The sequence below is a fragment of the Micromonospora chalcea genome, assembly GCF_028768405.1.
GTDB lineage: Bacteria > Actinomycetota > Actinomycetes > Mycobacteriales > Micromonosporaceae > Micromonospora > Micromonospora chalcea.
Genome location: NZ_CP118233.1, coordinates 6,472,071 through 6,528,280, shown reverse-complemented (window position 1 = coordinate 6,528,280; position 56,210 = coordinate 6,472,071). Strand labels below are relative to the sequence as shown.

General features: G+C 73.7%; 50 protein-coding genes (2 of these 50 cut by a window edge). 26 read left to right on the top strand and 24 right to left on the bottom strand.

Annotated elements, in window-relative coordinates:
* On the bottom strand, window positions 1-827 hold the 5' portion of the coding sequence (locus PVK74_RS29605; RefSeq protein WP_274477689.1) for an 8-amino-7-oxononanoate synthase. The gene continues 310 nt to the left of window position 1, outside the view; the window shows 827 of its 1,137 coding nt (coding positions 1-827); its start codon is at window positions 825-827; its stop codon lies beyond the left edge, outside the window.
* Between the two features lie 156 nt (window positions 828-983).
* On the opposite strand from PVK74_RS29605, the gene bioB reads away from it, so the two are divergent.
* From bioB to PVK74_RS29590, 3 genes are read left to right on the top strand one after another with little or no spacing between them, the layout of a single operon-like run.
* Window positions 984-1,979, top strand: a complete 996-nt coding sequence (gene bioB / locus PVK74_RS29600; protein WP_174537785.1) for a biotin synthase BioB — start codon at window positions 984-986, stop codon at window positions 1,977-1,979.
* A gap of 7 nt (window positions 1,980-1,986) precedes the next feature.
* Window positions 1,987-2,202 carry a biotin synthase auxiliary protein BsaP gene (gene bsaP / locus PVK74_RS29595; RefSeq protein ID WP_084789503.1) on the top strand — a complete coding sequence of 72 codons (216 nt, stop codon included), beginning with the start codon at window positions 1,987-1,989 and terminating at the stop codon, window positions 2,200-2,202.
* 3 nt (window positions 2,203-2,205) lie between these two features.
* Window positions 2,206-2,712, top strand: coding sequence for a GNAT family N-acetyltransferase (locus tag PVK74_RS29590; RefSeq protein ID WP_274477688.1), 507 nt, complete (start codon window positions 2,206-2,208; stop codon window positions 2,710-2,712).
* A gap of 1 nt (window position 2,713) precedes the next feature.
* On the opposite strand, the gene PVK74_RS29585 is transcribed toward PVK74_RS29590, so the two are convergent.
* The 3 genes from PVK74_RS29585 to PVK74_RS29575 form a co-directional block, all read right to left on the bottom strand.
* Complete coding sequence (locus PVK74_RS29585) at window positions 2,714-3,337, bottom strand: DUF488 domain-containing protein (RefSeq protein ID WP_084789506.1); 624 nt, start codon at window positions 3,335-3,337, stop codon at window positions 2,714-2,716.
* A gap of 23 nt (window positions 3,338-3,360) precedes the next feature.
* Complete coding sequence (locus tag PVK74_RS29580; RefSeq protein ID WP_274477686.1) at window positions 3,361-5,817, bottom strand: non-reducing end alpha-L-arabinofuranosidase family hydrolase; 2,457 nt, start codon at window positions 5,815-5,817, stop codon at window positions 3,361-3,363.
* Window positions 5,818-6,026: 209 nt separating this feature from the next.
* Window positions 6,027-8,906 carry a glycoside hydrolase family 9 protein gene (locus PVK74_RS29575; protein ID WP_274477685.1) on the bottom strand — a complete coding sequence of 960 codons (2,880 nt, stop codon included), beginning with the start codon at window positions 8,904-8,906 and terminating at the stop codon, window positions 6,027-6,029.
* A 428-nt stretch (window positions 8,907-9,334) separates the two neighbouring features.
* Between PVK74_RS29575 and PVK74_RS29570 the strand changes: the two genes are divergently transcribed.
* The gene (locus PVK74_RS29570; protein ID WP_043325594.1) at window positions 9,335-10,900 is read left to right on the top strand and encodes an aldehyde dehydrogenase family protein; all 1,566 of its coding nucleotides are present in this window, start codon (window positions 9,335-9,337) and stop codon (window positions 10,898-10,900) included.
* Window positions 10,901-11,077: 177 nt separating this feature from the next.
* Here the strand turns inward: PVK74_RS29570 and PVK74_RS29565 are convergent, their stop codons facing one another.
* Window positions 11,078-12,217, bottom strand: a complete 1,140-nt coding sequence (locus PVK74_RS29565) for a GNAT family N-acetyltransferase (RefSeq protein ID WP_233607854.1) — start codon at window positions 12,215-12,217, stop codon at window positions 11,078-11,080.
* A gap of 80 nt (window positions 12,218-12,297) precedes the next feature.
* Entirely contained in the window at window positions 12,298-13,002 is a 705-nt protein-coding gene (locus PVK74_RS29560) for an ACT domain-containing protein (protein WP_043325595.1), read from the bottom strand.
* 151 nt (window positions 13,003-13,153) lie between these two features.
* Between PVK74_RS29560 and PVK74_RS29555 the strand changes: the two genes are divergently transcribed.
* The gene (locus PVK74_RS29555) at window positions 13,154-14,224 is read left to right on the top strand and encodes a phosphotransferase family protein (RefSeq protein WP_274477684.1); all 1,071 of its coding nucleotides are present in this window, start codon (window positions 13,154-13,156) and stop codon (window positions 14,222-14,224) included.
* Window positions 14,225-15,436, top strand: a complete 1,212-nt coding sequence (locus PVK74_RS29550) for an acyl-CoA dehydrogenase family protein (RefSeq protein WP_104114364.1) — start codon at window positions 14,225-14,227, stop codon at window positions 15,434-15,436.
* A gap of 20 nt (window positions 15,437-15,456) precedes the next feature.
* On the opposite strand, the gene PVK74_RS29545 is transcribed toward PVK74_RS29550, so the two are convergent.
* From PVK74_RS29545 to PVK74_RS29520, 6 genes are all read right to left on the bottom strand, one after another.
* Window positions 15,457-16,503, bottom strand: coding sequence for a LacI family DNA-binding transcriptional regulator (locus PVK74_RS29545; protein WP_043325601.1), 1,047 nt, complete (start codon window positions 16,501-16,503; stop codon window positions 15,457-15,459).
* Between the two features lie 84 nt (window positions 16,504-16,587).
* Entirely contained in the window at window positions 16,588-18,021 is a 1,434-nt protein-coding gene (locus PVK74_RS29540; RefSeq protein WP_043325603.1) for a GH1 family beta-glucosidase, read from the bottom strand.
* On the bottom strand, window positions 18,018-18,818 hold the full coding sequence (locus tag PVK74_RS29535; protein WP_197494916.1) for a carbohydrate ABC transporter permease: 801 nt from the start codon (window positions 18,816-18,818) through the stop codon (window positions 18,018-18,020). The genes PVK74_RS29540 and PVK74_RS29535 overlap by 4 nt, the downstream gene beginning before the upstream one ends.
* A 105-nt stretch (window positions 18,819-18,923) precedes the next feature.
* Window positions 18,924-19,904: a carbohydrate ABC transporter permease gene (locus PVK74_RS29530; protein WP_043325606.1), complete on the bottom strand. Its 981-nt coding sequence runs from the start codon at window positions 19,902-19,904 to the stop codon at window positions 18,924-18,926.
* A 119-nt stretch (window positions 19,905-20,023) separates the two neighbouring features.
* Window positions 20,024-21,343 carry an ABC transporter substrate-binding protein gene (locus PVK74_RS29525; RefSeq protein ID WP_043325608.1) on the bottom strand — a complete coding sequence of 440 codons (1,320 nt, stop codon included), beginning with the start codon at window positions 21,341-21,343 and terminating at the stop codon, window positions 20,024-20,026.
* A 233-nt stretch (window positions 21,344-21,576) separates the two neighbouring features.
* Complete coding sequence (locus tag PVK74_RS29520; protein ID WP_274477683.1) at window positions 21,577-22,122, bottom strand: plasmid pRiA4b ORF-3 family protein; 546 nt, start codon at window positions 22,120-22,122, stop codon at window positions 21,577-21,579.
* A gap of 150 nt (window positions 22,123-22,272) precedes the next feature.
* Between PVK74_RS29520 and PVK74_RS29515 the strand changes: the two genes are divergently transcribed.
* From PVK74_RS29515 to PVK74_RS29470, 10 genes are all read left to right on the top strand, one after another.
* A complete protein-coding gene (locus tag PVK74_RS29515) occupies window positions 22,273-23,094 on the top strand; it encodes a pyrimidine reductase family protein (RefSeq protein ID WP_043325612.1) in 822 nt (273 codons plus the stop codon).
* 458 nt (window positions 23,095-23,552) lie between these two features.
* Window positions 23,553-25,301 carry an ATP-binding protein gene (locus PVK74_RS29510; RefSeq protein ID WP_043325613.1) on the top strand — a complete coding sequence of 583 codons (1,749 nt, stop codon included), beginning with the start codon at window positions 23,553-23,555 and terminating at the stop codon, window positions 25,299-25,301.
* Between the two features lie 11 nt (window positions 25,302-25,312).
* Window positions 25,313-26,461 carry an exonuclease SbcCD subunit D gene (locus PVK74_RS29505; RefSeq protein WP_166455436.1) on the top strand — a complete coding sequence of 383 codons (1,149 nt, stop codon included), beginning with the start codon at window positions 25,313-25,315 and terminating at the stop codon, window positions 26,459-26,461.
* Window positions 26,461-28,935: an AAA family ATPase gene (locus tag PVK74_RS29500; protein WP_209960527.1), complete on the top strand. Its 2,475-nt coding sequence runs from the start codon at window positions 26,461-26,463 to the stop codon at window positions 28,933-28,935. Before PVK74_RS29505 ends, PVK74_RS29500 begins: the two co-directional genes overlap by 1 nt.
* Complete coding sequence (locus tag PVK74_RS29495) at window positions 28,932-29,903, top strand: hypothetical protein (RefSeq protein WP_209960525.1); 972 nt, start codon at window positions 28,932-28,934, stop codon at window positions 29,901-29,903. The genes PVK74_RS29500 and PVK74_RS29495 overlap by 4 nt, the downstream gene beginning before the upstream one ends.
* On the top strand, window positions 29,903-30,760 hold the full coding sequence (locus PVK74_RS29490) for a spermidine synthase (protein WP_274477682.1): 858 nt from the start codon (window positions 29,903-29,905) through the stop codon (window positions 30,758-30,760). The genes PVK74_RS29495 and PVK74_RS29490 overlap by 1 nt, the downstream gene beginning before the upstream one ends.
* Window positions 30,761-30,842: 82 nt before the next feature.
* The gene (locus PVK74_RS29485; protein ID WP_030503038.1) at window positions 30,843-31,541 is read left to right on the top strand and encodes a sigma-70 family RNA polymerase sigma factor; all 699 of its coding nucleotides are present in this window, start codon (window positions 30,843-30,845) and stop codon (window positions 31,539-31,541) included.
* The gene (locus tag PVK74_RS29480; protein ID WP_030503037.1) at window positions 31,538-32,320 is read left to right on the top strand and encodes an anti-sigma factor family protein; all 783 of its coding nucleotides are present in this window, start codon (window positions 31,538-31,540) and stop codon (window positions 32,318-32,320) included. Before PVK74_RS29485 ends, PVK74_RS29480 begins: the two co-directional genes overlap by 4 nt.
* Before the next feature lie 205 nt (window positions 32,321-32,525).
* The gene (locus PVK74_RS29475) at window positions 32,526-33,185 is read left to right on the top strand and encodes a COG4315 family predicted lipoprotein (protein ID WP_064447175.1); all 660 of its coding nucleotides are present in this window, start codon (window positions 32,526-32,528) and stop codon (window positions 33,183-33,185) included.
* A gap of 147 nt (window positions 33,186-33,332) precedes the next feature.
* Window positions 33,333-34,247, top strand: a complete 915-nt coding sequence (locus tag PVK74_RS29470) for a DNA-3-methyladenine glycosylase family protein (protein WP_064447174.1) — start codon at window positions 33,333-33,335, stop codon at window positions 34,245-34,247.
* Between the two features lie 4 nt (window positions 34,248-34,251).
* Here PVK74_RS29470 and PVK74_RS29465 read toward each other — a convergent pair whose 3' ends face one another.
* Entirely contained in the window at window positions 34,252-34,773 is a 522-nt protein-coding gene (locus tag PVK74_RS29465; RefSeq protein WP_064447269.1) for a DUF1990 family protein, read from the bottom strand.
* Window positions 34,774-34,828: 55 nt separating this feature from the next.
* Here PVK74_RS29465 and PVK74_RS29460 point away from each other — a divergent pair, with 55 nt between their 5' ends.
* A complete protein-coding gene (locus tag PVK74_RS29460) occupies window positions 34,829-35,317 on the top strand; it encodes a GNAT family N-acetyltransferase (RefSeq protein ID WP_274477681.1) in 489 nt (162 codons plus the stop codon).
* Here the strand turns inward: PVK74_RS29460 and PVK74_RS29455 are convergent.
* Both PVK74_RS29455 and PVK74_RS29450 read right to left on the bottom strand, forming a co-directional pair.
* Window positions 35,292-35,714: an SRPBCC family protein gene (locus PVK74_RS29455; RefSeq protein WP_274477680.1), complete on the bottom strand. Its 423-nt coding sequence runs from the start codon at window positions 35,712-35,714 to the stop codon at window positions 35,292-35,294. The genes PVK74_RS29460 and PVK74_RS29455 overlap by 26 nt on opposite strands.
* Before the next feature lie 264 nt (window positions 35,715-35,978).
* Window positions 35,979-36,191 (bottom strand): hypothetical protein, encoded by a 213-nt coding sequence (locus tag PVK74_RS29450; RefSeq protein ID WP_069089394.1) that lies wholly within the window; start codon window positions 36,189-36,191, stop codon window positions 35,979-35,981.
* 136 nt (window positions 36,192-36,327) lie between these two features.
* Here PVK74_RS29450 and PVK74_RS29445 point away from each other — a divergent pair, with 136 nt between their 5' ends.
* Together PVK74_RS29445 and PVK74_RS29440 are read left to right on the top strand one after the other, a co-directional pair.
* A complete protein-coding gene (locus PVK74_RS29445; RefSeq protein WP_064447172.1) occupies window positions 36,328-37,440 on the top strand; it encodes an ATP-dependent DNA ligase in 1,113 nt (370 codons plus the stop codon).
* Window positions 37,441-37,474: 34 nt separating this feature from the next.
* Window positions 37,475-39,064, top strand: coding sequence for an alpha/beta hydrolase (locus tag PVK74_RS29440; protein WP_274477679.1), 1,590 nt, complete (start codon window positions 37,475-37,477; stop codon window positions 39,062-39,064).
* 51 nt (window positions 39,065-39,115) lie between these two features.
* Here PVK74_RS29440 and PVK74_RS29435 read toward each other — a convergent pair whose 3' ends face one another.
* The gene (locus PVK74_RS29435) at window positions 39,116-40,390 is read right to left on the bottom strand and encodes a YncE family protein (RefSeq protein ID WP_274477678.1); all 1,275 of its coding nucleotides are present in this window, start codon (window positions 40,388-40,390) and stop codon (window positions 39,116-39,118) included.
* Window positions 40,391-40,553: 163 nt separating this feature from the next.
* On the opposite strand from PVK74_RS29435, the gene PVK74_RS29430 reads away from it, so the two are divergent.
* Complete coding sequence (locus PVK74_RS29430; protein ID WP_274477677.1) at window positions 40,554-41,702, top strand: RsbRD N-terminal domain-containing protein; 1,149 nt, start codon at window positions 40,554-40,556, stop codon at window positions 41,700-41,702.
* A gap of 100 nt (window positions 41,703-41,802) precedes the next feature.
* The gene (locus PVK74_RS29425) at window positions 41,803-42,255 is read left to right on the top strand and encodes a GNAT family N-acetyltransferase (RefSeq protein WP_069089391.1); all 453 of its coding nucleotides are present in this window, start codon (window positions 41,803-41,805) and stop codon (window positions 42,253-42,255) included.
* 97 nt (window positions 42,256-42,352) lie between these two features.
* Here the strand turns inward: PVK74_RS29425 and PVK74_RS29420 are convergent, their stop codons facing one another.
* The 4 genes from PVK74_RS29420 to PVK74_RS29405 are packed head-to-tail and all read right to left on the bottom strand — an operon-like array spanning window position 42,353 to window position 49,980.
* Window positions 42,353-43,078, bottom strand: a complete 726-nt coding sequence (locus PVK74_RS29420) for an ABC transporter ATP-binding protein (RefSeq protein WP_030503025.1) — start codon at window positions 43,076-43,078, stop codon at window positions 42,353-42,355.
* Window positions 43,078-44,067, bottom strand: a complete 990-nt coding sequence (locus PVK74_RS29415; RefSeq protein WP_064447169.1) for an ABC transporter ATP-binding protein — start codon at window positions 44,065-44,067, stop codon at window positions 43,078-43,080. Before PVK74_RS29415 ends, PVK74_RS29420 begins: the two co-directional genes overlap by 1 nt.
* Window position 44,068: 1 nt before the next feature.
* Entirely contained in the window at window positions 44,069-46,798 is a 2,730-nt protein-coding gene (locus PVK74_RS29410; RefSeq protein WP_274477676.1) for an FtsX-like permease family protein, read from the bottom strand.
* On the bottom strand, window positions 46,795-49,980 hold the full coding sequence (locus tag PVK74_RS29405; RefSeq protein WP_274477675.1) for an FtsX-like permease family protein: 3,186 nt from the start codon (window positions 49,978-49,980) through the stop codon (window positions 46,795-46,797). The genes PVK74_RS29410 and PVK74_RS29405 overlap by 4 nt, the downstream gene beginning before the upstream one ends.
* A 248-nt stretch (window positions 49,981-50,228) precedes the next feature.
* Here PVK74_RS29405 and PVK74_RS29400 point away from each other — a divergent pair, with 248 nt between their 5' ends.
* Window positions 50,229-51,074 carry a type IV toxin-antitoxin system AbiEi family antitoxin domain-containing protein gene (locus PVK74_RS29400; protein ID WP_274477674.1) on the top strand — a complete coding sequence of 282 codons (846 nt, stop codon included), beginning with the start codon at window positions 50,229-50,231 and terminating at the stop codon, window positions 51,072-51,074.
* Window positions 51,075-51,092: 18 nt separating this feature from the next.
* Here the strand turns inward: PVK74_RS29400 and ligD are convergent, their stop codons facing one another.
* Window positions 51,093-52,118 (bottom strand): non-homologous end-joining DNA ligase, encoded by a 1,026-nt coding sequence (gene ligD, locus PVK74_RS29395; protein WP_166455453.1) that lies wholly within the window; start codon window positions 52,116-52,118, stop codon window positions 51,093-51,095.
* Window positions 52,119-52,165: 47 nt separating this feature from the next.
* Between ligD and msrB the strand changes: the two genes are divergently transcribed.
* Window positions 52,166-52,576 (top strand): peptide-methionine (R)-S-oxide reductase MsrB, encoded by a 411-nt coding sequence (msrB, locus tag PVK74_RS29390; RefSeq protein WP_030503019.1) that lies wholly within the window; start codon window positions 52,166-52,168, stop codon window positions 52,574-52,576.
* An 8-nt stretch (window positions 52,577-52,584) separates the two neighbouring features.
* On the opposite strand, the gene PVK74_RS29385 is transcribed toward msrB, so the two are convergent.
* A complete protein-coding gene (locus PVK74_RS29385) occupies window positions 52,585-52,860 on the bottom strand; it encodes an isoamylase early set domain-containing protein (RefSeq protein WP_043325634.1) in 276 nt (91 codons plus the stop codon).
* A gap of 155 nt (window positions 52,861-53,015) precedes the next feature.
* On the opposite strand from PVK74_RS29385, the gene PVK74_RS29380 reads away from it, so the two are divergent.
* The 3 genes from PVK74_RS29380 (at window position 53,016) to PVK74_RS29370 (ending at window position 55,011) form a co-directional block, all read left to right on the top strand.
* A complete protein-coding gene (locus PVK74_RS29380) occupies window positions 53,016-53,276 on the top strand; it encodes a hypothetical protein (RefSeq protein ID WP_030503017.1) in 261 nt (86 codons plus the stop codon).
* A 66-nt stretch (window positions 53,277-53,342) separates the two neighbouring features.
* Window positions 53,343-53,786, top strand: coding sequence for a GNAT family N-acetyltransferase (locus tag PVK74_RS29375; RefSeq protein ID WP_274477673.1), 444 nt, complete (start codon window positions 53,343-53,345; stop codon window positions 53,784-53,786).
* A gap of 106 nt (window positions 53,787-53,892) precedes the next feature.
* Window positions 53,893-55,011, top strand: coding sequence for a lytic polysaccharide monooxygenase auxiliary activity family 9 protein (locus PVK74_RS29370; protein ID WP_113971730.1), 1,119 nt, complete (start codon window positions 53,893-53,895; stop codon window positions 55,009-55,011).
* Between the two features lie 96 nt (window positions 55,012-55,107).
* On the opposite strand, the gene hemQ is transcribed toward PVK74_RS29370, so the two are convergent.
* Window positions 55,108-55,809, bottom strand: coding sequence for a hydrogen peroxide-dependent heme synthase (gene hemQ, locus PVK74_RS29365; protein ID WP_043325639.1), 702 nt, complete (start codon window positions 55,807-55,809; stop codon window positions 55,108-55,110).
* Window positions 55,806-56,210, bottom strand: the 3' end of a protein-coding gene (hemG, locus tag PVK74_RS29360; RefSeq protein ID WP_274477671.1) for a protoporphyrinogen oxidase. The gene runs 1,005 nt beyond the window's last position; 405 of the gene's 1,410 nt are visible here — the last part of the coding sequence; its start codon lies off the right edge, out of view; it ends in the stop codon at window positions 55,806-55,808. Before hemG ends, hemQ begins: the two co-directional genes overlap by 4 nt.

Sequence of the window (56,210 nt, the reverse complement as noted above, 5' to 3'; positions counted from 1 at the left end):
CGCACCGCGGCGCGGACCCCGGCCACCACGGCGGGCGGCGGCGCGGTGTCGAAGATGAACGTGCGGCCGGTCTCCACCAGGTGGCGGACGAACTCGGCCGGCCCGGCGACCACGCCACCGGCCCCGCCGAGCGCCTTGGACAGCGTCGCGGTGACCACCACGTCCGGCGCGCCGGCCAGCCCGGCGGCGGCCACCCCGCCGGCCCCGGCCGGGCCGGTGACGCCGAGCGCGTGCGCGTCGTCGACGAGCAGCAGCGCGCCGTGGCGGCGGGCCACCTCGTGCAGCTCCGCGAGCGGGGCCAGGTCGCCGTCGACGGAGAAGACCGACTCGGTCACCACCACGGCCGGGCGGCCCGGCGCGGCGGCCAGCGCCGCGGCCACCGCTGCCACGTCCGCGTGCGGCGTCACCAGCGTCTCGGCGCCGGAGATCCGGCAGCCGTCGATCAGCGAGGCGTGGTTGTGGGCGTCGGAGACGAGCAGCGTACGCGGCTGCGTCAGTCCCCGGACGGCGGCGAGGTTGGCCAGGTAGCCGGAGGAGAACACCAGCGCCCGGTCGACGCCGAGCCAGTCGGCCAGGTCGTCCTCCAGCGCGTGGTGGGCGTCGGTGGAGCCGCGCACCAGGCGTGATCCGGTGGCGCCCAGCCCGTACGCGGACAGGGCCTCTGCTGCGGCGGCGGTGACCTCCGGGTGGGTGGCCAGGCCGAGGTAGTCGTTGCCGGCCAGGTCGACCACCGCGTCGTCGGCGGCCCGGGGACGCAGCGTACGGGTCAGTCCCGCCCGGGCCCGCAGCTCGGCGCGGCGGTCCAGGGCCGCCAGCCAGTCCGCCACCGTGCCGTCCCCTCCCGCCGACCACCGCCCTGCCGGGCGCTTCCGCGGGGCGAAGTTACCACCCGTCCGGAGGGCTCCGGCGTGGCGCGGTCCCGGCTCGCCGGGGCTGCTGGCGGCGGTTTCCCGGCCCCTCGGTGGCCTGTTAGGTTACGAGCCATGCCAGAGATCCTCGACCAGGCCCGGGAGCGGGTGCTGGGCAACGGTGTCGGCCTCGACGAGGCCGGTGTCCTCGCGGTGCTGAACCTTCCCGACGAAGACCTGCCCGCCGCGCTCCAGCTCGCTCACGAGGTCCGGATGCGCTGGTGCGGTCCGGAGGTCGAGGTCGAGGGCATCGTCTCGCTGAAGACCGGCGGCTGCCCGGAGGACTGCCACTTCTGCTCGCAGTCCGGCCTGTTCACCTCGCCGGTCCGGTCGGTCTGGCTGGACATCCCGGCGCTGGTCGAGGCCGCGAAGCAGACCGCCGCGACCGGGGCGACCGAGTTCTGCATCGTGGCCGCTGTGCGCGGCCCGGACGCCCGGCTGATGAAGCAGATGCGCGAGGGTGTCGCCGCCATCCGCGCGGAGGTCGACATCCAGGTCGCCGCGTCGCTCGGCATGCTCACCCAGGAGCAGGTCGACGAGCTGGTCGAGATGGGCGTGCACCGCTACAACCACAACCTGGAGACCTGCCGCTCCTACTTCCCGAACGTGGTCACCACGCACTCGTGGGAGGAGCGCTGGGAGACGCTGCGGATGGTCCGCGAGTCCGGCATGGAGGTCTGCTGCGGCGGCATCCTCGGCCTCGGCGAGACGGTCGAGCAGCGGGCCGAGTTCGCCGCGCAGCTCGCCGAGCTGGACCCGCACGAGGTGCCGCTGAACTTCCTCAACCCGCGGCCGGGCACCCCGCTCGGTGACCGCCCGGTGGTGGAGGGCAAGGACGCGCTGCGCGCCATCGCCGCGTTCCGGCTCGCCATGCCGCGCACCATCCTGCGGTACGCGGGCGGCCGCGAGCTGACCCTCGGTGACCTGGGCACCCGCGACGGTCTGCTGGGCGGCATCAACGCGGTGATCGTCGGCAACTACCTGACCACGCTGGGTCGGCCGGCGAACGCCGACCTGAAGCTGCTGGAAGACCTGAAGATGCCGGTGAAGGCGCTCTCGGCGACCCTGTGAGGCAGCGGTGACCGATCTTTCCCCCGCCCCGGCCGCCCCCGCCGCGCTGTGGTGCGACAGGTGCGGCGAGTCGGTGGCGGCCGGGCGGCATCCGGCGTGCGAGGCGGCCCGGGCGTGGGAGCCGCCGCGCTGGTGCGCGTCCTGCCGTCGGCGGATGAAGGTGCAGGTCGTACCGGCCGGGTGGTCGGCGGTCTGCGTCGAGCACGGCGAGCGGCGGGGCTGAGGCGTGCTGCGGGGGCGGGCGGTGACGCTGCGGCCGGTGACCGACGCCGACGTGCCCGCGCTGGCCGCGATCCGGGCCACCCCTGAGGTGCGCCGCTGGTGGCGCGGCGGGGACGACCTGGCCGAGTCGGTGCGGGCCGACCTGGCCGACGACTCGGTGACCGTCTACGCGGTCGAGCACGACGGCCGGCTGGTCGGCGCGATCCAGTGGTACGCCGAGACCGACCCGGACTACCGGCACGCCAGCCTGGACGTCTTCCTCGACCCGGCGGTACGCGGCACCGGGCTGGGCGGCGATGCGGTCCGCACGCTGGTGCGGCACCTGATCGACGAGTACGGCCACCACCGGTTCACGATCGACCCGGCGGCGGCGAACACGGCGGCGATCCGGGCGTACGCGAAGGTGGGTTTCCGTCCGGTGGGCATCATGCGCCGCTACGAGCGCGGGGCGGACGGGCGCTGGCACGACGCGCTGCTGATGGATCTGCTCGCCGAGGATCTGGCGGGCTGAGTCAGCCGGCCCAGAGCAGGTGCCCGCCGGGCAGGCGGCGGGCGCCCTCGGCGGGCCGGTGCGGGCTGAGCCTGCCGTCCGGCATGAGGTGCGACACCGGCACGCCGCGGCCGAGCACGGCGACGTCGGCGATCAGCCGCCGGTGGCAGCGCCACCAGACGCTCTCGCTGCACATCACCGCGGTTCTGCGCAGCGCGGCGTCGGCCAGCACCTCGTCCATCGCGGCGTCGAAGTCGGGCGTGCGGGTGTACGCGGCGTACGCCCGGAAGGCCGCGACCGTCCACCAGGTGTCCGGTTCCGGCTCGCCGGCGCGGACGTGCCGGCGGCCGCCGAGGCGCGGCTCCCAGCGGTAGCCGATGCCCCGTTCGGGCAGCCAGCGTTCCATGGCCTCGCGGCGGACGTCGGGGTTGGTCCGGCTGGCCGGGTAGCGGCGCACGTCCACGACCAGGGTGACCTCCGCGCCGGCCAGCAGGTCTGCGAGCTGGTCGCGGCGGGCGGCCCCGTGTCCGACGGTCAGCAGCTCGCGCTCCACCGCCCCAGCTTGCCCCGGGTCGCCGTCGTCCGCCCGCCGGCCGGGCCGGCCCACCGGAACGGGCGTGCCCGGCACCACGCGGGTGCCGGGCACGTCTTCCGGTGACTGTGTGACGGTCAGCGCTGGAGGGTCAGCACTCCCGGCCGCCACGGCAGCAGGTTGTAGTCGCCTCCCGCACTGGGGTTCTTGCCCTGGTACAGGAACTGCAGGTTGCAGGGGTCGATGGTCTTGGTCTGGTCGGGGTTGTTGCGGACCAGGTCACCGTGGCTGATGTCGTTGGTCCACGTCGCGCCGCTGTTGGCCTTGCCGGCGAACGGGTTGCTCTCGGTGGCGGCCTGCGGGGTCCACGAGCCGCTCAGGCTGTTGGACGTGAACGACCGGAAGTAGCGTCCCTGGCTGCCGATCGCCTCGACGATCATCAGGTACTGGTTTTGGCCGGCCACCTTGTAGACCTCGACGCCCTCGAACAGGTTGTTCGTCGAGTCGGTCATGATCGTCGTGTAGTTCGAGCCGAAGCTGCCCGGGAAGTTCCCGAGCGGCATGCTCGACCGGTAGATCTTGCCGTTGTCCCCGGCGAAGAACAGGTACATGTTCTGGTCGTCACCGATCAGGGTCTGGTCGATGACGCCGTACGGGGCGTCCGGCAGGGTGGCGGTGGACAGCGTCTGCGCGGAGGACCAGCCGTTGGCGTTCGTCGGGTCGCTCGACGTCTTGTAGCTGAACGAGGTCGGTCCCCACTGGTACGCCAGCACCCAGATGTTCTTCGGGGCGAAGTACAGCAGCGTGGGCGCCACGGTGCCCTGGCTCATCCCGTTCTGGCCGGCCGAGGCCATGTCGGACCAGTTGGTGAACGGGGTGAAGTTCATCGAGCTGTACTGGCCGCTGCTGTTGACGTACGACCCGTAGACCAGGTGCTTGCCGTTGTGGACGACGTTCGTGAAGTCCTTGAGCGAGACCCAGCCGTTCTGCGGGTTCGCCAGCGCGCCGGTCGACGACCACCGGTAGGTCGACGGGAGCGAGCAGCCGCCCGGCGGGGGCGTCGTGGTGGCCGGCGGCGGCGTGGTCGGGGACGGCGAGGTGCCGCCACCGAAGTCGGTCCGCCACTGCTGGTTGGTCTGTCCGTGGCAGTCGTACAGCTGGATCTGCTGGCCGTTGCCGGTGCCCCAGACGTCCAGGCAGCGGCCGGACTGCACGCCGCTGATGGTGCCGTTGGAGTTGATGTTCCACTGCTGGTTGGACTGGCCGTTGCAGTCCCAGATGATGATTCCGGTGCCGTTGGCGGTGGCCGCGCCGTTCGCGTCGAGGCACTTGGTGCCGTAGACCATCAGCTGCTTGCTGGAGGTGTACGTCCACTGCTGGTTCGACTGACCGTTGCAGTCGTAGAGCTGGACCCGGGTGCCGTTCGTCTGGGTGGCGTTCGGCACGTCGATGCAGCGGCCCGACTGCACGCCGACGATCCGGCCGGCGCCGCCGCTCGGCGGCGGTGCCGTGGTCGGGGTCGTGGTCGGGGTCGTGGTCGGCCCGGAGGTCGGGGCGGCCGCGTTGAGCGCGTTGAGGACCGAGTTGTACGCGGCCTTCTTGTTGCCTCCGCCGTCGAACAGCAGCGGGCTCTCGTTCGAGCGCCACGAGTCGCTGTCACGCACGCCCCACACGGTGATGCCGATGCAGCGCGGCACGTTGATGCACGCCTGCGTCAGACCGGCGTACTGGCTGGTCGAGGAGTTGGTGACGTCGACCTCGGTCAGCGCCACGTCCACACCCAGCGCGGCGAAGTTCTGCAGCGTGGTCTGGAAGTTGCCGGGCAGCGAGCTGCCACCGGTGAAGTGGGTCTGCAGACCGACGCAGTCGATCGGGACACCCCGGGACTTGAAGTCCCGGATCATGTTGTAGACGCCCTGCGTCTTGCCGTACGACCAGTTCTCGATGTTGTAGTCGTTGTAGCAGAGCTTGGTCGACGGGTCGGCCGCGCGAGCGGTGCGGAACGCGACCTCGATCCAGTCGTTGCCGGTGCCCTGCAGGTTCGACTGCCGACGGCTGCCGTCCTCGTTGAACGCCTCGTTCACCACGTCCCACGCGGCCAGCTTGCCCCGGTAGTGGGCCATCACGCCGTTGATGTGGTCGATCATCGCCTGACGCAGGTTGCTGCCGTTCAGGCTCTGCATCCAGCCCGGCTGCTGCGCGTGCCACGCCAGCGTGTGGCCCCGGACCTTCAGGCCCCGCTGGGTCGCCCAGTTGTAGATCTGGTCGCCCGAGTTGAAGTTGAACTGGCCGCGCTGGGGCTGCGTCGCGTCCGGCTTCATCTCGTTCTCGGCCGTGATCATGTTGAACTCACGCGCCGCGATCGTGCTGTACGTCGAGTCGCCGAGCCGGCCCGCCGCGATGGCGGTGCCGAAGTAGCGGCCCGACTGCGCGGCGGCCGCGCCCAGCGTGCTCGCGGCGGCGTTCGCCGCCGGCATCATCACCGCGACGGCGGCCACCGTCACGGCGCTGACCGCGCCGGCGAGCAGCGCTCGGACGGCTGGTGATCGCCGTCGCCGACTCCCGCCGCGATGAGCGGATGGGCTCATTGCCATCTTGGCCTCCTTACTGGCCAACACCCAGGCCGTCGGGGCGGGACGACTGGACGTTTCGGTTGGGGTATCTAGCTTTGTCGATGCTTCCACCACGCATCGGTGGGGACAATGGTGTTTCGGAAAAGTTTCGGAACGTTTTTGGCCGCGCGGGGCCGAGTGCGGCGTGGCCGGTCACACGGGGTGCGGTACCGGCCACGCCATGTCGACGGTCAGGCGACCGCGCAGGCGGTCCCGTTGAGCGTGAAGGTCGCCGGCCTCGGGTTCGAGCCGGTGTGGGTGCCGTTGAAGCCGAAGCTCGTCGACGCCCCGGGCGCCAGCGTCCCGTTGTAGGACAGGTTCGTCGCGGTCACCGCCGTGCCCGTCTGGGTCACGTTCGCCGACCAGGCCTGCCCGACCTTCTGCCCGGTGTTGCCGAACGTGAACGCCAGCGTCCAGCCGTTGATCGCCGTGGTGCCGGTGTTGGCGACGGTGATGTTCGCGGTGAACCCGGTGTCCCAGGAGTTCGCCGTCCAGGTCACCGCGCAGGTGCCGCCGGCCGGCGGCGCGGTGGTGGTCACCGTGACACCGGGCGAGGCCGGTGAGACGTTCCCGGCCGCGTCCACCGCCACCACCGTGAACGTGTACGTGGTGGAGGCGGTCAGCCCGGTCACCGCCAGCGTGGTGCCGGTAGCGGTGCCGACCAGGACGTTCCCGCCCCGGTAGACGCGGTACCCGGTGACGCCCACCGCGTCGGTGGACGGACCCCAGGTCAGCGTCAGTCCGGTCGGGCCGACCGCGGAGGCGGTGGGAGTGCCCGGCGCGGTCGGCGGGGTGGTGTCGGGCGCCGGGCCGGCCGGCGTGGTGACGCTGACCGCAGCCGACGACGCGGAGCGGTTGCCGGCGCCGTCGAGCGCCCGCACGGTGAACTGGTACGTCCGCTCGGGTGCCAACCCGGTCACGGTGAGGGTGGTGCCGGTCGAGGCGGTGACGACCGGGTCGGCGCCGGCCGAGGTACGGGTCACCTCGTACCCGGCCAGCCCGCTGCCACCGGTGTCGGTGGACGCGGCCCAGGTCAGCGTGAGCCCGCTCGACGTGACGGCGGACGCGACAGGGGTGCCGGGCACCGAGGGCGCGGTGGTGTCCGGGGTGACCGGGCCGGGCTCCTCGCCCCAGACCCGTACGCCGCCGGAGTAGAGCGGCACCTTGCGGTTGGGCCCGGCGGTGGCCTGGTACGACGGGTCGTTGGTCGGGTCCCAGGTGCCGCCCTCCGGCACGCCGATCTTGAACTGCACCTCCATCCGGTGCTGGGACTGCCCGGCGGGCGCGATGGTGTAGCCGGTGCAGTCGACTTCGACGTACCAGATGTCGCCGGAGAACTGCTTCGCCGTCGACGGCGACGGGCAGCCCTGGGTGTAGCCGGGGGTGACGGTGACCGGTCCGGTGCCGTCGGGCCGGAAGAAGTACCGGAACTTTCCGGTGGTCAGCGCCCGGGCCGGGAACGCCGACTTGTTGTAGATGATCGCCTTCAGGCCGGTGGCGCGCGGCTCGGCCTGCATGACTGTGGTCTCCACGGTCATCTCGTCCATGTCGGGCGTCTCGGCGGACGGGAACCCGGCGCGCGGGCTGCCGCCGTACTCGTTGGCGAGCCGGGCCAGCGCGGAGGTGAAGCCGGCGTTGTAGTCGGTGGCCACCTCGTTCATCACGTAGTCGGACCGGCTGTCGGTGTACGCGTCGTTTGCCGATGACGGGCCGCCGACCAGCGCGCCGTAGAGCACGTGCCGGGTCTCGGTGGGCACGGTCTGGCTGTCCCACCAGGAGCCGTGCGCGGTGCGGTGGTGCGGGTTGCGCGGCGAGTTCGTGCCGAAGCCGATCTGGTAGCTGGAGTTGCGCGGGTTGTCGCCGAGCGCGTAGTTGATCTGCCGGACCGCGAAGTCGTGGTAGCGCGCCTTGCGCGTGGTGTCGGTGGTCTTGTCGCTGTAGACCAGCGCGGCGAACGCGGTGTTCGAGGCGTACCGCAGCGCGCCCCAGGAGTCGAGCACCGCCATCCCGCCGGGCGAGTACGGCACCCGCTGCCCGTTGACGCCCACCGTCCAGTAGTCCAGCCACCGGTTGGCGTCGTCGGCGTACTTCTGCTTGCCGGTCAGGTTGGCCAGCAGCACGTACGCGCCGAACTGCTTGTTGTCCCAGGCGATGGTCCACTTGTAGGAGCGGGTGGTGGACTGCGGCTCGGTGCCGAGCTTGTCGTACTCGCTCTCGGCCTTGGCCAGGTAGGTGGCGTCGCCGGTGGCCCGGTACAGCCAGATCGCGCCCCAGACCAGCTCGTCCTGGTAACCGCTCCACGACTTGTAGAAGCTCGTCGCGTCGGTGATGCACTCGTGGTAGCTCTTCCGCACCGTGTCGGCGAACGTGTAGAGCTGCTTGGCGTGGCCGAGCAGCTTGTCCGCGTAGGTCGCGTCGGTGGGGCGGAACACCATGGACGAGGCGGCCATAGCGGCCGCCGTCTCCCCCGCCAGGTCCGCGCCGCCGCAGCTCGCGTCGATCTTGTACGCGGGCCGCGCCATCGGCATCACCTCGGCCGGTCCCCACCACTTGTGGTCGTCGTCGCCCTTGCCGACCTGTCCGTAGAGGACGTTCGGCGCGGGGTGCGCCTTGACGAAGTAGTCGTTGACGAAGCGCAGGTTGTTCAGCAGGTGGGTGAGCTGCCCGGAGGCGACGTAGCCGTCGCGGTACTCGACCGCGCCCCAGGCCAGCATGGTGGCGCTGAACGCCATCGGGAAGCCGAACTTCACGTGGTCGCCGGCGTCGTACCAGCCGCCGGTGAGGTCGACGCCGACGTCGGCGCCGTCGGTGAGCGCCGAGTCGCCGCGCCAGGAGACGCGGTTCCACGAGGGCTTGGGGCCGGACTGCTGCGCCTCGTAGAAGAACAGCGACTTCTGCAACGCCTCGGCGTAGTTGAACGTGGCCGCGGCCTGCGCGGCGGGCACCTCGACGGCCGACGCGGGCGGCGCGGCGGCGACGGCCGTGGCCAGGCCGACGGCCAGCGCGGCGCCGGCGGCGAGCAACCGGCGCAGCCGCGACCGGCCTCCGGGCGGCGGTATCGGACGGGGCATGGCGAGCTCCTGTGGCTGGCGCCGCGCGGCAGCCGGAGCGGGGACGGCACTCGGGGCTCCGGCTGCCGCGAGGCAGTGGTGGTGGGGTGACCGCAGGAGCCTCGGGAGCGCTCCCATGGATAAGCGACAATGTAATGCGCGGGCAACATGTTGGGAAGGCCACCGTCGGCGGGGCCCGCTCGGCGTACCGACGGGTAACAAACGGGAGCTGGATCACACCATCGATGCGGTTCGATATCGAGCCGACTCGTTCCCAGCTCAGCGGCATCGCGGTGACGACGAACGCGCCGCGGACGACCCCGTCCGGGCCGCCGCCGTCCTGGCATACGAGCGTACGGTTGCCCGCCCGCTCGGCACCGCGCGACAGTACGCCTCACCTGCGGTGCCATCGACGCCGCCGCTCCCCGGACGACACTGAGGAGATCGCGATGGCTCTACGACTCGCCGAGGGCACCTCCTGGTCCGACACGCTCGCCCGGGCGGTGGCCGCCACCCCCGAGGCCTTCGACACCACCTCCGACGGCGTGCCCACGCTCCACAATCTCGTCCAGGGGCAGTGGCGCGCGCTCGGCACACCGGCGCCGGTCCGTACCCCTGTCGACAACACCGTCCTCATCCACCTGGCCCGGCTCGACGCCGAGGCCGCGCGCGGCGCGGTCGCCCACGCCGCGGCGGCGCACCGGGAGTGGGCGCAGACCCCCCTGGCCGAGCGCGTCGCCCGCGTCACCGACGCGCTGGACGCGCTCACCGGGCACCGCGACCTGCTCGCCCTGCTGCTGGTCTGGGAGATCGGCAAGCCGTGGCGGCTGGCCTGCGCCGACGTGGACCGGGCGCTGGACGGCGTGCGCTGGTACGTGGACGAGATCGAGCGGATGCTCGCCGACGGCCGGGAGCCGCTGCCCGGCCCGGTCAGCAACATCGCCTCCTGGAACTACCCGATGAGCGTGCTGGTGCACGCCGAGCTGGTGCAGTTGCTGGCCGGCAACGCGGTGATCGCCAAGACGCCGTCCCAGGGCGGCGCGGTCTGCCTCACCGTCGCCCACGCGCTGATGCGCCGCGCCGGACTGCCCGCCACCCTGCTGTCCGGCAGCGGCGAGGAACTGTCCGAGGTGCTCGTCCGCGCGCCGGAGATCGGCGCGGTGGCCTTCGTCGGCGGGCGCTCCAACGGCGGCAAGGTCGCCGCCGCGCTGCTCGACTGCGACAAGCGGCACTTCATCGAGCAGGAGGGCCTCAACGCCTGGGGCATCTGGAACTTCTCCCAGTGGGACTCGCTCGCCGCGCACCTGCGCAAGGGCTTCGAGTACGGCAAGCAGCGCTGCACCGCGTACCCCCGGTTCGTGGTCCAGCGCGACCTCGTCGACGAGTTCCTCGACATGTACCTGCCCGTGGTCCGCTCGATCCGCTTCGGCCACCCGCTCGCGGTCGACGAGACGTGGCGGGCCGGCGACCCGCTGCCGGAGCTGGACTTCGGTCCGCTGATCAGCGCCGCCAAGGCCGAGGAGCTGCGCCGCAAGGTCGAGGAGGCGGTACGCGGCGGCGCCGTACCGCTGCACCGGGGCAAGCTCGACGGCGCACCGTTCCTCGACGGGCAGGACACGTCCGCGTACGTCGCGCCCGCCGTGCTGCTGGCCCCGCCCGGCCGGTCCCGGCTGATGCACGCCGAGCCGTTCGGCCCGGTGGACACCATCGTGGTGGTGGACACCACCGACGAGCTGCTGGCCGCGATGAACGCCTCCAACGGCGCGCTCGTCGCGTCGCTGGCCTGCGACGACGAGGAGCTGGCCGGCAAGCTGGCGGTGGACCTGCAGGCGTTCAAGGTGGGCATCAACAAGCCCCGCTCCCGGGGCGACCGGGACGAGCCCTTCGGCGGCCGGGGCGCCTCCTGGAAGGGCGCGTTCGTCGGCGGCGACCTGCTGGTGCAGGCGGTGACGGTGGGCGGAGACGGCCGGCTCTACGGCAACTTCCCCGACTACAGCAGCTACCCCGCCACCTGATCCCCGCGAACACGGACGGGGCCCCCGCATCGGGGGCCCCGCCGTGTCACCGTCCCCCGCATCGGAGGTCGGTCCGGGTGGCGCGCGAACGCGCCGGTTGCGGCCCTCCGGCCGGACCCCTCGGGCGTGCCGCGCCGTTGCGGCTCACCTCCGTGGTCCGGCCGGACGGCCGTCAGCTCATCCCGGCCGCTGCGCCGGCACGACCGCGCCGGCACGCGCGCCGCTACCGGCCACCGCCGGTGCGCCGGTCACCGCGTCACCGCCGGACGCCGGCTCGCCCGTCGACGGCGCGGGAACCAGCGGAAGCGTCGCGGTCAGCACCGCGCCGTCGCGTTCCAACGCCACCGGCCGGTCCAGGCGGCGCAGCGTCCGCAGCATCGGGGTGTTCTCGGCCTGCACGTGCAGCAGCACCGCGGCGTACCCGGCCCGGTCGGCGTGGCCGAGCAGGCGGCGCAGCAGCGCCGAGCCCAGGCCCCGGCGCTGCCAGTCGTCGCGCACCAGCAGCGCCGCCTCGGCCTCGTCGCCCTCACCGAGCAGGTTCGCCATCGCCACGACCGGCTCCGCCGCCCCGCCGGAGCCCGCCGTCGCGAGCAGGGTCACGCCCCGGACCGGCTCCAGCAGCCGGCGCAGCCGCGCCGGCGCCGGGTCGGCCGCCCCGCTCAGGTAACGCCGCTGCCGGCTGCGCGGCGAGCAGGCCGCGTGCAGCTCGCGTACGCCGGGCACGTCCTCGGCCGTCGCCGCGCGCACCGACACCTCCCCGCCGTCGGGCAGCACCAGCGTGACCCGTTCGGTGTCCCGGCGGGCCAGCATCGCCGCCAGCTCGACCACTGCCTGCGCCCGGGCGTACTCGGCCGGGGTGAAGCTCGGCTCCCGGCGGCACAGCTCGTACGCCCCGCCGGCCGGGTCCGCGAGCGCCATGGTCGTGCCGCCCACCCCGCCCGGCGCGGTGGCCGGCGTCGGACGCCAGGTCACGGTGTCGGCGCCGAGCAGCGTGCGCAGCGCCGCGCCGGTCGCCTCCGGGTCACGGGCCAGCCGTCCGGCGAGCCCGAGCACCCGGGTCGGCTCGTCGGCCAGCCCGCGCGCCTCGCTGCGCGCGACCCAGCAGTCCCGGCCCCGGCCGCGCTCCACGGCGGCCCGCAGCTCCGCCTCGGTGACCTGCTCGGGCGCGTCGACCAGGAAGTCGTCGACCGCGCCGGCCTCGGTGGTGTGCACCTGCACGCTGAGGATGTTGACCCCGCGCAACGCGAGGCTCGCCGTGAGCACCGACAGGTAACCCGGCCGGTCGTCCACGGTGGCTCGGATCCGCCACAGCGCCATGGTTGTCTCCCTTCCTCGGCACCGACCATGCCGTGCCCCTGTTGCGGGCCCGTTGCCCCGGGGTGACGCGGCCCGTCCGGTCAGGTGACGGTGATCACGGGTGGCGTGCCGACCAGGTCCAGCCGGTCGCCGAGGATCACCGCGCCGGCGCGGACGATCTGGGCGAGCCGGTCCACCTCGGTGGAGTGGAACCCGGCCGCGGCCAGTGGCTCGCTGTGGTCGCGGGCGACCACCAGCACCAGGCCGGCCCGGCCGAACGGCGCGACCGCGTAGTGGTGCCCCTCCGGGCTGGTCATGGCCCGCGCCCGCAGCGGGGTCACCTCCGGCAGCCGGGGCGGCGCCGGGGCCCGCCAGCTCGCGTGCCCGATCGCGGCGACGCCCGCCTCGCCGCTGCGCGAGGCCCAGTCCAGGGGTACGACGGCGGCCACCGCCCAGTCGGCGGCGAGCAGCCCGGGTGCCGCGTCGACGAGCGTGGCCACCCCGTCGGCCGGGTTGGCGGCCACCTGGGCGAGCAGTTCCGCGTCCTGCCCGGTGGTGGTGGGCGCGCCGATCGCCCGCCACACGCCGTCCACCCGCACGCCGGGGATCGCGGCCAGCCCGGCGAGCATCCGCTCCACCCGCGCCGCGCCCGGCCACACCACAGTGAAGTCGTCCACCGCCCGGCCGCCGAGCCGTTCCAGGACCACCACCTGCACGATGTCGGCGCCGGAGACGCCGAGTGTCCGGGCCACCTGGCCGAGCGTGCCCGGACGGTCCGGCAGGGTCACCCGAACTCTCAGCAGCATGTCTGATCCCCTCCGCTCGGCGGGCCGGCCGAGCGGCCGGCAGGCTGGGGCCCAGCCTGCCGGTTGACCATTTCGCCCCTGTTGCAGCGGCATGTCCCGCCGGGAAAACCCCGACCTTGACAACAAAGCTGAGCTGCCATCAACTAATCGGATGACCGATCCGGCCGCCGCTGCCCGGCTCTCGGCCGGCTCGGCACCCCGCGGGCTCGACCTCGACCGGCTCGCCACCTACCTGGCCGCGCACCGGCCGGACCTGACCGGCCCCCTGTCGGCGCGGCTGATCGCCGGCGGCAAGTCCAACCTCACCTACCTGCTGCGCGCCGGTGACCGCGAGGTGGTGCTGCGTCGGCCACCGCTGGGGCACGTGCTGGCCACCGCGCACGACATGGCCCGGGAGCACCGGGTGATCTCGGCGCTCGCGCCGACCGGCGTACCGGTGCCGGAGGCGCTGGCGCTCTGCGCCGACGAGAGCGTCATCGGCGCGCCGTTCTACCTGATGGCGAAGGTCGACGGCGAGGTCTACCGGCGGCGCGAGCAGACCGACGCGCTCACCGCCGCCCAGCGGCGCGACCTCGCCATGGCGATGATGGACACGCTCGCCACGCTGCACCGGGTCGAGCCGGCCGAGGTCGGGCTGGCCGACTTCGGCCGTCCGGAGGGCTACCTGGCCCGGCAGGTACGCCGCTGGGCCGGCCAGCTCGACCGGTCCCGCAGCCGGCCGCTGCCCGGCATCGACGAGCTGCGCGACGCGCTGGCCGCCAGCGTGCCCGAGGGCGCGAACGCGGGCCGGATCGTGCACGGCGACTACCGGCTGGACAATCTGCTCGCCACCGTCGACCCGCCGGCGGTGCGGGCGGTGCTCGACTGGGAGATGGCCACGCTCGGCGACCCGCTGGCCGACCTCGGGCTGCTGCTGACGTACTGGGACGTGCTCGGCGACAGCGACCACGGCGAGGGCAACCCGGTGGCCGACGGCATCGGGCCGCGCGCCGGGTTCCCCACCGGGGCCGAGCTGATCGAGCGGTACGCCGGGCGCAGCGACGTCGACGTCGGCCCGCTGCACTGGCACGTGGCGCTCGGCTGTTTCAAGCTCGCGGTGATCTGCGAGGGCATCCACTACCGGCACACGCTCGGCCAGACCCTGGGCGAGGGCTTCGACCGGATCGGCGACATGGTGGCGCCGCTCGTGGCACACGGGCTGCACGCGGTGAGGGAGAGCTAGATGGAGTTCGCGTACGACGACCGGACGGTCGAGCTGCGGCAGCGGCTGGAGGCGTTCCTCACCGAGTGCGTGTACCCGGCCGAGCCGGTGCACCACGAGCAGGTGCTCGCGGCCGGCGACCCGTGGGCCCGCCCGCCGGTGATGGCGGAGCTGAAGGCGCAGGCGCGCGAGCGCGGGCTGTGGAACCTGTTCCTGCCCGACGCCCGCTACGGCGCCGGCCTGACCAACCTGCAGTACGCGCCCTTGGCCGAGCTGACCGGCCGCAGCCCGCACCTGGCCCCGGAGGCGCTCAACTGCGCCGCGCCGGACACCGGCAACATGGAGCTGCTCGCCGAGTTCGGCTCGGAGGAGCAGCGCAAGCAGTGGCTCATGCCGCTGCTGGCCGGGGAGATCCGGTCCGCGTTCTGCATGACCGAGCCGGAGGTGGCCTCCTCCGACGCGACGAACATCGGCACCCGGATCACCCGCGACGGCGACCACTACGTGATCAACGGCCGCAAGTGGTGGTCGTCCGGGGCGATGGACCCGCGCTGCGAGATCTTCATCGTGATGGGCAAGACCGACCCGGACGCCGACCGGCACCGCCAGCAGAGCATGATCCTGGTGCCCCGGGACACCCCCGGCGTGACGGTACGCCGCGGCATGCGCGTCTTCGGCTACAGCGACGCCCCGCACGGCGGGCACGCCGAGATCGACTTCTCCGACGTACGGGTGCCGGCGGAAAACCTCGTCGGCGAGGAGGGCACCGGGTTCGCCATCGCCCAGGCCCGGCTCGGCCCCGGCCGGATCCACCACTGCATGCGCCTGATCGGCATGGCCGAGCGGGCCCTGGAGCTGCTCTGCCGGCGCGTGCTCGACCGGGTCGCGTTCGGCCGCCCGCTCGCCGAACAGGGCGTGGTACGCGAGTGGATCGCCGAGTCGCGGGTCCGGATCGAGCAGGCCCGCCTGCTGGTGCTCAAGACCGCGTGGCTGATGGACACCGTCGGCAACAAGGGCGCGCACACCGAGATCCAGGCCATCAAGATCGCCACGCCGCTGATGGCCGAGTGGGTGATCGACAAGGCGATCCAGGCGCACGGCGGAGCCGGGGTCAGCCAGGACACCCCACTGGCCGAGCTGTGGGCGGCGGCCCGCACGCTGCGCCTGGCCGACGGCCCCGACGAGGTGCACCGCGCCTCGCTGGCCCGCCGGGAGCTGCGCCGCTATTCCTGACCGGCTCCCGCCGGGCGTGGTCAGGCGGAGGCGCGGTGGATCAGCTCGGTGTCCAGCAGCACGTGCGGCGAGGGAACCTCCTCGCCGCGGATGCGGGAGACCAGCAGCCGGGCCATCTGCCGGCCCATCTCCTCGACCGGCTGGAACACGGTGGTCAGCGGCGGCTCGGCCTGACGCGCGATCGGGGCGTCGTCGAAGCCGATCACCGCGACGTCCTCGGGCACCCGGCGGCCCGCCTCGCGCAGCGCGCGCAACGCGCCGAACGCCATCAGGTCGGAGGCGACGAACACGGCGTCCAGTTCCGGGCAGACGTCCAGCAGCCGGCGCATCGCGGCGGTGCCGCTGCCCTCGCTGAAGTCCCCGTACGCGATCAGGCCCGGGTCGATCCGGCCGCCGGACGCCCGGACGGCCTCCTGGTAGCCGGAGAGCCGGGCCAGGCCGGCGCCCATGTCCTGCGGGCCGGCGATGGTGGCGACCCGCCGGCGGCCCTGGCGGAACAGGTGCTCCACCGCCTGCCGCGCGCCGCCGACGTTGTCCATGTCGACGAACCACGCCGGCTGGGCGTTCGGGTGCAGCATCCGCGCCGGGCGGCCGCCGAGCACAGTCGGCAGGCCGCGCTCCTCCAGCAGCGTGGGCAGCGGGTCGGCGTCGTGCAGCGAGAGCAGGAGCACGCCGTCGACGTGCTGGTTGGTCAGGTGGTGCTCGACCCGTTCCCGCTCGATCGGCGACTGCACCATGGCCAGCCAGAGCTGCATCGGCGTCTCGACCAGCCCGGAGCTGACGCCCCGCACGATGGCCGCGAAGAACGGCTCGGTGAAGACCCGCTCCCCCGACTCGGAGACGACCAGGGCCACCGAGTCGGTCCGCTGGGTGACCAGCGCACGGGCGGCGCGGTTCGGCACGTACCCCAGCTCGGCGATGGCCTGCTGGACGGCGGCCCGGGCCTCCGGGCTGACCTGCGGCGAGCCGTTGACCACGCGGGAGACAGTGCCGCGCCCGACGCCGGCGCGGGCCGCGACCGCGTCGAGGGTCGGACGCCCGAGCGAGCGGGTGCGCTGCGTTGTCATCGTCTGTTGCTCCTCCGACGGTCGGGCGGGCCCGGCACCGATTGAGGCGTCGGCGCCGGGCCGCCCGTTACTGGCTGGCCCAGCTTATTGTGCGGGCAGTCCGTTGCGTCGGATCACGTCGGCGTACCACCTGGCGCTGGACTTCGCGATCCGGGCCTGGCTGTCGTAGTCGACATAGACCATGCCGAACCGCTTCGTGTAGCCCCAGGCCCACTCGAAGTTGTCCATCAGCGACCAGGCGAAGTAGCCCTTGAGCGGCACGCCGGCCTCGATCGCGGCGTGCGCCGCCCGCAGGTGCGCGGCGAAGTAGGCCAGCCGGTCCGGGTCGTCCACCCGGCCGTCGACCAGCTCGTCGACGAACGCCGAGCCGTTCTCGGTGACGTAGAGCGGCAGGTCGGTGTACTCCCGGTGGACCCGCTCCAGCGTCTCCACCAGGCCCGGGGCGTCGATCTCCCAGTCCATGTCCGTCACCGGGACACCCCGGGTGACGAACCGGACGTCCTCGCTGCCCGGCCAGCAGGACGGCGCCCGCCAGTAGGGCTCCGGCTCCGCGCCCTCGACCGGCGCGGCGACCACGTGCCGGCTGTAGTAGTTGATCCCGACCATGTCCAGCGGCGTGGCGATGGTCGCCAGGTCACCGTCGCGCACGTGCCCCATGTCGGTGATCTGACGCACGTCGGCGACCAGGTCTGCCGGGTACGCCCCGCGCAGCACCGGGTCGAGGAAGAACCGGTTCGCCAGCGCGTCGATCCGGCGGGCCGCGTCGGCGTCCGCCGCCGAGTCGGTCGCCGGGGTGACCGGGTACAGGTTGACGGTGATGCCGAGCTGCGCGTCCGGGCGGACCGCGCGGACCGCCTGCACGGCCAGGCCGTGACCGAGCATCAGGTGGTGCCCGGCCCGCAGCGCGTCCGCGCCGTCTCTGCGGCCCGGCGCGTGCACGCCGGAGCCGTAACCGAGGAACGCCGAGCACCACGGCTCGTTCAGCGTGGTGAAGTACTTCACGCGGTCGCCGAGCGCGTCGGCGACCAGATGCGCGTACTCGGCGAACCGGCCGGCGGTGTCCCGGGCCGGCCAGCCGCCCGCGTCCTCCAGCGGCTGCGGCAGGTCCCAGTGGTAGAGCGTCAGCCAGGGCTCGATGCCGTGGCCGAGCAGCTCGTCGATCAGGCGGCGGTAGAAGTCCATGCCCTCCTGGTTGACGCCGCCCGTGCCGCCCGGCTGCACCCGCGGCCAGCTCACCGAGAAGCGGTACGACCGCAGCCCCAGGTCGGCCATCAACCGCACGTCGTCCGGCATCCGGTGGTAGTGGTCGCACGCCACGTCGCCGGTGTGCCCGGCCACCGTCCGCCCCTCGGTGTGGCTGAAGGTGTCCCAGATCGACGGCGCACGGCCACCCTCCGCCGCCGCGCCCTCGATCTGGTACGCGGCGGTGGCCGCGCCCCAGAGGAAGTCCGGCGGGAAGGTCAGGGCCGGACCGGCGTCGAGGAGACCGACGGCGGGCGGGCTTGCTGGATTGCTCACGACTTGACGGCGCCTTCCATGATGCCGCCGATGATCTGGCGGCCGAACAGAACGAACACGACGAACAGGGGCAGGGTCGCGATCAACGTACCGGCGAAGATCTGCGAGTTGTCGGCGAAGTAGGCGGTGTTGAGGCTGCGCAGCGAGATCTGGACGGTCGGGTTGGACGGGTCCGCCAGCACCACGAACGGCCAGAAGAACTGGTTCCACTGCTCCATGAAGGTCAGCAGACCCAGCACCGCGGCGGCCGGACGCAGCGCGGGCGCCACCACGTGCCAGTACACCCGCCAGGTGGAACAGCCGTCCACCCGGGCCGCCTCGATCAACTCGTTCGGTACCGCCTGCTCGGCGTACTGGCGCATCATGAAGATGCCGAAGCCGCCGATCAGGAACGGAACGGTCACCGACGGCATGGTGTTCAGCCAGTCGAGCTTGGCCATCAGGATGTACAGCGGCAGCACGCCGAGCTGGATCGGCACCATCATCGAGGTGAGGATGATCAGCAGCAGCGCGTTCTTGCCCCGGAAGCGCAGCTTGGCGAACGCGAAGCCGGCCAGCGAGCCGAAGAACACCGTCGCGACGGTGATCGTCCCGGCGACCAGGAACGAGTTCATCAGGCCCTTGAGGATGTTGGCGTCGCTGTTGGCGAGCACCCGCTCGATGTTCTCGCCGAGCTTGCCGCCGGGCAGGAACGGCGGCGGCCAGGAGTTGGCCGCGTCGTTCGTCCGGCTGGCGATCACGATCATCCAGTAGAACGGGAACAGGGAGAGCAGCACACCGAAGATCAGGCCGATCATGGTGAGCGGGCTGGCCTTCCAGAGCCGCTCGGCCCGGTGGGTGGTCTTCACCGGCGCGCTGTGCCGGGTGGGCGGGCGGACCGCGGTGGTCGTCATCTCGTCACCTCACTTGTCGGAGCTGATGCGGCGGGCGAGCAGGTAGTTGATCGCCGACATCAACGCGATGAGCACGAAGAGCACGAGCGCGACCGCTCCGGCGTACCCCCACCGGAAGCGCTGGTTCATCACGTCGAGCAGGTACATCGTGATGGTCTGGAACTGCCCCTCCGAACCACCGGAGAGACCGCCCGAGCCGCTGGTGAACAGCAGGGGCTCGGTGAACAGCTGAAGGCCGCCGATGGTGGAGATGATCAGCGTGAAGATGATCGTGGGGCGCAGCTGCGGGACCGTGATCGACCAGAACTGCCGCCGCCGGGAGGCGCCGTCCAGCGCCGCGGCCTCGTACATGTCCTTGCTGATCGACTGCATGGCGGCTAGGTAGATCAGCGCGTTGTAGCCGACCCACCGCCAGTCGACCATGGTGGAGATGGCGAACCATGAGGCGAAGCGGTTCGCCCGCCAGTCGATCGGGTCCAGGCCGATGCTGTCGAGCAGCCAGTTGACCAGGCCGAAGTCCTTGGCGTAGAGCATCGAGAAGATCAGCGCGACCACGGCGGTCGAGGTGATGATCGGCATCGCGATGGCCATCCGGAAGAACGTCTGCGCGCGCAGCTTCCGGTTCAGCGCGTTGGCGAGCATCAGCGCCAGCAGCAACTGGGGCACTGTGGAGAGCGCGAACATGCCGAACGTGTTGACCACCGCGTTCCAGAACTGCGGATCCTCGGTGATCAGTTCGACGAAGTTGTCCATCCCGACGAAGGAGATCGTCGGGTTCAGCGGCGACCGGTCGGTCAGCGCGATCCAGACCGTGTACGCAATCGGGTACACGCCGAACACGGCGAAGATCACGAAGAACGGCAGGACGTACAGGTAGGGCGAGTACTTCAGGTCCAGCCGGGTCATCGAGGCGGCGCGGCGGCGTGTGTGACGTGCGGAGCGCGGCGCGCCGGGCTCGGGCGGCGCCGCGGCGTGCAGGTCGAGGCTCATGGGGAGTCCTTCTCCTCGGCCGGCGTCACCCGCCACACGGGCGACGCCGGACTCTGCGGGCACCGCGGGTGGCGCCGGCAGCATGGGCTGCCGACGCCACCCGCGGGCGGCTCAACCGGTCACTTACCGGCGGCCGCACCGTTCTTCAGGGCCGCCTGCCACTGCTCGCCGGCCGACTTGCCCTGCTCCACGGCGCGCAGCGTGTTCTCCACGGCGGTGCGGACCGCGTTGTTCTTCGGGCCGAGGTAGACCGGCTTCAGCTCGGTCGCGCCGGCGGCGAAGATCTTGCCGACCGGGGCCTTGCTGAAGTAGTCGTTGGTCGAGTCGGCGACGGCCGGGTCGGTGAGCGCCTGCGGGTTCGACGGCAGGTTGCCGACCGCCTTGTACGCGCCGATCTGACCCTTGGCGCTGGTCAGGAACTTGGCCAGCTCCGCGGCCTCCTTCTGGTGCTTGCTCGACTTCGGCACGCCCAGGAAGGAACCGCCCCAGTTGCCACCGGCGCCCGGCGCCTTGGCGATGTCCCACTTGCCGGCCGCCGCGTCACCGGCCTGGCCCTTGATGACACCGGTCATCCAGGCGGGGCAGGCGATGGTGGCGAAGGTGCCGTTCTTGAAGCCGGCGTTCCACTCGTTGGAGAACGACTGGAGGTTGTTGGACAGCCCGGCGGCGATCATCTTGGTGGTGAGGTCGTACGCCGTCTTCACGTCCGGGTTCTGGTCGATGACCATCTTGTTGCTCTTGTCGTAGTACGTGTAGCCGCTGCCCTGGCCCGCGACCTGCATCAGCACCACGTTGTAGAAGTTGGTCGCCGAGTCGACGAACTTGTGCTTCTTGTCGGCGGCGGCGAACTTCTGGCCGGTGGCGATGAACTCGTCCCAGGTCGGCCAGAGCGCGCCGACCTGCTCGCGGTCGGTGGGCAGCCCGGCGGCCTTGAACAGGTCGCTGCGGTAGCACAGCGCCATCGAGCCGACGTCGGTGCCGAGGCCCAGCACCTTGCCGTCGGGCGTGGTGCCCTGCTCCCACTTCCACGGCAGGAAGTTGCCCTTGAGGTCGTTCGCGCCGTGGTCGGCGAGGTTCACGAACTTGTCGGCCTGGGCGTAGAACTGGACGATGGTGCCCTCTTCCAGGGCCACCACGTCACCGGCGCCCGAGCCCGCGGTGATCTGCTGGGTCAGACGGGTGTTGTAGTCACCGAGGCCGAGACCCTTGCCCCGCTCCTGGATCTTGACGTTCGTGTGCTCCGCTTCGTACTGCTTGTACAGCTCTTCGTAGCCGAAGCCCTGGTCGCCGAAGACGTCGACGACCAGCGTGATCGGGCCGTCGCCGCTGCCGCTGTCGCCGCTGTCCGAGTCGTCGCCGCAGGCGGCGGTGGTGCCGAGCACGACGACGGACGCGAGCGCGATGGCCGCGAACCGCCGACGACGGATTGGGACGCTCATCCGAGACCCCTCTTTCGGTGGTGAGGCGATATCTGCTGTGTGGTGGGGGGTGCGTTTCGCGCGGGCCGGAGCGGGGCAGGAGGGAGATCCGCACCACTCTCGGGAGCGCTCCCATGAGGTTGCCGGGAGGTGACAGGGGTGTCAATAGACCGTTGGGAGCGTTCCCATTTCGTTACCGCGCCGCTGGCGACCCCTCCTCGGAGCCCGCGATCAGCGGCGCGCGGACGGCGCGATCAGCAGCAGCGGCGCAGCAGGACGGTGGCGCGGCCGGCGTCGAACGCGGCCGGATCGAACGCCGGGCCGGCCCACTCGCGCATCGTCACGTGTTCCGGGTGCGCCAGGTCGGCGAGCGCGGCGAGCAGGACCGCATAGCCGGCCGGGCCGCCCACGTCCTCCGGCGGGCAGGCCCGCTCCCCGTCCAGGCAGACCGGGTAACGCTCGTCCGGGTCGGCGGCGCAGCAGTCCTCGACCACCAGGTCGTGCTCCCACCAGTCCCCGAAGTCGTAGGTGTAGCGGAACCGGTCGCCCTTGCCCACTACCGTGTCCAGCCGGACGTCCAGCTCGTCGCGCAGCGCCAGCTCGCCGTCCGGGTCGGGTTCGCCGTACTGCCGGCCGTCCACGTCGAACGAGTGCAGGTGGCAGTCGCGCCAGCCCATCGCGTGCTGGATCACCCGGTGCAGCCGGTCCAGCGTGTAGCCGCCGGGCACCAGCACCCGCCGCCACACCGGCGGCCGGACCCCGGCCAGCGACACCATGAGCTGGAAGATCTGACGCGACACGACGTCCCATCCTTCCTCGGCATAGGCTGCCTGCATGATCTGCCGAGCCTGCCGGGAACGGCGGCACGACGACTGTCCTGGCCGGAAGTGGTGCGACTGCCAGCACCGTACCCCCGAACCCACCCCTCCGGTCACCGGTCCGGCCGGCGAATGAGCGTCGGAACCCCGATCGAACGGATCTGGCCCGCACCCGTCACCGGCGCGCTGACCGATCCGGAACTCACCGCGCTCTACGGCCGGTCGGCCCGCCCGCACCTGCGGGTCAACTTCGTCGCCAGCGCCGACGGGGCGGTCACTCTGGACGGCTACTCGGCCGGGCTCTCCGGCGAGCCGGACAAGCGGGTCTTCGGGCTGCTGCGGATGCTCTGCGACGCTCTCGTGGTGGCCGCCGGCACGCTGCGCCACGAGGGCTACCGGGCGGTCCGGCTGAGCCCGGAACGCCGGGCCTGGCGCCGCGAACGCGGGCTGGCCGAGTTCCCGACGCTCGTGGTCGTCTCCGGCTCACTCGACCTCGACCCGGCCCAGGCTGCATTCGCCGACGCCCCGGTCCGGCCGATCGTGCTCACCCACGCCGACGCCGTACCGCCGCCCGGCCTCACCGACGTCGCCGACCTGGTCCGCTGTGGCACCGGCCCGGTCACCAGCACCGACCGGGTCGACGGCAGCGGCCGGGTCGACTTGGCCGTGGGCCTGGCGGAGCTGCGCCGCCGAGGGCTGGACCAACTGCTCTGCGAGGGCGGCCCGCACCTGTTCGGCGCGCTCACCGCCGCCGACCTGGTCGACGAGCTGTGCCTGACCGTGGCGCCGCTGCTCGCCGGCGCCGGCCCGGGCCGGATCACCGCCGGGGACGCCAGCCCGCCCCGGCACCTGCCGCTGCGCCACGTGCTGGCCGCCGCCGACGGGGTGCTCATGTTGCGCTACGCCCGCGACCCCGCTGACCCCACACCCGCCGGATCCGCCCCCGCCGCCTGACCAGCTCCCGGCTCCCGGCTCCCGGCTCCCGGCTCCCGGCTCCCGGCTCCCGGCTCCCGGCTCCCGGCTCCCGAGATCTTGGTACCAAACGGCCCCTATGAGGGCGCTCTCGTACCAAGATCTCCGAGCGTCCCGGAGAGCGGGACGTGGGTCTCGACATTGGGGGCGGCTCTCGCGCGCCAAGCAACCCGGGGTTCGCGGGGCGAGTGGAACGTCATGGGTGTCAAAAGCTCGCGGAGACACCCATGGCGTTCCACCGAGCCGGCCGGGCCGGGGGCCGGAGACAGCGCCGGAGCGGGCAGAAACGTACGCACCGTGGCCGGGCGGATCCGGGCGGCTACCGTTCGGCGCACGCTCGGCGTGGCGTCCGCCGCGTCGCGTGGCAACCTGTCGCATCCCTCGGGCAGGATGCACGACGTGCACCGCCAACGGTACGACCAGCCGACCGGAGACCGCCGATGACCGACGACCAGCTCGACGGGCCCGGCGAGGGTGTCGGCCGGGTGCTCGGCACCGCCGACGCCACCCCGCTCACCTTCTGGACGGCTGTCGCGCCGGGCAGCTACCTGCAGCTGGACGACGTGGTGGTGACCCGCCGCGACCTGCCCGACCGGGAGCCGGTGACGATCGCCGGGGTGGTGACCCAGGTGCGTGCCCGGCACGAGGGGGCGCAGTTCGACTCCGACGTCTTCGCCATCGCCGACGGCACGCTGCCGGCGCAGGTGCAGGAGGCGGCCGAGGTGACGACCACGCGGGTCGACCCGGAGTTCTACGTGCCGCCGACGCCGGGCGCCGTGGTGCACCGGGCCGAGGGTGACGCGCGGGCGCGGGCGCTGCACTTCGACCGGATGGAGCGGCGGATCCCGATGGGGATGGGCCGCGACGGGGTGCCGGTCTACCTCAACGCCGACTTCCTCGACGGCACCCGGGGCGCGCACGTGTCGATCTCCGGCATCTCCGGCGTCGCGACCAAGACGAGTTTCGCCACGTTCCTGCTCTACTCGGTGTTCCGCTCCGGCGTGCTGGGCGGCGACGCGGTCAACGCGAAGGCGCTGATCTTCAACGTGAAGGGCGAGGACCTGCTCTTCCTCGACCACCCGAACAGCCGGCTCGACGATCCGACCCGGGCGGCGTACGCGAAGCTGGGCCTTGATGCCGGCGCGTTCCCGGACGTGCGGGTGTACGCCCCGCCGCGGGTCGGCGACTCCTCCGGCACGCCGGATGTGAGCAGCCGGCTCACCGGGGTGGACAGCTTCTACTGGACGCTGTCCGAGTTCTGCGCCGACCGGCTCCTGCCGTACGTGTTCGCCGACGCGGACGACGAGCGCCAGCAGTACACGATGGTGGTCCACTCGGTGGCCGCGCACCTGGCCCGTTACGCCCAGCCGGCCGACGGCGGAGTGAGTATCGACGGGGTACGGCTCGGCTCGTACGCGGATCTGGTCGACCACGTGGTCGAGCAGCTCAACGACGACGAGACGCGCGGCGAGTGGGCCGGTAGCGCGGTCGGGCTGGGCACCGTGAACGCGTTCGCCCGGCGGCTGATCGGCAGCAAGAAGGACCTGGGCCGGTTGATCCGTGGTGACCTGGCGACCCGCCGCCCGCACTCGATCAACACGGCGGAGAGCGCGCAGGTGACAGTGGTCGACCTGCACAACCTGCCCGATCGCGCGCAGCGGTTCGTGGTCGGTGTGACGCTCAAGAGCGAGTTCGAGCGCAAGGAGAAGGCGGGCACCGCCAAGCCGCTGCTGTTCGTCGTGCTGGACGAGCTGAACAAGTACGCGCCGCGGGAGGGCTCGTCGCCGATCAAGGAGGTGCTGCTCGACATCGCCGAGCGGGGCCGCTCGCTGGGCGTGATCCTGGTCGGCGCGCAGCAGACCGCCAGCGAGGTGGAACGGCGGATCGTCACCAACTCGGCGATCCGGGTGGTCGGCCGGCTCGACCCGGCCGAGGCGTCCCGCCCGGAGTACGGCTTCCTGCCGCCTGCCCAACGGCAGCGGGCGCTGCTGGCCAAGCCGGGCACGATGTTCGTCAACCAGCCGGACATCCCGGTGCCGCTCTGCCTGGAGTTCCCGTTCCCGGCGTGGGCCACCCGGGTCTCGGAGGCGGGCCGCGCGCCCTCGGAGACGCTACGGTCGATCACGCAGGCCGCCGATCCGTTCGCGGTGGTCGGCTCCGGCTCCTCCGACGACGACATCCCGTTCTAGGCGGCACCCAGATGAAGATCCTGCACACCTCCGACTGGCACGTCGGCAAGGTCCTCAAGGGGCAGTCCCGGGCCGAGGAGCACAAGCAGGTCCTCGCCCAGGTCATCGAGATCGCCCAGCGTGAGCGGCCGGACCTGGTCATCGTCGCCGGTGACCTGTACGACACCGCCGCGCCCACCCCGGAGGCGACGCGGCTGGTGACCCGGGCGCTCACCGCGCTGCGGCGTACCGGCGCGGACGTGGTGGCGATCGGCGGCAACCACGACAACGGCGCGGCGCTGGACGCGCTGCGCCCGTGGGCCGAGGCGGCCGGGATCACGCTGCGCGGCAGCGTCCGGGAGAACCCGGACGAGCACGTCGTCGACGGGGTCACCGCCGGTGGGGAACGCTGGCGGCTGGCCGCGCTGCCGTTCCTGTCCCAGCGGTACGCGGTGCGCGCGGTGGAGATGTACACGCTCACCCCGGCCGAGGCGAACCAGACGTACGCCGACCACCTGGGCCGGGTGCTGGACCGGCTCGCCGAGGGGTTCGCCGAGCCGGACCGGGTGCACCTGGTGACCGCGCACCTGACCGTGGTCGGGGCGAGCACCGGCGGCGGCGAGCGGGACGCGCACACGGTGCTCGGATACGCGGTCCCGGCTACCGTCTTCCCCGGCAACGCGCACTACGTGGCGCTGGGTCACCTGCACCGCTCGCAGCGGGTCATCGGCCCGTGCCCGATCCGCTACAGCGGCAGCCCGCTCGCCGTCGACTTCGGCGAGCAGGAGAACGTCAGCTCGGTGACGATCGTGGAGGTCACCGCCACCACGGCCGCCCGCATCCGGGAGGTGCCGGTGCCGGGCGCGGTGCCGCTGCGCACGGTACGCGGCACGCTCGCGCAGCTCGCCGAGATCGAGGCGCCGGAGGGCTGGCTGCGCGTCTACGTCCGGGAGCAGCCCCGGGCCGGGCTGCGCGAGGAGGTGCAGGAGCTGCTGCCCCGGGCGCTGGAGATCCGGATCGACCCGGAGCTGGTGCCCGCGCCGGGCAGCGGGACCCGGACCGCCCAGCGGGCCGGGCGGTCGCCGGGCGAGTTGTTCGGCGACTACCTGGACAGCCGCGGGCACGCCGACGAGGGTGTCCGGGAACTCTTCGACGAGCTGCTCGAGGAGGTGGAGCACTGATGCGGCCGATGCGGCTGGACATGGCCGGGTTCACGGTGTTCCGCGACGAGACCACTGTCGACTTCACCGACGCGGACTTCTTCGCGCTGGTCGGGCCGACCGGTTCGGGCAAGTCGACGGTGCTCGACGCGATCTGTTTCGCGCTCTACGGCACGGTGCCGCGCTGGGGCGGCGCCCGGGGGCTGGCGAACGCGCTGGCGCCGTCGGCCACCGAGGCGCGGGTCCGGCTGGTGTTCGAGTCCGCCGGGGACCGCTACGTGGCGACCCGGGTGGTGCGCCGGGACGGCCGGGGCACCGTGAAGACGGCCAACGCCGGGCTGCAGCTCATGCCGCCGGGCTTCGACGTCACCAAGCTCGACACCGGGCTCAGCCCGGAGGATCTGGGCGAGGTGGTGGCGGGCACCCCGGCCGAGATGGAACAGGCGGTGCTGGACGCGGTCGGGCTGCCGTACGAGCAGTTCACCTCCTGCGTGGTGCTGCCGCAGGGGCAGTTCGCCGACTTCCTGCACGCCAAGCCGGCCACCCGGCAGCAGATCCTGGTGAACCTGCTCGGGCTGGGCGTCTACGAGAACGTGCAGAAGAAGGCGGTCGAGCGGGCCGGGCAGGCCGAGGCGAAGCTGGAGACCGTCGACAAGCTGCTCGGCGGGCTCACCGACGTCGACGACGAGAGTCTGGCCGCCGCCCGGGAGCGGGTGGACGCGATGCGGGAGCTGGCCGCAGCGGTCGCTGCCGCCGTACCCGAATGGGAGCGGGCCCGGGCGACGGCGGGTGAGCGGGCCGCGGCGCTGGCCGCCCTCGACGCGGAGCTGGGTGTGCTGGCCGGGGTGCGACCGCCGGACGGCACCGCCGAGCTGGCGCGGGCGGTGGCGGCGGCCCGGGTGGCCGCCGACGAGGCGGCGGCCACGGTCGGGCTGGCCGAGGAGCGCGAGGAGAAGCTGCGCGGGGAGCTGACCGCCGCCGGTGACGAGAGCGCGTTGCGGTTGCACCTGAAGGCGTACGCGGACCGGGACCGGCTGACCGCGGAGGCGGCGACTGTGCGCGCGGCGGTGGACGCGGCGCGCGGCGAGCACGACGCGGCGGTGGCGGCGCTGGCGGCGGCGCGGGCGGACGCGCAGCGGGCCGAGACGGAGCTGGAGTCGGCGTTCCGCGCGCACGAGGACGCGAAGGCCGCCGACCAGGCGGCGGCGCTGCGGGCGCACCTGGTCGACGGCGCGCCCTGCCCGGTGTGCGAGCAGACGGTCACCACCGTGCCGGCGGTGCCGAAGGGTTCGGCGGTGAGCCGGGCGATCGAGGCGGGCAAGGCGGCGCGGGCGGCGAGCGAGGCGGCGAAGCGGGTGGTGCAGGAACGCGACGCCGCGGCCCGCGAACTGGACCGGGTGCTGCTGCGCGCCCGGACCCAGCACGACCAGCTCGGCGCGCGCCTGGCCGAGCTGGACGAGCAGCTCACTGACGCGCCCACGCCGGAACGGCTGCGGGAGGCGCTGGCCGAGCACGCCCGGCTGCGCGCCGCGCTGGAGGAGGCGGCCGGCGCGGTGCGGGCCGGGCGGGAGGCGGCCCGGCGGGCGCGGGGCGCGCTCGACGCCGCGCAGGATCGGCTGCGCCGGGCCTGGCGTGACTTCGACGCGGTACGCGACGGGCTGGCCCGGTTCGGGCCGCCGGCCGCCGACCGGGACGACGTGGCGGCGGCGTGGACGGCGCTGGCCGACTGGGCGGGCGAGCAGGCGCGGGCGCGGCGCGCGGACCGCGACGGGCTGGCCGAGTCGGTGGAGGCGGCGCAGCGGGCCGCGGCCGAGGTCGCCGACGGGATCGCCGCGTTGTTCACCGCGGCCGGGCTGGACGCCCCGCAGGACGCGTCGCGCGACGTGGCGGTGGCGGTGGAGCGGGCCGAGGCGGAGTTGCGCCGCCTGGACGAGCGCCGCGAGCAGGCCGCCGGGCTGCGGGAGCAGCGGGCCGGGCACGAGCACGAGGCGCGGGTGGCGCGGGCGCTCGCCTCGCACCTGCGGGCGAACAACTTCGAACGCTGGCTGCTCACCGAGGCGCTGGACCTGCTGGTCGACGGCGCGTCGCGGATCCTGCGGGAGCTGTCCGGCGGGCAGTACGACCTGGTGCACGACAAGGGCGAGTTCTTCGTGGTCGACCACCACGACGCGGGGCTGCGGCGCGGGGTGCGCACGCTGTCCGGCGGGGAGACGTTCCAGGCGTCGCTGGCGCTGGCGCTGGCGCTGTCCGAGCAGCTCGCCGGGATGTCCACCACCGCGGCCAGCCTGGAGTCGATCGTCCTGGACGAGGGTTTCGGCACGCTCGACGCGGCGACGCTGGACACGGTCGCGGCGACGCTGGAGAACCTGGCCGCCCGGGGCGACCGGATGGTCGGCGTGGTCACCCACGTGCCGGCGCTGGCCGAGCGGATCCCGGTCCGGTTCGAGGTGCGCAAGGACGCGCGGACGGCCCGCGTGGAACGGACCGGCCTGTGACGTCACAGTCGCCGGCGTTCTTCGTCGACGCCTGGGATCCGGCGTACGGCGCGTCGTTCGAGGCTGCGGGCGGGTCCGGTCCGGCCGCGCCGAGCAGCGCCCAGGTGGACGCCGACGTCGAGCTGCCGGCCGCCGACTGGCGAGCGATCGGCCCCCGCGCGGGCGTGCGGTCGCCGGACGTGGTGCTGCTCGTCGACGGGGTACGGCGGATCGACGCGAGCGTCTGGACGGCCGAGGAGGACGGCGGCTCGTTCCCCGGCATCGCCGCCTCGTACGCGGCCGGTGTGGTGCGCTGCGACCTGGACCGGGGCGCCGCCGAGATGGCTGGCGCCCGGGTGGGCCGGGGCCTGTTCACGGCGAGCCCGTCGGCGCAGGACGTGGTCGCCGGGACTGTGCGTTACCCGGTGCACCGGGTCAGCGGCACCGGTGAGCTGAGCAAGCTGCCCGCGGCGGTGCAGGCGCCGCTGACCGCGCTGGAGGTGGCCGTCTCCGACGCGGTACGCACCGACGGCGACCTGCTGGTGGTGGACGGCCCGCTGCGCAGCCGGCGGAACCTGCCGCGCACGCTCGGGTACATCAAGACGCAGCACAGCCAATACCTGGACGGGCGGCTGACCGCTGTGGTGACCGGGCTGGCGCCGGGTGAGCGGTGCCCGGTGTTCCGGCTGGGCACGGCGTGGGGCGGCTGGTCCTGGTATCTGCGCCTGCCGGTGCGCGCCGGGGCGCCGTGGGCCGGGATCGTGCGGGTGGAGTGCTCGGCCGACCTGACCGTGCCGGAGGCGATCGCGCTGGCCGACCTGTCGCTGGTGACGCTGCCCCGGTTCGCCTCCACCCCGTACAAGGATCCACGTGCCCCGCAGAACCTGGTGCCGATCGCCGGGCTGGAACGCCGGTTACGCGGGATGCTCGGCGACGCGCGGCTGCTGCACCGCGTGCTCACCGCGGCGGCGCGCGGAATGCGGCGCTGATGGGCCGGCGACGCGACGCCGACCGGGTGGTGGCCGACGTCGACACCGGGCGGGCCGAACTGGTGCCGGACCGGGACCGTCCGGGCTCGTGGACGTTGCTGCTGGACGACGCACCGCAGTCGCATGTCGACCTGACCGACCCGGCTCACCTGGAGTTCGAGTACGTCCGGCGGCTGGCCGCCGCGCTGGACCTGGTGGCGCCGGCCGGGGCGCCGCTGCGGGTGCTGCACCTGGGCGGCGGCGCGCTCACCCTGCCCCGGTACGTGCAGGCCACCCGCCCGGGTTCGACGCAGCGGGTGTCCGAGGTGGACGGCGCGCTGGTGGAGCTGGTCCGCCGCGAGCTGCCGTGGCCTGCCGATCCGCGACTGCGGGTACGGGTGGCCGACGCGCGGGCGACGCTGACGTCGAGCCGGGACGGCGCGTACGACGTGATCGTGGCTGACGTGTTCGCGGGTGCCCGTACCCCCGCGCACCTGACCTCGGTGGAGTACGCCGCCGAGGTGGCCCGGGTGCTGGCGCCCGGCGGCAGCTATCTGGCGAACGTGGCCGACGGCCCGCCGCTGCGGCACGCGAAGGCGCAGGTCGCCACAGTGCGTACCGTGCTGCCCCGGGCCTGCCTGGTCGGCGACGCGGCGGTGCTGCGCGGCCGCCGGTACGGCAACCTGGTGCTGGTGGCGTCCCGGGTGGAGCCGCCGGTGCCGGAGCTGGCCCGGCGGGCGGCCGGCGACTGGTTCCCCGGCCGGGTGCTGGCCGGCGCGGAGCTGGACCGCTTCACCGGCGGCGCGGCGGTGGTCCACGACGCGGGCGCCGTCGACTCCACTCCCCCGCCGCCCGGAATTTTTTCCGTCAAACGTTGATCCGATCGACTGGTGGCTGCGTATCACCGGGCGGCCATGCCCGTGGGGGGCCGGCTGATGTCATTGGACAGCGGAGGTCTGCATGCATGCGGTGGCGGCCGGCTGGCACGGCGAAGTGGCGCGGCCCGAGTGGATGTTCGCCCGGGCACAACCACACTCGCGCGCCTCGCGTTCCCGCCGGGGGGTCGACGCCCGGCCCGCCGATCGCCAGAATGACCCGGTGCCGCCGCGACCCGCTCCCGGACGCCACCAGGCGACCTCCGCCGAGGCCAGCCACTCCGACCAGCTGATCCGCCTGCTGTACGCCGAGCACGCCGGCCCGCTGCTGATGTTCGTGATGCGGCTGACCGGCGGGGACCGGCAGCGGGCCGAGGACATCGTGCAGGAGACGCTGCTGCGGGCCTGGCGCAACGCGCACCGGCTCGGCGTGCAGGGCCAGGGCTCGTTGCGTCCCTGGCTGGTCACGGTGGCCCGGCGGATCGCGATCGACGAGCACCGCAGCGAGCAGGCCCGCCCGCCGGAGACGTACGACCGGGATCTGACCGCGTTCGCCGAGGCGGACAGCACCGACCGGGTCCTGCGCACGATGACGGTGGCGGACGCGCTGCGTACGCTGAGCCAGTCGCACCGGGAGATCCTGGTGGCGACGTACTTCCGGGGGCGCACCGTGCCGGAGGCGGCCGAGGAGCTGGGGCTTCCGCTCGGCACCGCCAAGTCGCGGGTCTACTACGCGCTGCGCGCGCTGCGCACGGCTCTGCAGGAGAGGGGGGTGACCGAATGAGCCGGGCCGATCACATGGACGTCGCCGCGTACGCGCTCGGCGTGCTGGACGCGGAGGACGCGGAGCGGTTCGAGGAGCACCTGGCCACCTGCTGGGCCTGCGCGGCGGAACTGGAGACGATGGTCCCGGTGGTGGGGCTGCTCTCCGGCATCGACGGCGAGGCGATGGCCGCGCTGGAGCAGACGCACACCGATCCGGCGCTGCTGGACCGGACGCTGGTGGCGGTGCGGCGGGACCGCCGTCGTACCCGGGTGCGGCAGTTGCTGGCGACAGCGGCGGCAGTGGTGGTGTTCGGCGGCCTGAGCGGGGTCGCCGCCGGGATGCTCGGCGACGAGCCGGGGCCGACGCCGCAGGCCGGGCCGACGCAGACCGCGCCGACCGCGGCGCCGAGCGGCGAGCCGGGCAACCCGAACGACCCGGGCGTCGGCGGGGAGAAGCCGATCGAGGGCGACCAGCACAACGCCACCGACGCGGGCACCGGCGTGCAGACCACGATGTGGCTGGCGCGCAAGGAGTACGGCACGCAGATCTCGGTGCAGCTGAGCCGCCTGCCCGGGCCGCGTGTCTGCCGGCTGGTGGTGGTGCGCAAGAACGCCACGAGCGAGGTCATCTCCACCTGGTCGGTGCCGGCCGGCGGCTACGGCACGAACCAGAACCAGCTTCCGCTGGAGCTGACCGCGTCCACCTCCGCCCCGGTGCGCGACATCGACAAGCTTCAGGTGCAGTCGGTGGACGCGAACGGGGTGGCGAGTCCGCTGGTGACGGTGGACGACATCTGATCCGGTACGACGACGGCGTCGGGCGGCTGGACCGCCCGGCGCCGTCTTGTCGTGTCCGGGCCGGCGGACCCCCTCGTGCTGACGCACGCGCCAGAACGGCTGTCGGTTCAATCAGTCCACTGTGAAATGTGCCACCGTTTCGACTTCAACCTTGACAGTGCCGCGCCCGTACTACTCGGCGAACTGCCAAGAACGAGGAGGGCACGTGGCACACCACAAGCGGACGACCGTCATCGTCGCGAGCGCGATGGTCGCACTTACGGCCTGCGCCCCCGCAGGCTACAACGGGGCGAACTCGAGCGCGGCCGAGCCGGTCGCCGTCGCCGCGGCCGAACCCACCGCGGCGGCCGAACCGGAGGCGTCGGCGGCTCCCGAGGAGGAGCCGGTCGCGGACAAGGCGCCCCCGGCCAACGTGAAGATCACCGACGAGCTGGTCGGCAAGAAGCTGCCCCGGATGGGCCGCGTCGTCACCGACCAGGACGGCTGGGTGCTGTACCGGTTCGACAAGGACTCCGACGACCCGCCGCAGTCCAACTGCGTGGACAAGTGCGCCGAGGTCTGGCCGCCGTCGCTCACCGACGGCAACCCGAAGCTGCGTGGCGTCTCCGACGACAAGGTCGGCACCATCACCCGCCAGGACGGCACCCGGCAGCTCACCATCGGCGGCTGGCCGGTCTACCGCTACATCGGCGACAAGAAGCCGGGCCAGTGGAAGGGCCAGGGCGTCGGCGGCACCTGGTTCGTGGTCGACCCGAACGGCAAGAAGAACCTGACCTGCCTGCCCACCGGCACGCCCAAGCCGGTCGCGCCGCCCGCGGCGGGCAGCTCGAACAGCTCCGGCGGCGGGTCGGACTACTCGTACTGACGCACCAGGTCACGGTGACCGGTCGCCGCCGGGGAGGGCGCGGCCGGTCATCGTCGGGAACCCGGGAGGCGGGGCGCACCGGCATCGCCCCGCCTCCCGGCTCGGCGTGTCCGGCGTCACCGCCGGGACGCGTGGCAGAGTGGCCGGGTGACCTCGCCCGCCGCCCGCCGCACGCTGCGCCCCCCGGCCGGCTACCGGCTGGCCGCGTCGGTGCGGGCGCTCACGTTCAGCCCGTACGACCCGTGCGCGCGGATCGCCGCCGGCACGTTCTGGTGGGCCACCCGCACCCCGGACGGACCGGCCACGCTGGCGCTGCGCCCGGAGGCCGGCGAGCTGACCGCCGAGGGGTACGGCCCCGGCGCCGGCTGGGTGGTCGAGCGGGCCGACCGGATCGCCGGACTGCGCGACGACCTGACCGGGTTCGCCGCGCTCGCCGCCGCGCACCCGCTGGTGGCCCGCCTCGCCCACACGCACCACGGGCTGCGGATGCCCGCCACCGGCCAGATCTTCCCCCGGCTGCTGCGGGCCGTCTTCGAGCAGAAGGTCACCGGCAAGGAGGCGTACCGGGCGTACGCCGCCACCGTGCGGCACTTCCGCGAACCCGCCCCGGGTCCGCTGCAACCACTGCTGCTGCCGCCGGAGCCGGCCGCGGTGGCGGCCACGCCGTACTGGGTGTTCCACCCGTTCGGCGTGGAGCAGCGACGCGCCGACACGCTGCGCCGCGCGGCGGCCGTCGCGGACCGGCTGGAACGCTGCGCCGACTCGGCCGAGGCCACCCGGCGGCTCACCGCGATCCCCGGGATCGGGCCGTGGACCGCCGCCGAGGTGGTGCGGATCGCGTACGGCGACCCGGACGCGGTCAGCGTCGGCGACTACCACGTGCCGAACACGGTGGCCTGGGCGCTGGCCGGTGAGCCGCGCGGCGACGACGCCCGGATGCTGGCGCTGCTGGCGCCGTTCCGGGGGCACCGGGGCCGGGTCTGCGTGCTGCTGGAGGCGGCCGGGATCCAGGCGCCGAAGTACGGCCCGCGCGCCCCGATCCGCTCGTTCGCCCGCTACTGACCGCTCAGCGCCGCCGGCACAGCCGCCGCAGCGTCCGGCCCAGCCACCAGGCGTACGCCCGCTGGAAGCCGAGCACGACCGGCCCGCCGGCCCGCACGTACCAGTGGGCGGGGCGGCTGAACGCGGTCACCTCGAACCAGACGCCGTCGGCGCCCCGGGTGACCAGGAACGCCTCCTCACCGACCTCCGGGTGCCCGGGCAGCGTGCCGTAGCCGAACCCGGCCCGGTCCGGCTCGTCCACCACCCAGACCACCTCGGTCGGGCCCCACAGCCGCGCCGGGCCGACGCCCAGTCCCGGCGTGACACGTACCCCGGGCGCCGCGCGCGGCGCGTCCGCGCGCATCACCACGCCCGCGGCGCGGTGCAGCCGCCAGCCCAGCAGCGCGTCCGCCGCGACCGGGAAGCCGCCGTCCGGCAGCCGGACCCGGTGGCGCAGGTGGTGGTAGCCGGCCGGCAGGCCGCCGTCGCGGGTCGCGCCCACCTCCGGGTACGTCAGCTCGGGCACGCCGGTCACCTCCACGCTGATGGGAACACCCCCGCCAGCGTACGGCCGCTTCTGAGCGCTGTGGTGAGCTGAGCCGGTGACCGACGTGACCATCGCCCCCGCCGACGTCGCAGACGCCGGTGAGATCCTCACCGTGCAGCGCGCCGCGTACCTGGTGGAGGCGCAGCGCTACCGGGACGTGTTCCTGCCCCCGCTGACCGAGACGCTGGACGAGGTCCGGGCGGCGCTGGCCGGACCGGACGTGGTGCTCGCCGCGCGGCGCGGCCCCCGCCTGGTCGGCTCGGTACGCGCCCGCGTCGACGGCGACACCGCCCACGTGGGTCGCCTCTCGGTCGCGCCGGACCAGCAGGGCCGGGGCGTCGGCGGACGGCTGCTGGACGCGGTCGAGCACGCCTGCGCGGGCCGGGTGACCCGGTTCGCGCTGTTCACCGGCGCGGACAGCGCGGCGAACCTGGCCCTGTACGCGCGGCGCGGCTACCGGGTGGTGGCACACCGGCCGGACGAGAACGGCAACCGCCTCGCCGTGCTCGAGAAGACGGTCAGTCCCGCTCGCAGCGACGCCTGAGCCCGTCCGCCTCCTGCCGCAGGTAGCGGCGCATCATCGACCCGGCGAGCAAGCCGATCAGGCCGGCCAGCGGCCCGGTCTGCACCAGGGCCAGCTCGGCCCGGGTGCGCCCGTCGCCGAGCGCGACGAGGCGGTGCTCACCCCGGCTGCGCACGCCCGGGCTCGCGGACTCCCAGACGAACGAGTACGGCGGCTCGATCTCGGTGACCCGCCACACCGCCGGGGGCAGGCGCGGCTGCTCCAGCCGGGCGGTCGAGCCGAGCGCCAGCGGACCGGGTTCCAGCCGGCGGGCGGCGGTGACCGAGGACGTCCACTCCGGCCAGCGCTCGACGTCGCTCTGCACCGCCCACACCCGGTCGACGTCGGCGGCGATCTCGACGGACTCGACGAACCGCATCGGCGTTCCTCCCCCGTGGACGCGTCAGCTCAGGCTACGCCCGCACCCCACCCGCCCGCCGTCCCGCGCCCACTCCGCCCTCGCCCCGCCCCCGCTTCGTCGATCTTGGACTTAGGGTGCCCAGGATGCCCGATTGACGAACTTTACGAGGCACCACAACTCCAAGATCGGCGGCTTGCCGGGGCGGAGATGCCGGGGCGGAGGGGCAGCCGGCATTCCGTCGCTCGGCGCCGGCCGGCGGGCAGCGGGTCGCCGGGCGGAGGGTCAGGCGGCCTCGTGGAGGTCGGCCAGGGTGACCGGGGCGTAGCGCTTCAGCAGGCGTTCCAGCTCGGTGATCGAGCCGACCTCGCCGAGGACGTTCGCGCCGCCGCCGTGCTCGGCCGGATAGCGGTGCGCCAGCCGGTAGCGGTAGCGGCCACGGATCAGCTCGACGCTGACCCGCCAGCGCCCGCAGCATCCGCAGCTCCACTCCGGCACGCCGCGAAGGTAGCTCTGACCTGCGGTTTCACCATCCGGGCGGCGGTGACGAAGGCGACCGGTACGGGACACGCCGCCCGGCCACCCCGGGTGATCTGCCTCACCACTGTCGGTGGGGTCTGGTTGACTGGTCGCCGTGGACCTGCCGATCAACCCTCCGGTCGAGCCGATGCTGGCCAAGAGCGTGTCCGAGCTGCCCACCGATCCCGGCCTGACCTACGAGCCGAAGTGGGACGGCTTCCGCTGCATCGTGTTCCGCGACGGTGACGAGGTCGAGCTGGCCAGCCGGGGCGGCAAGTCGATGACGCGCTACTTCCCGGAGGTGGTCGAGCAGGCGCGCCGGCAGCTCCCGCCCCGGTGCGCCGTCGACGGCGAGCTGATCGTGATCCGCCGGGACGGGCCGGGCGGGCACCCCCGGCTCGACTTCGAGCTGCTGGCCCAGCGGATCCATCCGGCCGCCTCCCGGGTGAAGCTGCTGGCCGAGACCACCCCGGCCGACTTCGTCGCGTTCGACCTGCTGGCCATCGACGACGAGCTGCTCACCGGGCAGCCCTATCCGCAGCGCCGCGAGCGGCTGGAGCAGGCGTTGTCCGGGGTGCGCCCGCCGGTGCACGTGACCCAGGTGACCACCGACCCGGAGACGGCCCGCCGCTGGTTCGAGGTGTTCGAGGGCGCCGGCCTGGACGGGCTGATCGTCAAGCCGGCCGACCTGCCGTACGAGCCGGGCAAGCGGCTCATGTTCAAGGTCAAGCACGCGCGCACCATGGACGCGGTGGTGGCGGGCTTCCGCTGGCACAAGTCCGGCCCGGTGGTGGGCTCGCTGCTGCTGGGGCTCTACGACGACCAGGGCGTGCTGCACCACATCGGCGTCAGCTCCTCGTTCACCATGGCCCGCCGCAAGGAGCTGCTGGACGAGCTGGAGCCCTACCGCGAGGTCGGCGGCGAGCACCCGTGGGTGCACGGCGACCACGAGCGGGGCCAGCGCATCCCGGGCGGGGTGAGCCGGTGGACCGGCGGCAAGAACCTGGAGTGGGAGCCGCTGCGTCCCGAGCTGGTGGTCGAGGTGGCGTACGACGCGATGGAGGGCGACCGGCTGCGGCACACCGCCCGGTTCGTGCGCTGGCGCCCCGACCGTGATCCGCGCTCCTGCGACTACGGCCAGCTCGACCGCCCGATCCGCTACGACGTCGACGAGGTGCTGCGCGGCGATCCGGCGGCGACGGTCGGTGACGCGGCCGGCCGGGCGTAGCCTGGCGGTCGACACGATCATGGAAGGCGCCCACGTGACAGGCTTCCCCGACCGGACCCGCCGGTTCCGGCCCGCCCTCGCCGCGTTCGTCGCGGCGGTGGTGCTCACCGCCGGCTGCACGCTGCCGGCGTTCGCGCCGCGCGCCGAGAGCGAGGGCGAGGCCGCCCCGCCGGGCACCGCCCCGGAGTGGCGGGCCTGCCCGGAGGTGCCGAACGAGCTGGTCGGCCGGGGTGCGGCGGACATGCGCTACGACTGCGCCCGGATCGCCGTGCCGCGTAACTGGGGCACCGGGGCAACCACCGGCGCGATCGCCGGGCCGGGCGCGGGAGAGACGTTCGAGATCGCGCTGATCCGGGCCCGTTCGACAAAGCAGCGCGACCGGATCGGGTCCCTGGTGGTCAACCCCGGCGGGCCGGGGGCCTCGGGCGTGGACACCGCCGTCTACCTGTCCTTCGGTCCGGCGTTCGGCGGGCTGCCGACGTCGGTCACCGACCGGTTCGACATCGTCGGCTTCGACCCGCGCGGGGTGGCCCGGTCCAGCCCGGTCAAGTGCATCTCCGACGCCGACCTGGACGCCAGCTTCGGCTACGACCCCGACCCGGAGAGCCAGTCGTCGTTCGACGGCTTCGTCGGCCTCAACCGGCGCATCGGCGAGCGGTGCGGCGCGAAGTACGGCGACCAGCTTCCGCTCTACGGCACCGAGCAGGCGGCCCGCGACATGGACGCGGTCCGGGCGGCGGTCGGCGACGACAAGCTGACGTACCTCGGCTACTCCTACGGCACGCTGCTCGGCGCCACCTACGCCCAGCTCTATCCGCAGCGTGTGCGCGCCCTGGTGCTCGACGGCGCGGTCGACCCGCAGCAGAAGCTGATCGCCGGGTCGGAGAGCCAGGCGAAGGGCTTCGAGCGGGCGTTCGACAACTTCTCCCGCTGGTGCGCGGCGAACGCCGGCCGCTGCCCGATCGCGCCGGACGCCCGCGGTGCGGTCACCGACGCGATCGCCAAGGCGAAGACCTCCCCGGTACGCGGGCAGGACGGCCGGGAGGCGACCTCCGGCTGGGTCTTCTACGCGGTGATCTCCTCGCTCTACACCGAGCAGGGCTGGCAGGAGCTGGCCCGGGCGATCGACGAGTTGCAGGGCGGTGACCCGGCTGGCGTGTTCAAGCTGGCCGACTCGTACGCGGGCCGGGAGCCGGACGGGCACTACTCCAACCTGTTCGACGCCAACCTGGCGGTCAACTGCGCGGACGAGACCGAGAAGCCGACCCGGGAGCAGGTCCGCCAGTTGCAGTCGCAGTGGCGGCAGAAGTACCCGCTGTTCGGTCCCGCCCTCGCGGTGGGGATGCTCGGCTGCGTGGAGTGGCCGGGCGAGCGGGACCCGTATCCGACCGGCCGGGCGAACGGCGCGCCGCCGATCCTGGTGGTCGGCACCACAGGTGACCCGGCCACGCCGTACGAGCAGACGCCCGCGCTGGCCGCGATGCTGGGCGTGGGTCGGGTGCTCACCTGGGAGGGTGAGGGACACACCGCGTACCCGCAGACGCCGTGCGTGACGTCGGCGGTCGACGCGTACCTGATCTCGCTCACCGTCCCCCGGGAGGGGCTGCGCTGCCCCGCCCGGTGACGGTCCGGCCGGCGGCCGGGAGCCGGACGCCGGCCGGTGGAACGTCGGCGGTCAGCCGGCGGCCGGGGGCGTCCAGTCCTGCGGCACGTGTCCGATCCGGACGCGCTGGGGGTGGTCGCCGACCGGGACGCTCGCGACCTTCTGCCCGGTCGCGAAGTTGATCGCGGTGACCTGGTCCGCGCCGGATTCGGAGATCACGCAGTCCCGGCCGTCCCCGCTGACCGTGGCCCAGTACGGCTTGTTCGCGGGCACCAGCGGCCCCTCGCGCAGCGTGGCCCGGTCGAGCACCGTGGCGTAGTCGTCCATGGTGCCGGCGACGCAGATCCGGGTGCCGTCGGGGCTCATCGACAGGCCGTGGTGCCGGGAGTCGTTGACCCAGGTGGTGCGGTCCTCGCTGGTGGCCGGGTTCTTCGGCAGCGTGGCGACGCGGGTGATCCGGTCGGTGGCCACGTCGTACTCGACCACACCGTTGAAGAAGGACACCTGGAAGTAGAGCCGGCTGCCGTCGGGGGTGAACACGGCCGGGCGGACCGCGTCGGAGAGGTCGCGGCGGCCGGCGGCGTCGAGGCGGTCCCGCATGTCGATGACCTTGACCACCTGGTACGTGCTGGTGTCGGCGACGGTGATCCGGCGGTCGCCCTTGGTCCAGTCGAGCCAGGGCGCGTCCAGGTCGGTGTTGACCTCGCCGATGGACATGTTCCACAGCCGGGTGCCGCCGTCGGTGTAGATGTTCTCGTGCGGCTTGTCGCCGGCGCCGAACGAGCCGAGCTGCGTTCCGGTGCGGATGTCCAGCACGTGCACGGTGTTGGAGGTGGAGGCGGAGACCGCGACGCGCGTGCCGTCGGGTGACACGGCCATGTGGTCGGAGCGGTAGCCGGAGACCGGGAACCGCCAGCGCAGCGCGCCGGTGGCCAGGTCGATCGAGACGACGTCGGCGAAGCTGGGCCGGGACACCACCACCGCGCTGCCGTCGGGGGTGGTGTACATGTCGTCGACGAACTGGTCGTGGCCCTCCCCTGGGCCCTGCCGGATGCCGAGGAAGTACGCCAGTTTGATCGGGTTGAGGTAGATCTCGCGCAGCCGCGCGGCGCGGTCCGGGATGACGTTGATCCGGCCGAGCTTGGCGTAGTCACCACGGGACCGGATGACGTCGGCGGTGCCGTCCCAGTTGTTGCCGACGAACATCACCTCCTGGAGCGGGACCGCGGCGGCGGCCGGCGCGGGCGCCGTCAGCAGCGGGGCCGGGGCGACGAGAGCGAGCGCGGCCAGCACGGCGAGGGCGGCGCGGCGGCGGGGTCGGGGCGGGCGGAGTGGCACGGGGGTCATGGACGCCTCCTGGCAGCCGGTACGACATCGACGTTTCTCAGTGGCGCGAACGGTGTTACCTTGCGGTAACAACCAGGAGAGCAACCGGCCGGCTGCCGGGGCTAGGGACCGGACGCCAACGCCCGCGCGACCTGGTTGTGCCGCGACGACAACGGGAGGCGGCGTGACCCGGACCGGGAACGTCCCCACGTTCGGCACGCTGCTGCGCGACCTGTCCGCCGACCCGGCCGCCGTCGACGAGGTGGCGCGCGCGGCCCGCGTGAACTCCCCCGAGGTGGCCCGGCTGCCCGCCGACGAGGTACGCCGCCAGGTCGTCCTGCTGCTGACCAGTGGTCTCGGCGCGCTGGAACGCCACGAGGACCCGGCCGGACGGGACTTCGCCGAGGCCCGGCGGCTGGGCGCGGACCGGGCCGCGCAGGGCGTCACGGTGGCCGGGCTGCTGCGCGGGGTGCAGGCCGGGCGGGACCGCGCGGTGGAGCTGGTGGTCCGGCACGGCCGGGCCGCCGGCATCCCGGACGAGGTGCTGCTGGAGGGGGTGCTCACCATCGGCCGGTACGCCGCGGCGGTGGAGCGGGCAGTGGTTGACGGGCACCGGGCCGCCGAACGGGACCTGCTCCGCACCGGCGCGGCGGCCCGGGCGCACCTGCTGCGGCGGCTGCTGCGCGACGGCCCGGCGGGCCTGCCACCGGCCGAGCTGACCCGGTTCGGGCTGCGGCCGGACGGGCGCTACCACTGCCTGGTCGCCGCGCCACCCGACCCGGTACGCGCGCACGCGCTGCAGCGGCAGCTCATCCGGCACGGCGGGCTGCTCGGCACCGTCGACGAAAGGCTCGCCGGGCTGCTCCCGCGACCGCCCGACGCCGTACCGGCCGACCTGCTGACGCTGGTGACGCCCGCACAGCCGCTGGCGCGGGCACCGGCCATGTACGCGCTCTGCCTGGCGGCGCTGGCCACGGCGGCGAACCGGCGGCTGCGCGGCCTGCGTCAGGTCACCGACCTGGCCGGAGAGACCGCGCTGGCCGCCCAGCCGGTCCTGGCCGAGCTGCTGCGCGGCACGCTGCTCGGCGCGCTCGACCCGGCCGACGACTTCCACCGGGAACTCGCCGGCACCGCGCTCGCCTGGCTGCACCACGGCCAGCGGCTGGACCAGACCGCCGCCGCGCTGCACGTACACCCGAACACGGTGCGCTACCGGCTGCGGCGGCTGCGGGAGCTGACCGGCGGGCCGCCGGTCGAGGAGGGCGCGCGGTGCACGGTGCCGGAGACCGTGCACTGGTGGTGGGCGCTGCGCAGCTGGCTGGACGGCGGCTGACCCCGGACGGCGCAACCGGCCCCGCGTCGGGACGCCGCCCGGGCCACGCGGGACGCCGCCCGGGCCACGCCGGCGCACGGCACTGTGCCAGGCTGGCCGGATGACCGAGGTGATCTTCCGGGAGGCGGTCCGCGCCGACCTGCCCGCCGTGCTCGCGCTGCTCGCCGACGACGTGCTGGGGCGTACCCGTGACCTGCCCGAGGTGGACGCGGCGTACGAGCGGGCGTTCGCCGACCTCGACGCGGATCCGCGTAACGAGCTGATCGTCGCCGACGACGGCGGGGAGCTGGTCGGCTGCTTCCAGCTCACGTACATCCCCGGGCTGGGCCGGCACGGCGCCGAGCGGTGCCTGATCGAATCCGTGCGGGTCCGCTCCGACCGGCGCGGCCGTGGGCTGGGCGGGACGATGATGCGCTGGGCGATCGACCGGGCCCGGGAGCGCGGCTGCGCGCTGGTGCAGCTCACCACCGACAAGCAGCGCGCCGACGCGCACCGGTTCTACCGCGACCTGGGCTTCGTGGCCAGCCACGAGGGCATGAAGCTGGCGCTCTGACCGGGCCGCGGCCCGGCGCCGCGCCGCCGCGACCCGGCGCCGAGCCGCGATCGGGCGCCGGGCCGCCACCCGAAGGCGCGCGGCCCGGTCACCCGGGTCAGTCCTCCGGCGCCAGCCGGCCGTCGCGCAGCGTCAGCGTCCGGTCGGCCATCTCGATCAGCGCCGGATCGTGCGTGGCCACGAGCGCGGTCATCCCCCGCGCGTGCACCACCGCCCGGAGCAGGTCCATGATCGACCGGCCGGTCTCCGAGTCGAGCTGGCCGGTTGGCTCGTCGGCGATCAGCAGGTCCGGCTCGTTCGCCAGCGCCCGGGCCACCGCCACCCGCTGCTGCTGCCCGCCGGACAGCTCGTACGGGCGCTGCGCCGCGTGCCCGCCCAGCCCGACCAGCTCCAGCAGCACCGCCACCCGCTGCTCCCGCTCGGCCGCCGGCACCTTGGCCAGCCGCAGCGGCACCCCGACGTTCTCCGCCGCGGACAGGATCGGCACCAGGCCGAACGTCTGGAACACGAACCCGATCGTGCCCCGGCGCAACGCCAGCAGCTCCCGCTCGCCCGCGGCGGTGACCTCGTGCCCGGCCACCCGGATCAGGCCGGCGTCCGGGCGGTCCAGGCCGCCGACCAGGTTCAGCAGCGTGGTCTTGCCGGCGCCGGAGCGGCCCCGGACCGCCACCAGCTCGCCGCGCCGCGCGGTGAACGAGACGTCCCGTACGGCGTGCACGGCGTGCTCGCCCTTGCCGAAGGTGCGGCTCACCCCCTCGACCCGGACCACGTCCTCGACTGCCGTCCCCGGCACCGCCGGCAGCACCACTGTCTGGTCGGTCATCACTCACTCTCCTCGGCGTGCGTCCGGTCGCCGGGGCGCACCTCGACGTGGTCGGGTTCCAGATTGAGGCGGACCCGGTCACGCAGCGACAGCGCCTCCACGAACTGCGCCGGCAGCTGCATCCGGCCGGTGCGGTCCAGCACCGCGTACTCCTCGCTGACCATCTCGGTGCCGCCGTCGGCGGTGACGCGCGCGGTCCGGCGTACCTCGGAGGCGGTCCGGCCGTCGCGGATCGCGACGGTACGGCGGACCTGGCCGGCCACGGCGTGGTCGTGGGTGACCACCACGATGGTGACCCCCAGCTCGGCGTTGATGGTGCGCAGCGCGGCGAACACCTCCGCGCCGGTGGCCTCGTCCAGCTCACCCGTGGGTTCGTCGGCGAAGAGGATCTCCGGGTCGTTCGCGACCGCCACGGCGACCGCGCAGCGCTGCTGCTCGCCGCCGCTCATCTGGCCCGGACGGCGGTCCGCGCAGTAGCCGACGCCGACCATGTCCAGCAGCTCGCGGGCCCGTTCCCGCCGCTTGCGCCGCCCGCCGGCCCGCCCGGCCAGCTTCATCGGCAGCTCCACGTTCTCCAACGCGGTCAGGTACGGCAGCAGGTTGCGGCCGGTCTGCTGCCAGATGAAGCCGACCACCTCCCGCCGGTACGCCAGCCGCCGCTTGTTCGACAGCGACAGCAGGTCGTAGTCGGCGACCCGGGCGATGCCGGCGGTCGGGGTGTCCAGGCCGGACAGGATGTTCAGCAGGGTCGACTTGCCGGAGCCGGAGGCCCCGACGATCGCGACCAGCTCACCCCGGTCGATGACCAGGTCGAGGCCCTGCAGGGCGACGACCTCGACGCCCTCGGTCTTGAAGATGCGTACCAGGCCGTCGCAGACGATGTGCCCGCGCAGCCGGTCCCGCCCTCCGGCCCGTTGCGCGGCCCGTTCGGCCGCGCGTTGCTGCAGGGACGCCAGGTCCGGTACGGACGTCTCGGCGGTCGCGGTCATCTCAGCTCTCCTCTCCGAGCCGCAGCACCTCGCCGAGGCGCATCCGGCGGTTGTTCACGGCCTCCACGGTGATCGCGAAGCCGAGGGCCAGCATGGCCAGGACCGACACCCCGGCGACCAGGCCGGGTTCGAACTGCGGGCGTACGTCCACGCCGCCGGTGAAGGCGGGCAGCCCGAGCACCGGCGTGAGCAGCAACGGCAGCAACGCGCCGACCACCGCCCCGGTGAGCACCGACACCAGCACCAGCGGGGTCAGCTCGACCATCAGCATGCCGCGCCACTGCCGGCGGGACAGGCCCATGGTGCGCAGCCGGGACAGCACCTGCCCGCGCGAGCGGGCCCCGGCGAGCACCGCGAGCGCGAGCCCGAGCAGCCCCAGCACGGCGCCGCCCCCGGCGCCGAGCGCGAAACCGAACACCAGCAGGCCGTTCACGCCGGTGCCGCCCAGGTCCGCGCGGACGGCCGAACGGGTGGTGACCTCCGGCGCGCGGGCCTTGTCCCCGGTGCCGACCCCGCCGATGCGCAGGTAGCGGTTCTGCCCCTCACGCGCGACCCGGTCCACCTCGGCGGCGTCCACGCCCGCGCCGGCCAGCACGAACCCGGTGGGCGCGAGCTGATGCGGCGCGTCCGCCGGCAACGCCAGCCACGGCAGCACCACGAACCGCGCCACGCCGTCGCCGACGAGCGCGAACTCGTCGACGGTGGCGGCGGTGCGCACCGGCAGCCGGTTGCCCTGCACGTCCAGCCAGGCGGGCCGGTCCCCCTGGGCGTCGGCGAGCCCGGCGTCGGCCAGCTCGTCGGCGACCGCCGGGGACACCAGCGCCGGCAGCGGCGTGCTCCCGTCGGCGCGGGCCCGCACCGGGTCGGGCACGCTCACCGGTACGCCTGCCGCACTGGCCACCTCGGCGAACCGCTCGCCGTCCACGAGCACCACGCGCAGCTCGGTGACCGGGGCGGGGCGTCCGGCGCGGTCGGCGTACGGCCGCTCGGCCGGCACTGTGAGCAGCGGCGCGACAGCGCGTACCCCGGGCAGCTCGGCCAGTTTGCCGGCGGTGTCCGGCGCGAAGCGCTCCCCGCGTACCAGCAGGTCACCCGGCACGGCCTGGGCGGCGGCGGTGTCCCGGCCGGTCTCGATGCCGGTCGCCACCACGCCGCAGAACGCGGCGGTGGCGACGGCCAGCACCACCACGACCAGCGGCCCGGTGCTCGCGGCCCGGCCCGCGCGGGCGGCGCCGAGGAACGCGACGCTGCCGCGCGCCCGGGCGGCGACGCGGCTGAGCAGCCGCAACGGCCAGGGGTACGCGCGCAGCGCCACCAGCGCCGCCGCGATCGCCAGCAGCACCGGCACGGACACCAGCAGCGGATCCACCGAACCGGCGGTGAGCCCGCGGCGGCGCAACAGGAACGCGCCGAGCACGGCGAGCCCGAGCACCGCCACCTCGACGGTGAGCCGGACGGCGGGCGACCGGCCGCCGAGGTCGGAGCGGCCACCGGCGCGGCGGCCGACCGCGAGCGCGGCGAGTGGCGGCAGCAGCGTGGCCAGCAGCCCGGCGATCAGCACCCAGAGCCACGGCGACCCGGCGCCGGGCAGCAACCCGCCGAGCAGCCAGCCGATCCCGGCCGCGGCCGGCAGCACCAGCAGCGACTCGGCCAGACCGCGGCGCAGCACGTCACCGGTCGAGCCGCCGCGGGCCCGGATCAGGTGGAACTCGGCGCGGCGGCGGTTCGCGGCCAGCCGGGCGGCCAGCAGCGTCAGCCCGGCCAGCGTGGCGAGCAGCCCGGCGGCGATGACCGCGAGCAGGGTACGCGCGGCGGCGAGCGAGTCGGCGAAGCGCCGCAGCGGGATGTCCACGCCCTGGCTGAGGGTCACCTTGACCTCGGTGGGCAGGGCCCGGTCCAGCCCGTCGACGCCGGCGATCAGCGCGTCAAGGCGGCCCGGTTCGAGCCGGTCCGGTGCGATCCGGTACCGCCAGCCGAAGGCCACCGGCCATTCCCCGGCGGTGATCGAGTTCAGACCCGCGTCGGCGGTGTACGCGACGCCCACGAACGGTTGGCCGTCGCCTTCCGGCGGGCTGAGCTTCAGCATCGACGGCAGCGTGTCCCAGACACCGCCGGCCGGGTCGTTCGGCCGCCACACGCCGACCAGGTCGACCGGGCGGGAGTTGAGCACGTTGTTGTCGGCGTCCAGCAGCGAGAGACGGAACCGGTCGCCGGCCGCGACGCCCAGCGTGGTGGCGATCGTCTCGGCGAGCGTCACCTCGATCGCGCCGGCCGGGGTGACGCCGCGTTCCGGCCACCGCCCGTCGACCAGGGTGGCCGCCTCCCGGATGCCGGTGCCGGCGCGCAGGTGCAGGTCGATCAGCCCCTTGTCGTCGCTGAGCGTCGGACCGCGCAGTCGCCCCGGGACGGTCTGCGCCGCGAACCAGCGCTCGCCGATCGTGTCGCGCACCTCGGCGGGCATCTTCTCCTCGATCGCCGCGAGCAGGGTCCCCCGGCTGGCGGCGACGGGCTGCTCCGAGGCGGGCACGACGTCCGGCGCGGTGCTGTACGTGAGGTCCCGGCGGGCCACCGGCTGACCGGCCACGTACTCGGTGAGCCCCTGCCCGGTCAGCCGGTCGGCGACCCGGGGCACGCCCGTGATCAACAGCGCGGTCACCAGGGTCAGGACGGCGAGCAGCAGGAACTGCCCCCCGTATGCGCGGACCCGGCGCGCGGCACCAGGAAGGCTCATCGTTCTCCTCCGATCCGGAGCTGCGCGGCGGCGACCCGCTGGCGGATGCCGGTGGTGATGACGGCGGCGAAGGCGAGCGCGGCGAGCAGCAGCCCGGCGGCGGTCGCCCCGATCGGCACCCAGGGCACTGTGAAGACCGCCTCGGGCACCGGCCGTCCGGCGGCCGGGGTGAGGATCACCAGCGGCACCATGGTGGCCGCGACGAGGGCGCCGACCAGCAGCCCGACGCCGACTCCGATCGCGGCCAGGAAACCCTGCTCGGCGAGGTAGGCGCGGGCCAGCAGCCGGGTGTTCGCGCCGAGCGTGTTGAACACGGCCAGTTCGGTGAGCCGCCTCCGGGTGGTGGCCCACACGTCGACCGCCAGGCCGACCAGCGCCAGCAGCACCGACCCGAGCGCGGCGGCGAGCAGCCCGGTGCGGGCGCCCTGCCAGTACGGGTCCCCCGCGGCCTCCTCCGCCACGCGCTGCCGGTCCAGCAGCACCGTGCCGCCGACAGTGGCGAGGGCCTCGGTCGCGGCGGCGTGCCCACCCGGCGTGGTACGCAGCCACCACTCGGCCACCGGCCGTACGCCTCCGCTGCGCTCCAGCAGCTGGGTGCCGGCGGTGGGCAGGTCCAGCAGGACGCCGTCGCCAGCGGTGCCGGGGATCGCGGCGACCTGGCCGACCACCGTGGCCTCGATCGTCACCTCGGAGACCGACAGCTTGACGGTGTCACCGGTCTGCACGCTCAGCGCGGCGGCGACCCCCGGTGTGATCAGCACCGGCACCGGCGGGTCCTCGGCCATGGGCACCACGGCGAACCGGGACGACGGCACCCGGGCGAACTGCAACAGCCCCGCGGGCACGTCGAAGCCCTGCGTCGCGTCCACCTCGGTGGGGGTGGCCCGGGCGTCCCGGCGTGGCCCGCTGCCCGGGTCGATCACCCGCCAGGCCCCCTCCACCGGCAACGGCAGCGCCGCGCCGCCGCCGTCGGTGAGCCGCATGTCGCTGAGCAGCAGCCGGTACGAGTTGCCGGTGGCATCGCCGCCGTCGGCCTCGAAGCCGGCCAGCCGCAGCGGGGCGCCGCCGGTGTCGGGCAGCGGCACGGAGAAGCGCACGGGCCGTCCATTGCCGTCGGCCTCGGCCAGCCGGACCCGCCAGGTGGCCCCGGCGTCGGTGGCGAACAGCGCGGTCACCGCCACCCGGGGCCGGTCGTACATGCTCTCCACCGGGGTGCGGACGCTGCCGGAGAACGTCTTCGCCCCGGCCGGCAGGACACCGCCGACCGGCGCGCCCCGGCCGCGCGCGAGCCGGTCCAGCAGGGCACCGGTGGACGCCCCGCCGTCGGCGTCGTCGAGCCGGATCATCCCCTTCGCGGCGGCGGCGTCCAGGGCCACCACTGTCGCCGGCCGGGCCTCGCGGCCCAGGCGCACGTCGTCACGCCAGGCGGGCAGCACCCGGTCCAGGCCGGGCGCGGCGGCCAACTGGGCGGCCCGGTCCGCGGGGGCGGTGCCGTCACGTTCGGTCAGCCGCAGGTCCGTGCCGACGGTGTGCTGGGCCTGGTCGCGCTGCGAGCGTTCCCAGGAGGCGACGAGCGACCACGCGAGCGTGCTGCCGCCGACGGCGAGCGCGAGCAGCAGCACCGGGCCGGCGTGCGGGCGACGCCCCGCCTGCCACATGCCGAACATGGTGGCGTTCCACGGCCGGCGGTCGACGAAGCGTTCCGCGATCCGGGTGGTCGGCGGCAGCAGCCGCAGCGCGATCACCGCGCCGGCCAGCACGCCGATCGTGGGCGCGGCGGCCAGCAGCGGGTCGATGCCGAGGCTGCCGTTCGCGCCGGCCAGCGGCGAGGAGTACTGCCGCAGCTGGGTCCAGGCGAGCACGGCGAGCGCCACCAGCACCACGTCCACGCTGGCGCGCTGCACGGCGGCGCTGCGGGAGGGGCGGGACCGGGCCGCCATGTCGGCGACGTAGGTGCCGGCCCGGCGCAACGCCGGCAGCACCATGGCGAGCAGGCAGCCGACCGCCGCGCCCACCGCGACCACCCAGACCCGGGCCAGGTCGCCGTCGGCCAGCCGCAGGTCCGCGCCGAGATACCGGACCGCCTGCCCGGTCAACGCCGGGGCCAGCAGCAGCGCCGGCGCCACCACGAGCGTGGCCTCGCGTACGGCGAATCCGGCGATCTGCCGACGCGCGGCGCCCCGGGCCCGCAGCAGCGCGGTCTGCGCCCGCCGGTCCTCGTTGAGCAGCGCGGCCACCAGCACCAGCGCGTACCCGCCGAGCACGACGATCAGCAGCAGCGGGGTGAGCAGCGCGGAGCGGCCCACCAGGTCGGCCCGGCCGAGCCGGTCCACCAGCCGGTCCAGGTGGCTGACCTGCTGCGTCGAGGAGCCCAGGCCGGTGGCCTCGGGCAGCTTCTCGGTGATCTCGTTCAGCGCTGTGGTCACGGCCGGCAGCCGGGCCGGCTCGACGGCCACCAGGTCGGGGTCCACCAGCCAGGCCGCCGAGGTCGAGCCGGGGAAGGTACGGGCGAAGTCGGCCGGGTCGAGCGCGAACGGCCCGTACGAGGTGACCTCCGCGTCGCCCTGACTCTCCCCCACCCCCGGGGCGAGCCGCCAGTACGCCTCGGCCGCGTCCCGGGGCCGCCACGTGCCGGCCACCACCACCGTGCTGGCCCGCTCCGCGCCCCGGTCGTACAGCGGCACCCGCTCGCCGACCTCCAGGCCCAGTTGCGCGGCCACCTTCTCCGGCAGCGTCACCTGCAGCGGGTTGCTGCCGGGCACCGGCCACGCCCCGGCGGTCAGCTCGGCGTGCGCCGGCAGGTCGTCGAGCGTGGCCAGGTTGGCGAACATCGGGTCGTCGTCGGTGCGGGCGGCGCCCACGTCACCGGTCAGCTCCCGCCCGGTGCCGGACCGGATTCCGGCCACCGTGACCGGCGCCCCGCCCAGACCGTTCGCGAACTGTGCCCGTACCGCCCGGTCCCGCTCCGCGTACGCGGCGGCGTCCGCCCCGCCGGAGCCGCTGATCAGCAGGCTGCGCTCCTCCGCCGGGGCGGCGTCGAGCACCGCCCGGGCGCCCGCGTCCACCGCCCGGCGGTTGTAGTCGGAGAGCCCGGTGACCAACGCGACCGCGACGAGTGCCGCGACAGCGGCGGCGAGCAGCAGCCCACGGGCCTCTACCGCCCGCCTCCACACCAGCTTCATCCGACGTCCTCTCCTGGCCCCGGCGGGCCGATGCCGAGAGAGAGCAGTGACACCCCGGAAAAGGTTCGCGCCCGTTACATGATCGTTATCGGTCCCTCCGCCTCACCGCGCACTCTCCCCGTCGATCTTGGAGTTGTGGTGCCTCGAATGACGCCGATGCGGCTTTTGTGCACGACCACAACTCCAAGATCGACGGCGGCTGTCCACAGGGGCGGCTTTCCAAGGGCAGCGGGCGGGAGAGTGCGGGGGTGTGGCGGTATGGGGAGTTGCTGGCGGGTGGGGTGAGCCGTGCGGCGGTACGGCACCAGGTGGAGGCGGGGCGGCTGGTGCGGTTGTCCCGGGGTGTCTACGGGTACGCGGACGACGAGACGAATCGGTTGCGCGCCCTGTTCCGGCGGTTGCCGCCGGGAACCGTCGCGGGGTTCCACACCGGCGCGCGACTGCACCGGTTCGGGGCGGTGACCGACGACCGGGTGCACGTGATCGTGCCGCCCGGTGTGAGCGCGCGGCGAATCCGGGGCGTGGCGACGCATCAGACGGTGCTGCCGGTGCCGGACGCGGTGGAGATCGCCGGCATCCCCTGCGCGCCGGCCGCCCGCTGCGCCGTGGATCTGGCCCGCGTGATCCGGCGGGCGGACGCGCTGCCTGTGCTGGATCTCTGCCTCCGTGCCGGCGCCTGCCGCCGCGAGGACCTGCTCACCGAAGTGGCGTGGCACGCCGGCCTGCGGGGAGTACGACAGGCCGGGCAACTCGTCGCGCTCGCCGACCCGCGCCCGGAGTGCCGGCAGGAGAGCCAGCTGCGCCTGTTGCTGATCGACGGCGGGCTGCCTCCGCCGGAGCCCCAACTGTGGGTTCCCGACGAGGACGGAAACCTGATCTACCGCCTCGACCTGGGCTATCGCGACCGGCGCATCGGCTTGGAGTACGACGGCCGGTCCCACCTAGATCCCGGCCGGCTGCACCACGATCGATCCCGGCTCAACTGGCTGGCCGAGCACGGCTGGCGGATGCGGGTCTACACCGCCACCGATCTCTACCGCCGCCCCCGGCACATCGTCGCGTCGGTCCGGAGCATGCTCACCGCGCCCGCCTGAGCCCTGGTCACCCGGGCGTCAGGGGCGGGGGCGGTCGCGGTCCTTCGACGGCTGGACCCGCTTCGGCTCGCCGGGCATCTTCGGGTATTCCGGCGGGTACGGCATGTCGCCCAGCCCGTCCGCCGCGTCCCGCTCGGCCCACTCCAGCAGGGGCGTGATGTCCCACGGGGCGTCGTCGATGCCGGCGTGCGGGTCGCCGCGCTCGGCGAACCGGGCCGGCACCGTGCCCAGGTGGAAGTCGTCCGGGTCTACCTCTGGCAGTTCGTCCCAGTCGACCGGGGTGGAGACGGTGGCGCGCGCGTTGGCGCGCAGCGAGTACGCGCAGGCGATGGTGCGGTCCCGCGCCATCTGGTTGAAGTCGACGAAGACCCGTTCGCCCCGTTCCTCCTTCCACCAGGCGGTGGTGACCAGCTCGGGGCGGCGTCGTTCCAGCTCCCGGGCCAGCGCGATGGTGGCGCGGCGGACCTCCACGAACGTCCAGCGCGGCTGGATGCGCAGGTAGACGTGCACGCCCCGGCCACCGGAGGTCTTCGGCCAGCCGGGCACGCCCAGCTCGTCCAGCAGGCCGCGCAGCTCACCGGCGGCGGTCACCGCGTCGGCGAAGTCGGTGCCGGGCTGCGGGTCGAGGTCGACGCGCAGCTCGTCGGGGCGGTCGGTGTCGGCGGCGCGCACCGGCCACGGGTGGAACACGACGGTGCCCATCTGCGCCGCCCAGGCCACGTGCGCCAGGTCGGCAGGGCACAGCTCGTCGGCCGGGCGGCCGCTGGGGAAGGCGATCCGCGCGGTGCGGACCCACGGGGGTACGCCCCGCTGCGGCACCCGCTTCTGGAAGAACATCTCCCCCTCGATGCCGTCGGGGAAGCGCTGGAGCGTGGTCGGCCGGTCGCGCAGGGCGCGCATGATCCCGTCGCCGACGGCCAGGTAGTAGCGGAAGACGTCGGCCTTGGTGAAGCCCCGCTGGGGGAAGATCACCCGGTCGGGGCTGCTCAGCCGCACCGTGTGCCCGGCTACCTCGATCTCTTCGACCGTGCCCTTGCCCGCCATCACGCGACCATATGCGATGCCACCGACAGCCGACGTACCGTGAAGGGGTGAGTCTTTCCGACAACGAACTGCCCCGTACCGAGGACGAATGGCGCGTACGGCTGAGCCCCGAGGAGTTCCGGGTGCTCCGCGAGGCCGGCACCGAGGCGCCCTGGACCGGTGAGTACGTCGACACCAAGACCCCCGGCGTCTACCACTGCCGGGCCTGCGGGCTGGAGCTGTTCCGCAGCGAGGACAAGTTCGACTCGCACTGCGGGTGGCCTAGCTTCGACGACGCCATCCCGGGTGCGGTGAAGGAGATCCCGGACAACACGCTCGGGATGCGCCGGATCGAGATCCGCTGCGCGCGCTGCGACAGCCACCTCGGGCACGTCTTCGAGGGTGAGGGTTTCACCCCGAAGGACACCCGGCACTGCGTCAACTCGATCTCGGTGCGGCTGGAGCCCAGCGCCGGCTGACGGCGGCGTCACAGCCGCAGCAGGCCGCCGGCCTCGTCCACCCGGTCGGCGGCCTCGTCGTCCAGCCACACGCCGCCGGTGGCCAGGTAACGGAAGCGGTACTCCCCCGGCTTCAACCGGACCGTCACGGTACGGGTGCCGTCGCGGCGCGGCACCAGCTCGTGCCGGCCGGGCTCCCAGCCGTTGAAGCAGCCGACCACGCTCACCGTGCCGGGCGGGGTGTCCCGGGGCAGCGAGAACGTCACCCGGGTCTGGTTGCCGAAGAGTTTGTTGCGCTTGATCACGGATCCTCCGGGGATTTTCGGCGGTCACCGGAGTCAACGCTCGACACGCCGGGAGCGACTCGCCGTAGGGCCGGATCAGGTTCGCCGGTTCCGGTTGCCCGATGGTGTCGTCTGCGCAACCCTCGGATGACAGGTCCGTTTTCGGGGGGTTTCGCATGGCAACCTGCGAGGTTTGCGGTAACGACTACTGGATGGCGTTCGAGGTGCGCACGGTCGACGGGTCGCGGCACACGTTCGACTGCTTCGAGTGCGCGGTGCACAAGATGGCGCCGATCTGCGAGCACTGCCAGATCAAGATCGTCGGCCACGGCGTCGAGGTCTCCGGCCGCTTCTTCTGCTGCGCCCACTGCGCCCGCGCCGTCGAGGGCGAGCAGGGCGCCGAGGTACGCGACGCGGTCGGCGCCCGCCCCGCCTGACGCGCGCGCCCCGGCCGTCCCGCACCCGGCCCGGCCGGACCTCGGGGCGCCGCCTAACCTGGGCCGATGCCCGTCGAGCCCCACCTGGCCGGTTTCGCCGACCTGGACGCCCGCACCTTCCACGACCTGCTCCGGTTGCGCATCGACGTGTTCGTGGTCGAGCAGTCCTGCCCGTACCCGGAACTGGACGGCCGGGACGTCGAACCCGGCACCCGCCACCTGTGGCTGAGCAGCGACGGCGCCGTGGTCGCGTACCTGCGGATACTGGCCGACCTCGGCGGCGTGGCGCGGATCGGGCGGGTGGTGGTGGCGCCGGCGGCCCGCGGCGCGGGCCTGGCCGGCGCGCTGATGGCCGAGGCCCTCGCGGTGGTGGGTGACCGGCCGTGCGTGCTCGACGCGCAGACGCACCTCGTGGGCTTCTACGAGGGCTGCGGGTTCACGGTCAGCGGCCCCGGTTACGTCGAGGACGGCATCCCGCACACCCCGATGCGCCGCAACCCAACTCATTGACGTTTGTCACTTTTTGTGGCAACGTGCGGGCGGAGCCGCCACGCGGGAGAGGGCAACTCCCGACAGTCCGGGCGTCGTGCACCGACACCCATCCCGGAGGCTTTCCATGTCCACTCCGTACCGCCGCCCGTTACCGCTCGCGGCGGCGATCCTCGGCGTCTGCGCGGTCGTCGCGGCGCTGCTCACCACCGCGTTCTCCGGCCCCGCCTCGGCGCACGGGTCGGTGGTCGATCCGGCCTCGCGCGCCTACAGCTGCTGGCAGCGCTGGGGCGGTGACTTCCAGAACCCGGCCATGGCCACCCAGGACCCGATGTGCTGGCAGGCGTGGCAGGCCGACCCGAACGCCATGTGGAACTGGAACGGCCTGTTCCGCGAGGGCGTGGCCGGCAACCACCAGGGCGCCATCCCGGACGGGCAGCTGTGCAGCGGCGGCCGCACCCAGAACGGCCGGTACAACGCGCTCGACACCGTCGGCGCCTGGAAGACCGTGCCGGTCACCAACAACTTCCGGGTCAAGTTCTTCGACCAGGCCAGCCACGGCGCCGACTACATCCGGGTGTACGTGACCAAGCAGGGTTTCAACGCGCTCACCTCGCCGCTGCGCTGGAGCGACCTGGAACTGGTCGGCCAGATCGGCAACACCCCGGCCAGCCAGTGGACGCGTGAGGTCGACGGCGTGTCCATCCAGATCCCGGCGAACGCGCCGGGCCGCACCGGCCGGCACATCGTCTACACCATCTGGCAGGCCAGCCACCTGGACCAGTCCTACTACCTGTGCAGTGACGTGGACTTCGGCGGGTCCGGCCCGACCACCCCGCCGCCCACCAGCACCCCGCCGACGAGCACCCCGCCCACCAGCACGCCGCCGACGAGCACGCCGCCGACCAGCCCGCCGCCGACCACGCCGAACCCGGCCGGCGGCTGCACCGCGACGTACGCGATCACCGGTTCGTGGGGCGGCGGCTTCCAGGCCGACGTGAAGGTGACGAACAACAGCGGCTCGCCGATCCGCGGCTGGTCGGTGAGCTGGAACTACCAGAACGGCCAGCAGGTCAGCTCGGCGTGGAACGCCACTGTCACCACGAGCGGAACACTGGTGACGGCACGAAACGCCGCCTACAACGGCTCACTCGCGCCGGGTGCGAGCACCTCGTTCGGCTTCACCGGATCGGCCGGTGCGACGAACCCGGTGCCCAGCATCGTGTCCTGTACGACGACCGCCTGACGCCGGTCTTCCCGGTCGGGGCCCTGCTCGACACCCGCTGGGGTGTTAAGCGGGGCCCCTTCCTCTACCGCAGGCGTTAAGAAGGTGCCCTTCCTTTCACACCAGGCAGTTGACGATGTCGGCCACCGAGCGGCGGCGGCCGGTGTAGAACGGGATCTCCTCCCGCACGTGCCGCCGGGCGCCGGAGGCGCGCAGGTCACGCATCAGGTCCACGATCCGGTGCAGCTCGTCGGCCTCGAACGCGAGCATCCACTCGTAGTCGCCGAGCGCGAACGACGCCACCGTGTTGGCCCGTACGTCCGGGTAGCCGCGGGCCATCTTGCCGTGCTCGGCCAGCAGCTCGCGCCGCTCCGCGTCGGGCAGCAGGTACCACTCGTACGAGCGCACGAACGGGTAGACGCACAGGTAGGGGCGCGGCTGCTCGTCGGCGAGGAACGCCGGGATGTGGCTCTTGTTGAACTCGGCCGGGCGGTGCAGCGCCATCTGCGACCAGACCGGGGTGAGCGCCCGGCCCAGCGTGGTGCGGCGGAACCGCAGATACGCGTCCTGCAGCGCGTCGCTGGACGACGAGTGCCACCAGATCATCAGGTCGGCGTCGGCGCGCAGCCCGGCCACGTCGTACGTGCCCCGGACCGTGACGTCCTTGCCGGCCAGCTCGGTGAAGAGCGACTCGACCTCGTCGACGACGTTCTCCCGCAGCGACGGCAGCGGGCTGGTGGCCCGGTACACCGACCACATCGTGTAACGGATGGTCTCGTTGAGCTCCCGCAGCCGCGCCGCGTTGGTCTGCTCGGTCATGCTGCCGATCCTTCCAGTGCCGTGATGATCTCTTCGGCCGCCGTCTCGCCGGAGCGGACGCACACCGGGATGCCGACGCCGTCGTAGCCGGCCCCGGCCACCGCAAGCGTCGGGTACGCGGCGCGCAGCGCCGCCCGGACCGCCGTGACCCGGGCGGTGTGCCCGGGCGTGTACTGGGGCAGCGCGCCACCCCACCGCTGCACGTGCCGGGCCACCGGAGTCGGCAGCGGCGCGCCGAGCACCGCCGACAGCTCCCGGTGCACCGCGTCGGCCAGGTCGTCGTCGGTGAGCTGCAGCGACGTCTCGTCGCCGTACCGGCCGACCGAGGCGCGCACCAGCGCCAGCCCGTCCGGCCGCCGCAGGTGCCCCCACTTGGTGGTGAAGAACGTCGACGCCTTGAT

What these genes read in the sequence shown, in the direction of transcription:
- PVK74_RS29535 (WP_197494916.1), bottom strand. Translation starts at nt 18,818, where the DNA reads ATGATCGGCCTGATCTTCGGTGTGCTGCTCTCCCTGTTCCCGTTCTAC.
- PVK74_RS29455 (WP_274477680.1), bottom strand. Translation starts at nt 35,714, where the DNA reads ATGCGGTTCGTCGAGTCCGTCGAGATCGCCGCCGACGTCGACCGGGTG.
- PVK74_RS29565 (WP_233607854.1), bottom strand. Translation starts at nt 12,217, where the DNA reads ATGGCGCTGTGGCGGATCCGAGCCACCGTGGACGACCGGCCGGGTTAC.
- hemQ (WP_043325639.1), bottom strand. Translation starts at nt 55,809, where the DNA reads ATGACCGAGCAGACCAACGCGGCGCGGCTGCGGGAGCTCAACGAGACC.
- PVK74_RS29560 (WP_043325595.1), bottom strand. Translation starts at nt 13,002, where the DNA reads ATGCTGCTGAGAGTTCGGGTGACCCTGCCGGACCGTCCGGGCACGCTC.
- PVK74_RS29490 (WP_274477682.1), top strand. Translation starts at nt 29,903, where the DNA reads ATGGGCCGGCGACGCGACGCCGACCGGGTGGTGGCCGACGTCGACACC.
- PVK74_RS29380 (WP_030503017.1), top strand. Translation starts at nt 53,016, where the DNA reads ATGGCAACCTGCGAGGTTTGCGGTAACGACTACTGGATGGCGTTCGAG.
- PVK74_RS29410 (WP_274477676.1), bottom strand. Translation starts at nt 46,798, where the DNA reads ATGAGCCTTCCTGGTGCCGCGCGCCGGGTCCGCGCATACGGGGGGCAG.
- PVK74_RS29515 (WP_043325612.1), top strand. Translation starts at nt 22,273, where the DNA reads ATGAGCGTCGGAACCCCGATCGAACGGATCTGGCCCGCACCCGTCACC.
- PVK74_RS29580 (WP_274477686.1), bottom strand. Translation starts at nt 5,817, where the DNA reads ATGGCAATGAGCCCATCCGCTCATCGCGGCGGGAGTCGGCGACGGCGA.
- PVK74_RS29375 (WP_274477673.1), top strand. Translation starts at nt 53,343, where the DNA reads ATGCCCGTCGAGCCCCACCTGGCCGGTTTCGCCGACCTGGACGCCCGC.
- PVK74_RS29420 (WP_030503025.1), bottom strand. Translation starts at nt 43,078, where the DNA reads ATGACCGACCAGACAGTGGTGCTGCCGGCGGTGCCGGGGACGGCAGTC.
- PVK74_RS29505 (WP_166455436.1), top strand. Translation starts at nt 25,313, where the DNA reads ATGAAGATCCTGCACACCTCCGACTGGCACGTCGGCAAGGTCCTCAAG.
- bioB (WP_174537785.1), top strand. Translation starts at nt 984, where the DNA reads ATGCCAGAGATCCTCGACCAGGCCCGGGAGCGGGTGCTGGGCAACGGT.
- PVK74_RS29550 (WP_104114364.1), top strand. Translation starts at nt 14,225, where the DNA reads ATGGAGTTCGCGTACGACGACCGGACGGTCGAGCTGCGGCAGCGGCTG.
- PVK74_RS29525 (WP_043325608.1), bottom strand. Translation starts at nt 21,343, where the DNA reads ATGAGCGTCCCAATCCGTCGTCGGCGGTTCGCGGCCATCGCGCTCGCG.
- PVK74_RS29510 (WP_043325613.1), top strand. Translation starts at nt 23,553, where the DNA reads ATGACCGACGACCAGCTCGACGGGCCCGGCGAGGGTGTCGGCCGGGTG.
- PVK74_RS29405 (WP_274477675.1), bottom strand. Translation starts at nt 49,980, where the DNA reads ATGAAGCTGGTGTGGAGGCGGGCGGTAGAGGCCCGTGGGCTGCTGCTC.
- PVK74_RS29555 (WP_274477684.1), top strand. Translation starts at nt 13,154, where the DNA reads ATGACCGATCCGGCCGCCGCTGCCCGGCTCTCGGCCGGCTCGGCACCC.
- PVK74_RS29575 (WP_274477685.1), bottom strand. Translation starts at nt 8,906, where the DNA reads ATGCCCCGTCCGATACCGCCGCCCGGAGGCCGGTCGCGGCTGCGCCGG.
- PVK74_RS29435 (WP_274477678.1), bottom strand. Translation starts at nt 40,390, where the DNA reads ATGACCCCCGTGCCACTCCGCCCGCCCCGACCCCGCCGCCGCGCCGCC.
- PVK74_RS29570 (WP_043325594.1), top strand. Translation starts at nt 9,335, where the DNA reads ATGGCTCTACGACTCGCCGAGGGCACCTCCTGGTCCGACACGCTCGCC.
- PVK74_RS29370 (WP_113971730.1), top strand. Translation starts at nt 53,893, where the DNA reads ATGTCCACTCCGTACCGCCGCCCGTTACCGCTCGCGGCGGCGATCCTC.
- ligD (WP_166455453.1), bottom strand. Translation starts at nt 52,118, where the DNA reads ATGGCGGGCAAGGGCACGGTCGAAGAGATCGAGGTAGCCGGGCACACG.
- PVK74_RS29500 (WP_209960527.1), top strand. Translation starts at nt 26,461, where the DNA reads ATGCGGCCGATGCGGCTGGACATGGCCGGGTTCACGGTGTTCCGCGAC.
- PVK74_RS29425 (WP_069089391.1), top strand. Translation starts at nt 41,803, where the DNA reads ATGACCGAGGTGATCTTCCGGGAGGCGGTCCGCGCCGACCTGCCCGCC.
- PVK74_RS29415 (WP_064447169.1), bottom strand. Translation starts at nt 44,067, where the DNA reads ATGACCGCGACCGCCGAGACGTCCGTACCGGACCTGGCGTCCCTGCAG.
- PVK74_RS29530 (WP_043325606.1), bottom strand. Translation starts at nt 19,904, where the DNA reads ATGAGCCTCGACCTGCACGCCGCGGCGCCGCCCGAGCCCGGCGCGCCG.
- PVK74_RS29485 (WP_030503038.1), top strand. Translation starts at nt 30,843, where the DNA reads ATGCATGCGGTGGCGGCCGGCTGGCACGGCGAAGTGGCGCGGCCCGAG.
- PVK74_RS29480 (WP_030503037.1), top strand. Translation starts at nt 31,538, where the DNA reads ATGAGCCGGGCCGATCACATGGACGTCGCCGCGTACGCGCTCGGCGTG.
- PVK74_RS29545 (WP_043325601.1), bottom strand. Translation starts at nt 16,503, where the DNA reads ATGACAACGCAGCGCACCCGCTCGCTCGGGCGTCCGACCCTCGACGCG.